Source organism: Streptomyces sp. NPDC002018 (assembly GCF_042890865.1).
Lineage (GTDB): Bacteria > Actinomycetota > Actinomycetes > Streptomycetales > Streptomycetaceae > Streptomyces.
This window is the reverse complement of the sequence record NZ_JBIASO010000030.1, coordinates 1-57,671: the sequence shown is the minus strand read 5'-3', so window position 1 is coordinate 57,671 and position 57,671 is coordinate 1. Positions and strand designations below refer to the sequence as shown.

35 protein-coding genes and 6 pseudogenes (1 of these 41 running past the window's edge) are annotated in these 57,671 nt (G+C 71.0%); 19 read left to right on the top strand and 22 right to left on the bottom strand.

Translation table 11 applies throughout. The annotated features are described in order from the left end of the window. Positions 1–111, bottom strand: partial view of a hypothetical protein gene (locus ACFYYH_RS32155; RefSeq protein WP_388558664.1) — the beginning only. It extends 438 nt beyond the left edge of the window; only the first 111 of its 549 coding nucleotides appear in the window; the start codon lies at positions 109–111; the stop codon falls past the left edge of the window. Beyond that, positions 108–1,178, bottom strand: coding sequence for a ParA family protein (locus ACFYYH_RS32150; RefSeq protein ID WP_388558661.1), 1,071 nt, complete (start codon positions 1,176–1,178; stop codon positions 108–110). Before ACFYYH_RS32150 ends, ACFYYH_RS32155 begins: the two co-directional genes overlap by 4 nt. Before the next feature lie 11 nt (positions 1,179–1,189). Between ACFYYH_RS32150 and ACFYYH_RS32145 the strand changes: the two genes are divergently transcribed. Continuing rightward, positions 1,190–1,759 carry a DUF5753 domain-containing protein gene (locus ACFYYH_RS32145; RefSeq protein WP_388558658.1) on the top strand — a complete coding sequence of 190 codons (570 nt, stop codon included), beginning with the start codon at positions 1,190–1,192 and terminating at the stop codon, positions 1,757–1,759. Next, positions 1,756–1,950, top strand: a pseudogene (locus tag ACFYYH_RS32140) (DUF397 domain-containing protein); the annotation flags it as partial. The gene ACFYYH_RS32145 and the pseudogene ACFYYH_RS32140, both read left to right, overlap by 4 nt. Positions 1,951–1,983: 33 nt before the next feature. Here the strand turns inward: ACFYYH_RS32140 and ACFYYH_RS32135 are convergent. The 3 genes from ACFYYH_RS32135 to ACFYYH_RS32125 form a co-directional block, all read right to left on the bottom strand. Beyond that, positions 1,984–6,150 (bottom strand): Eco57I restriction-modification methylase domain-containing protein, encoded by a 4,167-nt coding sequence (locus tag ACFYYH_RS32135; protein WP_388558655.1) that lies wholly within the window; start codon positions 6,148–6,150, stop codon positions 1,984–1,986. After that, entirely contained in the window at positions 6,147–9,101 is a 2,955-nt protein-coding gene (locus tag ACFYYH_RS32130) for a helicase-related protein (protein WP_388558652.1), read from the bottom strand. Before ACFYYH_RS32130 ends, ACFYYH_RS32135 begins: the two co-directional genes overlap by 4 nt. Before the next feature lie 123 nt (positions 9,102–9,224). Beyond that, complete coding sequence (locus ACFYYH_RS32125; RefSeq protein WP_388558649.1) at positions 9,225–14,504, bottom strand: DEAD/DEAH box helicase; 5,280 nt, start codon at positions 14,502–14,504, stop codon at positions 9,225–9,227. 223 nt (positions 14,505–14,727) lie between these two features. Between ACFYYH_RS32125 and ACFYYH_RS32120 the strand changes: the two genes are divergently transcribed. Both ACFYYH_RS32120 and ACFYYH_RS32115 read left to right on the top strand, forming a co-directional pair. After that, positions 14,728–15,741 carry a serine/threonine-protein kinase gene (locus ACFYYH_RS32120; RefSeq protein WP_388558646.1) on the top strand — a complete coding sequence of 338 codons (1,014 nt, stop codon included), beginning with the start codon at positions 14,728–14,730 and terminating at the stop codon, positions 15,739–15,741. Between the two features lie 179 nt (positions 15,742–15,920). After that, a complete protein-coding gene (locus tag ACFYYH_RS32115) occupies positions 15,921–17,972 on the top strand; it encodes an N-6 DNA methylase (RefSeq protein ID WP_329351531.1) in 2,052 nt (683 codons plus the stop codon). Positions 17,973–18,002: 30 nt separating this feature from the next. Here the strand turns inward: ACFYYH_RS32115 and ACFYYH_RS32110 are convergent, their stop codons facing one another. Further along, entirely contained in the window at positions 18,003–19,484 is a 1,482-nt protein-coding gene (locus ACFYYH_RS32110) for a protein kinase (RefSeq protein WP_388558643.1), read from the bottom strand. Positions 19,485–19,666: 182 nt separating this feature from the next. On the opposite strand from ACFYYH_RS32110, the gene ACFYYH_RS32105 reads away from it, so the two are divergent. The 4 genes from ACFYYH_RS32105 (at position 19,667) to ACFYYH_RS32090 (ending at position 29,559) form a co-directional block, all read left to right on the top strand. Further along, positions 19,667–21,412 (top strand): PD-(D/E)XK nuclease family protein, encoded by a 1,746-nt coding sequence (locus tag ACFYYH_RS32105; protein WP_388558640.1) that lies wholly within the window; start codon positions 19,667–19,669, stop codon positions 21,410–21,412. Further along, positions 21,405–22,673, top strand: coding sequence for a hypothetical protein (locus ACFYYH_RS32100; RefSeq protein ID WP_388558637.1), 1,269 nt, complete (start codon positions 21,405–21,407; stop codon positions 22,671–22,673). The genes ACFYYH_RS32105 and ACFYYH_RS32100 overlap by 8 nt, the downstream gene beginning before the upstream one ends. Then, positions 22,666–26,436, top strand: a complete 3,771-nt coding sequence (locus ACFYYH_RS32095) for a hypothetical protein (RefSeq protein ID WP_388558634.1) — start codon at positions 22,666–22,668, stop codon at positions 26,434–26,436. The genes ACFYYH_RS32100 and ACFYYH_RS32095 overlap by 8 nt, the downstream gene beginning before the upstream one ends. Before the next feature lie 81 nt (positions 26,437–26,517). Then, positions 26,518–29,559 (top strand): pPIWI_RE module domain-containing protein, encoded by a 3,042-nt coding sequence (locus ACFYYH_RS32090; RefSeq protein ID WP_388558631.1) that lies wholly within the window; start codon positions 26,518–26,520, stop codon positions 29,557–29,559. A gap of 346 nt (positions 29,560–29,905) precedes the next feature. Here ACFYYH_RS32090 and ACFYYH_RS32085 read toward each other — a convergent pair whose 3' ends face one another. Further along, positions 29,906–30,466 (bottom strand): hypothetical protein, encoded by a 561-nt coding sequence (locus ACFYYH_RS32085; RefSeq protein WP_388558628.1) that lies wholly within the window; start codon positions 30,464–30,466, stop codon positions 29,906–29,908. Positions 30,467–31,077: 611 nt separating this feature from the next. Between ACFYYH_RS32085 and ACFYYH_RS32080 the strand changes: the two genes are divergently transcribed. From ACFYYH_RS32080 to ACFYYH_RS32065, 4 genes and pseudogenes are all read left to right on the top strand, one after another. Beyond that, complete coding sequence (locus tag ACFYYH_RS32080) at positions 31,078–31,350, top strand: helix-turn-helix transcriptional regulator (protein WP_388558625.1); 273 nt, start codon at positions 31,078–31,080, stop codon at positions 31,348–31,350. A 52-nt stretch (positions 31,351–31,402) separates the two neighbouring features. Next, positions 31,403–32,736: pseudogene (locus tag ACFYYH_RS32075) on the top strand (UvrD-helicase domain-containing protein); the annotation flags it as partial. Between the two features lie 463 nt (positions 32,737–33,199). After that, on the top strand, positions 33,200–33,556 hold the full coding sequence (locus ACFYYH_RS32070) for a YciI family protein (RefSeq protein ID WP_388558622.1): 357 nt from the start codon (positions 33,200–33,202) through the stop codon (positions 33,554–33,556). Positions 33,557–33,614: 58 nt separating this feature from the next. Beyond that, positions 33,615–34,883, top strand: a complete 1,269-nt coding sequence (locus ACFYYH_RS32065; RefSeq protein WP_388558619.1) for an RNA polymerase sigma factor — start codon at positions 33,615–33,617, stop codon at positions 34,881–34,883. 90 nt (positions 34,884–34,973) lie between these two features. On the opposite strand, the gene ACFYYH_RS32060 is transcribed toward ACFYYH_RS32065, so the two are convergent. Genes ACFYYH_RS32060 through ACFYYH_RS32045 form a run of 4 tightly spaced genes read right to left on the bottom strand, consistent with a single transcriptional unit; the run spans position 34,974 to position 39,432 of the window. After that, on the bottom strand, positions 34,974–35,705 hold the full coding sequence (locus tag ACFYYH_RS32060) for a response regulator (protein WP_388558616.1): 732 nt from the start codon (positions 35,703–35,705) through the stop codon (positions 34,974–34,976). Next, positions 35,702–37,249, bottom strand: coding sequence for a sensor histidine kinase (locus tag ACFYYH_RS32055; RefSeq protein WP_388558613.1), 1,548 nt, complete (start codon positions 37,247–37,249; stop codon positions 35,702–35,704). The genes ACFYYH_RS32060 and ACFYYH_RS32055 overlap by 4 nt, the downstream gene beginning before the upstream one ends. Beyond that, positions 37,242–38,483: an acyltransferase gene (locus ACFYYH_RS32050; protein ID WP_388558610.1), complete on the bottom strand. Its 1,242-nt coding sequence runs from the start codon at positions 38,481–38,483 to the stop codon at positions 37,242–37,244. Before ACFYYH_RS32050 ends, ACFYYH_RS32055 begins: the two co-directional genes overlap by 8 nt. Continuing rightward, positions 38,476–39,432, bottom strand: a complete 957-nt coding sequence (locus ACFYYH_RS32045; protein ID WP_388558692.1) for an alpha/beta hydrolase — start codon at positions 39,430–39,432, stop codon at positions 38,476–38,478. The genes ACFYYH_RS32050 and ACFYYH_RS32045 overlap by 8 nt, the downstream gene beginning before the upstream one ends. 680 nt (positions 39,433–40,112) lie before the next feature. On the opposite strand from ACFYYH_RS32045, the gene ACFYYH_RS32040 reads away from it, so the two are divergent. After that, positions 40,113–41,072, top strand: a complete 960-nt coding sequence (locus ACFYYH_RS32040) for an SDR family NAD(P)-dependent oxidoreductase (protein ID WP_388558607.1) — start codon at positions 40,113–40,115, stop codon at positions 41,070–41,072. 315 nt (positions 41,073–41,387) lie between these two features. On the opposite strand, the gene ACFYYH_RS32035 is transcribed toward ACFYYH_RS32040, so the two are convergent. After that, the gene (locus ACFYYH_RS32035) at positions 41,388–42,026 is read right to left on the bottom strand and encodes a helix-turn-helix domain-containing protein (RefSeq protein ID WP_388558604.1); all 639 of its coding nucleotides are present in this window, start codon (positions 42,024–42,026) and stop codon (positions 41,388–41,390) included. Positions 42,027–42,108: 82 nt separating this feature from the next. On the opposite strand from ACFYYH_RS32035, the gene ACFYYH_RS32030 reads away from it, so the two are divergent. Continuing rightward, positions 42,109–44,028 (top strand): FAD-dependent oxidoreductase, encoded by a 1,920-nt coding sequence (locus ACFYYH_RS32030; RefSeq protein ID WP_388558601.1) that lies wholly within the window; start codon positions 42,109–42,111, stop codon positions 44,026–44,028. A gap of 200 nt (positions 44,029–44,228) precedes the next feature. Here ACFYYH_RS32030 and ACFYYH_RS32025 read toward each other — a convergent pair whose 3' ends face one another. Beyond that, positions 44,229–45,011: a VOC family protein gene (locus ACFYYH_RS32025; protein WP_388558598.1), complete on the bottom strand. Its 783-nt coding sequence runs from the start codon at positions 45,009–45,011 to the stop codon at positions 44,229–44,231. Positions 45,012–45,628: 617 nt separating this feature from the next. Here ACFYYH_RS32025 and recQ point away from each other — a divergent pair. Together recQ and ACFYYH_RS32015 are read left to right on the top strand one after the other, a co-directional pair. Continuing rightward, on the top strand, positions 45,629–47,434 hold the full coding sequence (recQ, locus tag ACFYYH_RS32020; RefSeq protein WP_388558595.1) for a DNA helicase RecQ: 1,806 nt from the start codon (positions 45,629–45,631) through the stop codon (positions 47,432–47,434). A 226-nt stretch (positions 47,435–47,660) separates the two neighbouring features. After that, positions 47,661–48,035 (top strand): hypothetical protein, encoded by a 375-nt coding sequence (locus ACFYYH_RS32015; RefSeq protein WP_388558592.1) that lies wholly within the window; start codon positions 47,661–47,663, stop codon positions 48,033–48,035. Between the two features lie 181 nt (positions 48,036–48,216). Here ACFYYH_RS32015 and ACFYYH_RS32010 read toward each other — a convergent pair. Continuing rightward, a pseudogene (locus ACFYYH_RS32010) lies at positions 48,217–48,360 on the bottom strand (transcriptional regulator); the annotation flags it as partial. Between the two features lie 182 nt (positions 48,361–48,542). Between ACFYYH_RS32010 and ACFYYH_RS32005 the strand changes: the two are divergent. Then, positions 48,543–49,523, top strand: coding sequence for an SDR family NAD(P)-dependent oxidoreductase (locus ACFYYH_RS32005; protein ID WP_388558590.1), 981 nt, complete (start codon positions 48,543–48,545; stop codon positions 49,521–49,523). Positions 49,524–49,605: 82 nt separating this feature from the next. Here ACFYYH_RS32005 and ACFYYH_RS32000 read toward each other — a convergent pair whose 3' ends face one another. Together ACFYYH_RS32000 and ACFYYH_RS31995 are read right to left on the bottom strand one after the other, a co-directional pair. After that, a complete protein-coding gene (locus tag ACFYYH_RS32000) occupies positions 49,606–50,178 on the bottom strand; it encodes a histidine phosphatase family protein (protein ID WP_388558587.1) in 573 nt (190 codons plus the stop codon). Between the two features lie 32 nt (positions 50,179–50,210). After that, a complete protein-coding gene (locus ACFYYH_RS31995) occupies positions 50,211–51,692 on the bottom strand; it encodes a PLP-dependent aminotransferase family protein (protein WP_388558584.1) in 1,482 nt (493 codons plus the stop codon). Between ACFYYH_RS31995 and ACFYYH_RS31990 the strand changes: the two genes are divergently transcribed. Next, positions 51,691–52,587, top strand: coding sequence for a DMT family transporter (locus ACFYYH_RS31990; protein WP_388558581.1), 897 nt, complete (start codon positions 51,691–51,693; stop codon positions 52,585–52,587). The genes ACFYYH_RS31995 and ACFYYH_RS31990 overlap by 2 nt on opposite strands. 156 nt (positions 52,588–52,743) lie before the next feature. On the opposite strand, the pseudogene ACFYYH_RS31985 reads toward ACFYYH_RS31990, so the two are convergent. The 6 genes and pseudogenes from ACFYYH_RS31985 to ACFYYH_RS31960 all read right to left on the bottom strand — a co-directional run. Continuing rightward, a pseudogene (locus ACFYYH_RS31985) lies at positions 52,744–52,975 on the bottom strand (hypothetical protein); the annotation flags it as partial. A gap of 568 nt (positions 52,976–53,543) precedes the next feature. Further along, positions 53,544–53,975 (bottom strand): DUF4240 domain-containing protein, encoded by a 432-nt coding sequence (locus tag ACFYYH_RS31980; RefSeq protein WP_388558691.1) that lies wholly within the window; start codon positions 53,973–53,975, stop codon positions 53,544–53,546. A 187-nt stretch (positions 53,976–54,162) separates the two neighbouring features. Continuing rightward, a pseudogene (locus tag ACFYYH_RS31975) lies at positions 54,163–54,268 on the bottom strand (IS5/IS1182 family transposase); the annotation flags it as partial. 229 nt (positions 54,269–54,497) lie between these two features. Beyond that, a pseudogene (locus ACFYYH_RS31970) lies at positions 54,498–54,789 on the bottom strand (cation transporter); the annotation flags it as partial. Positions 54,790–55,512: 723 nt separating this feature from the next. Further along, positions 55,513–55,725 carry a hypothetical protein gene (locus tag ACFYYH_RS31965; RefSeq protein WP_388558579.1) on the bottom strand — a complete coding sequence of 71 codons (213 nt, stop codon included), beginning with the start codon at positions 55,723–55,725 and terminating at the stop codon, positions 55,513–55,515. A gap of 95 nt (positions 55,726–55,820) precedes the next feature. Continuing rightward, positions 55,821–56,477, bottom strand: a complete 657-nt coding sequence (locus tag ACFYYH_RS31960) for a TetR/AcrR family transcriptional regulator (protein WP_388558577.1) — start codon at positions 56,475–56,477, stop codon at positions 55,821–55,823. A gap of 98 nt (positions 56,478–56,575) precedes the next feature. Here ACFYYH_RS31960 and ACFYYH_RS31955 point away from each other — a divergent pair, with 98 nt between their 5' ends. Next, positions 56,576–57,298: an SDR family NAD(P)-dependent oxidoreductase gene (locus tag ACFYYH_RS31955; RefSeq protein WP_388558574.1), complete on the top strand. Its 723-nt coding sequence runs from the start codon at positions 56,576–56,578 to the stop codon at positions 57,296–57,298. The last annotated feature ends 373 nt before the right edge of the window (positions 57,299–57,671 follow it).

The window sequence follows — 57,671 nt, the reverse complement described above, 5'->3', positions numbered from 1 at the left end:
CGCGAGCTCCGGGTCGGAGGCGCCGAGCTTGGTCAGGGCTTCTTCGGCCTCTCGCACCTGGGCATTCAGGAGACCGCTGTCGTCGGGCCGACTGTCGCTCTGCTCGATCACGCCTTCTCCTCGACCAGTTCGATGAACTCCTGCGTCATGCCGCGGAAAGCGTCGAAACCGCCCTGGTAGCCGTACTTCTGCCGCAGGGTACCGCGACCGACGAACTCCGCCGAACCGGCGATGTCGTTCTTCTCTGGGATGAAGGTCGGCAGCACGGCGGGGAGCTTCTTGTCGCCCTGAAGTCCCCTGACGGTGTTCCAGTGGACCGTCGAGTTGGCCTTGTATTTCGTGATGACGATGCCGATCTCCTTGATGGTCTCCCCCAGGTCGTCCGCGAAGGCCCGCACCCGCCGCTGGATCTGAGGAATGCCGTAGGTGGACAGGACGTCGGGAATGGTCGGGATGATGTATCCCTCGGAGATGCGCAGACCGTTCAAAGTGACGATGCCGAGGTTGGGAGGGCAGTCGACGAGGACGTAGTCATAGTCATCAATGATCTTCCGGATCGCCTTGCGCAGGAGATCGGTGGGGTTGTTGGCGTGGAAACGCCCCCTGGGCATGGACGCCAGGCGGTCCTGGACGTCGATGAGATCCAGCGAAGAAGGCAGGAGGTCCACCTTCGTCACCGCGTCCACGGAAGAGACATTGCGCTGGAGAGTCTTCTCCAGGTCGAACTCCAGAGGCTCGTCTTCGGGCCGGAGGGCATCCTTGAACAGGGTCGCCAGGGTGTATCCCTCGTCGTTGAGTTCCTCCCACTTCTCCTCCCCGATCAGGACCGTGGTCAGATTGGTCTGCGGGTCGAGATCGACCACCAGGACCCGCTTACGGAACTCCGCGGAGAGGAACTCCGCGAGTCCGGCCGTGGTGGTGGTCTTCCCGACGCCGCCCTTCAGATTGATGGTCGAGATGACATGGGCTTTGGGTGCCATGTGCTTCTTCCTCCGTTTGAGGTAGCGCTGAATCTGACTCGCCCGGAACACCGGGCCGCTCCGCAGGTCCGCGACGGGAGTGGGGAAGTGTTTGTCACGAGCGCGCCAATTCGCTACGACCGTCCGGCCGACCCCCGCCATCTCCGCCACTTCGAACAGTCCGACGAGTTGGTCTTCCGCCTCGGGCGTGCCTGCCATGACATCTCCCCGTGAACGGCCTTCACGCTTACCCGTTAAGCGTGAAGGCCGTTCACAACCACCGTCAATCCCCAACTCCGTTGGCCGGGAGCACAGTTGAGTTCACGCGCCCCCCTTGCGCGCGGGTTTGCGCTGGGCGCACTCCGCCCAGATTGGACGAGGAGACCGTCGAACAGCGCGTGGCCGCACGGTTGGACCGCCAGGAGATCTTTAAGCGTTGGCCGCCGCCGTTCACAACGTTCACCATCGAGGAATCAGTCTTGCGCCGCCCGCTCGGTGGGTGGGACGTTCATTACGAGCAACTTGAAGCACTGCTGAGGTTCGGCAGACTGCGCAGCGTCGAACTCCAGGTGCTGCCGATAGACCGCAGGGAACACCCCAGCCTGGGCGGGCCGTTCATCATGCTCACACCGAAGGGCAAGCCACAGGTGGCCTATCTGGAGGTGCAGCACATCAGCCGGCTGATCACCGACCCGGACGAGGTCCGTATCCTTGCCGCACGCTACGGCAGCATCAGGGCGCAGGCACTCACGCCAGAAGAGTCACTGACCCTGATCGAGAAGATGCTGGGAGACCGATGAACGCCGAACAGCCCACACGGCTGGACTGGTTCAAGAGCAGCTACAGCAGCGGCGAAGGGGGTGCGTGCATCGAGGTCGCCGCCGATGGGACCGCCGTCCGCGTACGGGACTCCAAGGAACGGGGCGCCGGTCCGCAGCTCGCGTTCACGCAGGATGCGTGGGCCGGGTTCGTCGCGGACCTCGGGCGGGACGGGCTCTGCCCCACCCGCCCGAGGCTGCGGCACTCAGGCCGCGTGACGCGGCCCCTTCCCCGGGGGCGGGTCCAGCACGGTTCGGTACTCGTCGCCGGTCACGCGGGCCTCTTCCATGCGGCCGTAGAGGTCAAGGATGAGGTTCTTGGTGCGGTAACTGCCATGGGCGGCTTCCTCGTCACTCTTGAGACGGGAGAACGCGTCCATGACGTACTCCGCGTCATCGCGAGCCAGTCCGTAGAGGTGGAAAAAGGCAGCGTCCAGCTCTGCACGCAGCAATCTACGCCGTTCCTCATCCCACCGGAACGGGCGTCCCGCCACACCGATCGCTCTGGCGAAGGCCTCCATGTCACTAGCGGTGTAGGCAAGTTCAGCCACTCTTGCGGCAATCCACTCCGCCACGGTCTCGCCGCCGCTCCATGGACACGGCTGGTCGCCTGTCTCGGGGCCGGGCACTGGAAGCTGGTGGGCCGTGAAGAACTTCAGGTGTGTACCGCTGAACTTCTGACGTGCCACGAAGTCGAGCACGTACGAGGACAGCGCCGCCTGGAGCAGCGCAGGATTGCCGAAGGAAGGCAACATCAACAACGTGCCGTCAGGAACGGCAGTGCGACGCAGAGCCGTGTTGATCATGGTCCGACGGTCCGAGGTCCGGCAGATGTCACGCCACCCCAACAGCCAGTCCTCGTACCACTCCTTATCCGTCAGTCGCGTCTTAACCCCCGGCCACATGATCGGGTTCAGCTTCTTATCCCGCTTACCAGAGTCCACGTCGAACTCCGGCGCCCAGTACCGGGGCAGCGGCGCGAAGTCGGGATCGTCGTGCTGCTCCGGCGTCACACGCGGGAGGGTGCCGACGTTGGCCTGGGCCTGGGTCTGACCCTCGTACGTGCCGAGGCGGTGGTCGAAGTGGTGGAGCATCTTCGCCTCGTACAGCGGGAGGTAGCGGCGCGTCTTCCCCTCTTCGTCGGTGCGCGTGAAAACGTTTCCGATCAACTGCCAGCCCTCGTCCGCCAGTTCCTGCTTACCGCGGAACAGGTGGGAGTCGGAGGCCATGTTGAACAGGCCCTGCCGGAAGGTCAGACCCCACGGGTTGCTGCCGCCCCTGCCGTATTCGTCCGGCTCCTTGAGCAGAACCGGAACTCGGCTGTAGACGCCGAAGGTGATCTCCGCGTCGCGCCGGGACTCGAAGACGGGGAGGTTCCCGGTGTTCGGGTTGACCAGCAGGATCTCCTCCAGCGGCATGGCGAAGCGACGCTCCGGCAGATCCTCCATGTACCAGGTCCCGAACGCGAAGGAAGCCTCATCAACCCGCGCCGCCGGGCCTGTGACCGTAAGCAGGCAGAAGCGCACGCGATGGTCCACGTCCCGGCTCAATACGAACGCCTCGTTCTTGAAGTCCAAGAACGACACCAGCCGCTTCGACCGCACCAGATCGGAGAAGAACGGCGCCGTCGTCGCGTCCGTGGCGATGCCCGTCTGCAGGACCAGCCCGAACCGCCCTCGCGGCGCGATCCCGTGCGACGCCGCCTCCGCGAACAGCGGGTACGTGTTCAGCTTGCCGCGCGCGGCCAGCGGGAACCGGGCCGACCAGCGCGCGAGATGGGAGAAGCCGTCGGACAGCCGCTTGTCAGCGATGTATTCGGCGTGCAGTTCCCGATCGGCCTCGTCCTCGCTCTCCGCGAGTTCGTCGATCAGGGCCTGACGTGCCGCCTGGTTCGCAGCCTTGGCGATCTTCGGGGCGACAGTGGCGAAGTACTCCTCGGTCTTGAACTCAAGGGTCTCCCACGGCGGATTCCCCAGCACACAACTGAACCCGCCCTTCCACCCGGTCCGCTCGTCCACCCCCGGCCCCTCCGCATCCGCAGGAACCCGGAACACCTCCGGGAACTCCAGGTGCCAGTGGAAGAACCGGTACTCCTCCCGCAGATCCTCGATGTGCTTCAACGTACCGTCGGGCAGGCTCGCGCCGCCGTCCTCGGAGTGCAGCGTGAGTAGGGACTTCGTGGTCAGCGCGGGCGGCGTCGCCGTCTTCGTCTTCTTCCAGACGAACGCCGCGCACCACGCGTCGGCCAGCTCCAGGGCCCGGATGTAATCCGGGGAGGTGGTCAGTTCGCGGTATGCCTTGGCCTGGTTCCGGACGTCCTCCAGTTTCTGCGAGTCCGTCCCGGTGATTGCCGAGACCGTCTCGCCGAACCCCGCGTTGGACTCGGCCAGCACCTCCTCCTCCGCGAACAGGGCGTCCTGGTTCGCCCCGTGGCGCAGCGCGATCTTCCACGCGGTCCGCTCCGCCGCGTTGCGCTTCTTCAGGTCGGTGACGTGCTTCGACTCGTCGCCCTCCAGCGGCTTGAACGCGTCGTCGGGCAGACCCTCGGCCAGCAGCTTCGGCGTGGTGCCCAGAAGGCCGTTGCCGTGCTTGATGTGGGCGTCGAGGAAGGTGAGCGGACGGCCCGGCCTCATCGCCTCGATCCACAACGACACCTTGGCCAGTTCCACAGCCATCTCGTTGAGGTCGACGCCGTACACGCACCGCGCGATGACGTCCCGCAGCGCGTGCCGTACGTCCTCGGCGCTCGGCTCGGGGTCGTCCTTGCGAATCTCGGCGAGGCGGCGGGCGATGCGGCGGGCCGCGGCGACCAGGAAGTGGCCGGAGCCGCAGGCGGGGTCACACACCGTCAGGGCGAGCAGCGCGTCCTCGCGCTCCTTCTTCGTCGTACCGGACTTGACGGCCTGGTCGATGACCGGGTCGAGGGTGGAGTCGAGGAGGCAGTCGATGAGGGGGGACGGGGTGTAGTAGGAGCCGGAGGTCTTGCGGTCGTTGCCGTCCAGCTTGGCCAGGACATACTCGTTGCCCTCGCCGAGGCGCGGCTCCAGTTCGAGCAGGGACTCGTAGACCGAGCCGAGCTCGTCGGCGCCGAGGTGGCGATAGTCGACCTTGCGGGGGCGGCCGAGTTTGGCGTCATACACCTCGGACAGGGCGCGTACGGCCTCGTACAGGGACTGGTTGGACAGGCTGAGGCCGTCCAGGATCGCGTCCGTGACAGTGGGCTCGAACAGGCCGCCCAGCGCCGGGAGGCCGAGCTCAGGGCGGCCGCCCGGCGTGCCGAGGCCCTCGATGACCAGCCGCAGCGCCTGCCACTGGTCGCCGTGGAGGGTGCCGGTGCGGCGGGCGACGCGGCGCAGTCGGGCCGTGGAGAAGTACTTCTCGTACGTCTCGCGGGCCTGCTCGGTGGCGTCGGGGTGCAGGAGCAGGTCGCGGTCCTCGGTGACGAAGAGGAACAGCAGGCGGTAGGCGAGGCGCAGCAGGGCCGGGTGGAGGTCATCGCGGACGTTCTTGTCGCGGGTGCGCAGGGCCTCGCGCAGGTCGGCGTTGTCGGGATGGGCGATCAGGCCCGTGCCGATCACGGTCAGGGCCTTCTCGACGCCCTTGCGGAGTTCCTTCAGGGCGCGGGTGCCGCTGTCGATAGCTTCGGTGCGCCACTTCTCCAGCGGGCAGGTCGCGGCCGGCTCGCCCTCGGCGCGGGGCTCGAAGCGGGTGCGGTGCAGCAGGCGCCAGAGGAGGACGAAGTCGTCGGAGCGGTCGCCGTCGAAGACCGCCTGGAGGTCGAACTCGATGAAGGCGGCGCCGGTGAGGGAGGCGGACTCGCGCAGCAGGCGCAGCTGGCGGCCGTTGGAGAGGACGCCCCAGAGGGTGGAGTCCGCCGAGCGGTTGAGGTACTCCTGCACCATCGACTGAGGGGCCTGCTTGGCCAGTTCGGTGGTGCGCGTGTCGAGGGGGACGTTCCAGCCGGTGAGGTGGACGGGGACGTGCGCCCAGTGGTGGCTGACCTCGAAGTCCTTCTCGCCGTCGTGGGAGGGCAGGCCGGGCGCGGGGACGGGGGTGAGGGCGCCGAAGCCGAGCTGTTCGAAGAGGGGCAGCAGCCAGCGTTCGGTGGTGACGCCGACCGCGTGCACGCCGGGGTCGGCGTCTGCGCCGTCGCGTGCCAGGGCGTCCTGGTAGGCGGCCCACACGCCGCGCAGATAGCCCCAGGAGCGCTCGGCGGCGCCCCGTACCGAGTCACCCTTGGCGTAGAGGCGGTAGTCGGCGGGCTTGGAGCCGGTCTGCTCCTTGCCCTCCTTGATGCGGACCAGGAGGTCGTACGGCAGGAGGCCGCCGACGGTGGCGACGGAGTCGGTGACGAGGGTCCTGGCGGTACTCATGCGCCCACTCCCTGGGGGAACGTCGGGGCCGGGCGGTAGTGGTACACGCCCAGGATGTCCGGGTCGCCCTGGGGGACGACCTTCAGGCCCGCGAGACGGGCGCGGGAGGCGGTGCGGACCCTGCGGTGCGAGGCCTCCAGGGTGCGGCCCAACTCGGCTGACTGGTCCCGTAGTTCGGGCATGATCGCGGGCAGGGCGGCCAGAATCTCGGCGATGTGCTCGGTGGCGAACTTGGGGTCTGTGTTCTGCGTCGCGCGGGCTTCGAGGAGGGCCACAGCCTCGTCCTCCGGCAGCCACTCGGGGGTGTCGGGCCTGCCACGGTAGGCGACCACGCGGGCGTCCTCGGCGAGCTGCTCGCGCACCGAGCCGTCGCGGGCCGGCAGGTTCAGCTGGAAGCGGTGGCGCACCAGCAGGAGCGTCGTGTTCCGCTCCACGGCCTTCGTACGGACGACGCCGCAACGGCGGGCCGGGCGCTGCCACTCGGGGAGCTTGCCGACGTCGTCGAGGGCCGCGTCCAGGACGAAGCGGGCGACGGCGGCGACCACCGGGTCGGTGCGGGTGAGGGCGGCCTCGCCGCGCGGGGCGCTGGGGGCGTCGTGGAAGACGACCGGGCGGGGGTGGCGGGGGCCGAGCGCGTGCGAGACGGTGTCGCGCAGGCCCTGTGGGAGGGCGTCGGTGTGCGCGGTGAAGCCGCCCTGCTTCGTGGGCGCGGGCATGCCGCGCAGGGCACCCAGGGCGCGGCGGGTGAAGTCCCGTACCTCCTCGCCGGTGCCGAGCGCGGCGAGGATCTCGTCGACCTCGGCGGCCACCTCTTCCTTCTTGATGGTGAGCTGGGCGTACCGGGAGCGGTGGCGCTTCTCCCGCTCGGCGGAGGACTGCCAGGCGATCTCGAGCTGCTCGGCCACCTCCTCCTGCGCGAACAGCCCCTCCTGCTCGTACGCCGACCGCTCGCCGCGCAGAATCAGGCCCTCGAAGACGGCCTGCATGGCGCTCTCGGACTCCTGAGGCACGGGCACGGAGATGCCGGTGACCCGGCGGATGCGCTCGTGCTTGCGGAGCAGGACGTTGAGGACGATGCCGTCGACGGGGTTGTCGGCGCCGTACAGGGTGAGCGCCTTGACGACGTCGGTGCGCTGGCCGAAGCGGTCGACGCGGCCCTCGCGCTGCTCGTGGCGGGTTGGGTTCCACGCGAGGTCGTAGTGGACGACGGCGTCGAAGGACTCCTGGAGGTTGACGCCCTCGGAGAGGCAGTCGGTGGCGACCAGGACGCGGCGCTCGGGCGCGGGGTTGCCCTCCTCGTCGGTGCCGGTCAGCTCGGCGATGCGGGTGACGCGCTGGTCGGGCGAGAGTTCGCCGGTCACGGAGGCGACCGCGACCGGGTGTTCGGTGCCCTTCTTGTTGAGGATTTTCTTGAGGTGGTTGGCCACGTAGTCGGCTGTCGCGATATAGCGGCAGAAGACGATGGGCCGGTAACCCTTGTCGAGGAGGTCGGAGACGGTGGTGATCAGCTTCTTCAGCTTGGCGTCGCGGGTCGGGCCGTAGAGCTTCTTCGCCGATTCGGCCATGGCGACCAGGCGGGCCTTCTCCTTGTCGTCGGCCTCGGTGCCGGTGGCCTCGGTGCCGTTGGCCGTGGGGAGGCGGGTGCCCGGTACGGCGTCCGCGGACTCGGGGGTCTCGCTGTCGGCCGGGTCGGAGACGGTGCGCTCCCCGGTGCGGTCCGCCTCGGCGGGGGTGTCCGCCTCCTCGACGCCGGCGCGGGTGTTCAGGGACTGCACGGCGGCGGCCGGGGAGGAGGACAGGGTGCGCAGCAGGGCGAGGGTGGACCACCAGCGCTGGCGCTGCTGGAGGGCGCCGTCCGCCGCGCGTACGGTCTCGCGGGCGTACGACAGAACCTCGTCGAGGAGCTTCTTGTAGTCGCGGTGCAGGGTGTAGGCGGTCTCGGCGGTGTCCCGGGAGGACGGGAAGTGCGCGCCGTCCTGGAAGTCCTCGCGGATGTCGGCGCGGCGGCGCTGCACGAAGAACTCGGCGAGCAGCCTACGGCCCGCGTCGGTGTCGAAGGGGACGGAGGCCAGACGGTCGTCGAGCAGACCGATCAGGCGGCGGAAGGGCTCCTCCTTGCCGCTGTGTGGGGTGGCCGTGACCAGCAGGAGGTGCCGGTCGGTCCGGTCGGCGAGGGCGCGCAGCAGCGCGTACCGCTGCTGGGAGGAGCGGGCGGACGCGCCGACCGTGGAGTCGGAGACGCAGGAGTGCGCCTCGTCGACGATCACCAGGTCGGGACAGTGGCGCAGGAAGTCCTCCCGGTGGCGGGGGGACTTGATGAAGTCGGTGGAGACGACGTACGCGCCGTCGGGGCGGAACACCGACTGGCCGTACGGGGTCTCGCGCTCCAGGCGGCCGATCGTGGACGGCAGCACGAGGCGGGCGTCGACGCCGAACTTGCCGTACAGCTCGGCCCGCCACTGCTCGGCCAGGGCGGGCGAGCACAGCACGACCAGGCCGCGGGCGTCGCCCTGCGCCAGCAGCTCGGCGGCGATCAGCCCGGCCTCCACGGTCTTGCCGATACCGACGTCGTCGGCGATCAGCAGCCGGACGGTGTCCTGGCGCAGCGCCATCAGCAGCGGGACCAGCTGGTAGGGGCGGGGGTCGACGGCGATCGAGGCGAGCGACCGAAAGGGGCCCGCGCCGGAGCGGAAGCCGATGCGCAGGGCGGTGCGCAGCAGCCCGGCGGCCTGCTGGTCGCCGAGGTCGGAGGGGGTGGGCGGGGCGAAGGTGGCGGGGACGACGGTCTCCAGGCCGGGCAGGACGCCCGCGATGTCGTCGTCGGCGCCGCCGAGTGGGCGCAGGACCAGCAGGTCGGGTGTGGAGTCGGGCAGCACGACCCACTCACGGCCCCGGGCGTGGACGAGGGAGCCGACGGCGTACTGCCGGGTCGGCTGGGCGGCGGTGGTCATGCGGGCCTTCCGGGGTCGAGGCGGTAGGGGTCGTTCGGGTGCGTCAGCCGGGGCGGTGCCCGGACGGCTCGTCGGCGGGCTGTGAGACGGGGCGGGCCGATGGGCTCCGCCCCGCCCCCGAGGTCAGCGGCGCGCCTCGCCGAACACCGAAGGGTAGTCGGCCACGGCCTTCGACCAGTCGTCGTCGTAGCGGATGCGGACGACCTCCCAGCCGATCTCCTTCAGCCGCTCGGCGGCCTCCTCGTCGCGCAGCGTCGTCTCGGCGTGGTCGTGGTGCGGGCCGTCGACGAAGACCGCGACGGGCCCGAAGGAGGTGTCGTAGACGAAGTCCGGCTTGGACAGGGCCGCGCTCAGCCTGACCTGCTGGTGGTCGGGCAGGCGGTGGCCGTGGGTCCTGAGGTAGGCGACGAACCGCTCCTCCAGGGAGGAGTCGGCGCCCTCGATGAGCGCGTCGGCGTGCTCGTCGCGGGTGCAGCCCGCGTGGCTGGAGCCGACCTCGCCGCCCGCGAAGTCCATCAGCAACTGCTTCACCAGGGTGCGGTCGATCATCCGGTGGTGGCGCTGGTTACCGAAGGAGAGCAGGCAGTCGTAGCAGCCCTTCTCGCACGGGTCGCCCTTGCGCTTCTCGGCTCCCCGGTCGCGCCCGACCTGGTCGAAGTGCGCGATCTCCAGGGCCCGGCGGGCGGCGCGGGCGAGCGCATCGGGCTCGGCCTGGAGGCGGCGCAGGACGCCCGCGCCGCCCTCGGCGCTCTCGATGAACAGCAGCCGCTCGCGGGGACCGTCGTGCGGCGGCAGCTCCTCGGTGTCCAACTCGGAGTCCTCCAGCTGGAACTCGGCCTCGATGCCCCGCTCCAGCGCGTATTGGAGGGTGATCGCGGTGTCCCTGTCGACGGGGGCCGCGAGCTTGAGCACGAGGATGTTGCGGGTGTCCTGGACGTACGGGATCACGGGGATCTTGCGCACGACCTTCTCCGCGTCGGCGAGGCCCTCGTCCTCCACCGGGGTCTCCCGGCCGGGCGCACTCGTGCTCGGCCTGCCGGTCGAGCCGGCCAGCCACTGGCCGGTGACCGGGTCGAGCCAGAAGCCGATATCGCCCTTGGCGACCGAGCGGCGGTAGCCCAGGTTGGTGAGCCGGACGGTGGCGCTGTCGCCGTAGACCAGTTCGGCGAGGAGGCGGCCGGCCGCGGCCTTCGCCTCGGCGCGCAGCGAACCGTCCCGGCCGTTCTCGTGCTGCTTGAAACGGTAGGAGATCTCCACCGCGTAGCCCGTGCACTGGCGCTCCTCCTCGTCGGAGGAGATCCGGTCGCGGCGGTGGGTGAAGACGGTGTGCAGGTGCAGCAGCCCGGTGCGGGGATCGCCGTACGAGCTGCCGCAGCCCAGGCAGGTGTCCTCGCGCCGCTCCTCGGGGGACAGATAGCCGCAGCCCTGGCACACCTTGGCGCTCTCGGTGGTCAGTTCGCCGCTGGTGTCCGGGGGCAGCTGCACCCGGTCCACCTTGAACCGGCTGCCCTCGTGGTAGATCAGCGCGCCCGGCCCGAACTCGCGGATCGCGATGAAGCGGGACCGCTGGAGGTAGTCGCCGTCGTAGCCGCGGCTGGTGCGGCCGGTGCCGGGGATGTACGCGGCGAGCGGCAGCCGGGGGAAGGAGTAGCCGGGCAGGAAGCCCTCGGAGGCGAAGTAGCGGTACGGGTAGAAGTCGGACAGCACCGTGCGCTCGCCTCCCTGCCTGTTCTCCAGGAGGGCGATCTGGTTCTCCGCCTGGGCGCGGCGGCGGACGGCCTGGGCCTGGGAGCGGCCGGTCGCCGTGCGGTTGCGAATGTTGTCGTGCTGGATCTCCCGCTCCTCCAGGGCCTTGCGGTAGAGGTTCCGCCAGCGTCCGCACTTCTCGTCGAAACGCCCGGGGGCCTTGGCGACGGTGTCCTCCAGCCACTGCTCGTGCCACCAGGACGTCTCGCGCAGGGCGTCGACGCAGCCCGCAAGGACGGTGCGGGCCCGCACGAGGGCGCGCTGCTGGGCGGCCGGGCCGCCGATCTGCTCCCGCACCTCGGGCAGCAGCTCCAGCGAGGGGGTCTTCCCGTCGGTGTCGAGGATCTTGGTCATGGTGCGGCCGAGTTCCAGGCGGGTCTCGGCGAGCCAGATGGCGTGCACGTGGGAGGCGAGCAGGTCCTCGTTGGCCAAGTCGAGGCGGGGCGCGGCGACGGTGCCCGCGACCATCTGGTCGGAGCGGGTGAAGTAGTACTGGTCGTGGCTGTTGCCGGTCGCGCAGTACGTGGTGACCAGCGCGGGCTGGCCCGAGCGGCCCGCGCGGCCCGAGCGCTGGGCGTAGTTCGCGGGGGTCGGCGGGACGTTGCGGAGGTTGACGGCGTTGAGGCTGGCGATGTCGACGCCGAGCTCCATCGTGGGCGAGCAGTACAGCAGGGGCAGCGGCAGCCCCTTGCTGAACAGCTTCTCCCGCTCCTCGCGGACGTCGGGGTGAACCTGGGCGGTGTGCTCGGCGGCGTGCAGTCCGGCGAAGGTGGACGCGACCTCCTTGTAGAGCCCCTTGAAGAAGGCGTTGACGCGGGGGCCCCGGCCGGTGCGGTAGGTGCGGCGCAGCCGGTCCACCGCGCCGTGCTCGTCGTCACGGGCGTGCCAGCGGATCACCGGGTGGTGGATCTGGTAGCCGGGGTCCTCGCCCCGGCCCTGGGTGATCCGGCTCAGTACACCGCCGTCGGCGAGGATTTCCAGCAGGTCGCGGATCACGTCCTGGGCGTCGTCGAGGGCGAGGTCGTGGCCCCAACCCGGGAAGGTCTCCGGCTTGCGGACGTGGCGGCCGAAGGCGGTGCGACCGGTGAGGTTCAGCTCGCTGCGGGTGCGCCCGGAGCGGCCCGGCCGGCCGGAGCGGGCCACCGCGACGCCGGGCGCGGGGGGCGCGGACTCGGTCTCGGCGATGGCCCAGGCGTCGTTGAGCTTGGCAGACTCCTTGCCCAGTTCGTTGAACTTGGCCTCGGTGAAGTACGGGGTGTCCACGGCGCGCTGGCGGCGCAACTCGTCCATGAGGACGCGGGCCAGTTCGAGCCGCGTCGCCGGGGTCGCGGTGCGCAGCGGCCCGGCGGCGCGCTGCCAGCGCTCCTCGTCCTGGGCGATCTGGTCGAGCCCCGCGTACTCCAGGCCCAGCAGACCGGTCTGCTCCAGGTTGGGCATGGTGATCCGCCAGCCACGCTCCAGGTCGAGGAAGAGCCGGTACTCCGCCACCTGGGCCAAGGCGCTCAGCGTCTCCTCGGCGAGTGCCTCCACCTCGGTGGGGTTGTTGGCGTACTCGTGACGGGCCAGCCCCATAGCGGCCACGACCTCTTCGCCCAGCCGCTTCCAGCGCAGGCCCGCCTCTCCCGCCTTCAGCATGGCGCGGTAGAGGGCGCCGCGCAGCTGGGTGACCATGACGAAGTCGTTGAAGTGCCCCGCCTGCAGGCTGGCGTCCTGCCTGTTGTCGACGAAGGTGAGCAACTTGCGTGCGTCGTCGCCGAGTTCGTCCGCGGGCAGACTCTTGAGGTGGCGGACGATGGAAGCACTGACGACGGAGGTGGCAGTGGAGCGGCCCTCCTGGTCGAGCGTCATCAGCTTGGCGAAGTCGCGCTCCCTGACCTGCTCGTAGCTGACCCCGCACTCCAGGCAGAACAGGAACGGGGCGGGCACGTAGGTGGCGTACAGGCTGTCCCCGTCCTTGTTGACCGCCGTGCCGTCGGGCCTCACCCACACGGGCTGCGGGGCACGTTTCTTGCGGCTCGCGGTGAGGACGGGCGTGCCCTTCTTCGGGTCGAGGGTGAGCCAGCTGTCGGGGAAGCGGCGCTGGTCAATCGCGTCCGTGACACGCTCGGGCCACGGGTTGGTGGCCGAGAGGTAGAGGTAGCCCTGCTCGTCGTCCGCGTCCTCACGGGTGCGGAAGGCGAGCGTGCCGTCGTCGCTCTGCTCGCGGGCCACGGTGAGGTACTCCTGGCCGCACTCGCGACAGAAGGACAGCGGCAGCAGGAGCTTCTCCGGCTCTCCGGGCACCCGCTGCTGGTAGGTACGGGTGATGTGGCGGCTGTCTGCCGGCTCCAAGGAGACGTACGCCGAGCCGCCCTTGGAGAGGAACTGGTGGAGGCGGAACGCGAACAGTGCGCGGTCGTCGGCGTCGCGGACCTGCGTACCGGCCCGGAGCGTGGACCGGATCGCCTTGGTGCAGGCGGTGTACTGCGCGTCCTCGGGTGCGTCGCGCGGGATGTCGAAGGCGTCCTCGCGCAGGACTCGCGCGGCGAGCTCCACGGTGGTGGGCTTGGCGCGCACCAGCAGACGGGTGTCGTCCTCGTCGGTGGTCTCGGTGAGGCCGAAGGCGGTCTCGACCCAGCGGGCCAGCGGGTCGGCCTTGAGTGCGTCGTACTCCAGCGGAGGGTTGTTCTCCCTTACCCGGGCGGCGAGTTCGGCCCGCGTGGGTGTCGTGTCGCCGGTCGCGCGGACCAGGGTCTCGCCCACCACCCGGTCCGGGGAGATCTCCGTGTCGAACAGCGTGGAGGCGACCTCGGCGACCTCAATGCGGCGGGCGGCGGGGGTGCCCTTGGTGGACATGGTGGCGGAGGTGCCGACGCACTGCAGGGCGGGCGACTCGCACGCCTCGCGCACACGCCGAACCAGCAGGGCGACGTCGGCACCCTGACGGCCGCGGTAGGTGTGCAGTTCGTCCAGGACGAGGAAGCGCAGGCCCTTGGCCCGGCCGATGAGCCGCTGGCGCTCCTCGGGGCGGGTGAGCATCAGCTCCAGCATCACGTAGTTGGTGAGCAGGATGTCCGGCGGGGTGTCGAGGACCGCGTCCTTCTCGGACTGCTTCTCCTGGCCGGTGTAACGGGCGTATGTGACGGGCTCGTTGCCCTCGCCGTATCCGGCGGTGAGGAACTTTCTCAGCTCGCCCCGCTGACTGTTGGCTAGCGCGTTCATCGGGTAGACGATGATCGCCTTGATGCTCGGGGGGTCTCCGGGCCGCTTCTCGCTGAGGATCCGGCTGACGATGGGCACGATGTAGCCGAGGCTCTTTCCGGAGCCGGTGCCGGTCGTCAGGACGTACGAGTCCTTCGAGTCGGCGGCCTCGATGGCGTCGCGCTGGTGCCGGTGGAAGCGGATGAGACGGATCGTCGCACCCCGCTTGTCCTTGCCGGTGCGGAAGATCCGCTTGCACTCGGGGTGGAGGAGGCCGAGTTCGTCGGCGAGGTGGTCGACGCTGCCGCCGGGCGCGAAACTCGGGTTGAGTGAGAGCCAGGGGTCGGGCCACTGGTCGCCGTCGGCAAGGGACTTGGTCACCTTCTCGCCGATCCGCGGGTCCTCAATCACCACCGATCCGGACGTGTACTCCTTGTAGTCCCGGATGAGCCGACGGTGCACCTCGAAGACGTCCACGTGATCCTCACTAGCTCCCGACACAATCCACGCCTCACCGTAGTGGGTGAGGCGCACGGGACGAACCGCCCCGCCTTCAACCCATTAGAGCAAGAGCATGTGAACTCAGTCAACGAATAAAGCGTCGCGCGGACGGCATCCGAAGCACCGCCGTGTCACACTCTCCCTGACACCAGCCCGGGCAGGGCGCGGCAGGGCACGGAGGGGACGGGCCGCAGCGCAAATGGACACCGGAACACTGATCGCCGGTCGCTACCGGATCAAGCGCCTCATCGGCCGGGGCGGCATGGGAGTCGTCTGGCTCGCCCACGACGAGAACCTGGGCCGCGACGTGGCACTGAAGACCATGAACGTCGATTTAGGACTCACCGAGGAGCAGCGCGCCCGCGACGCCGAAAGGTTCCGCCGGGAGGCGCAGGCCGTCGCGCGACTCGACCATGCGGGCCTCGCCACCGTCTACGACCTCGGCGAGGAGAACGGCACCCGCTTTCTCGTCATGCAGTACGTGATCGGGCCCCCGCTCGACGACCGGATCATCGAGGAGGGCCCGCTCTCCATCGAGGAGACCGCGTCGATCGGCGTCCAGATCGCCTCCGTTCTGGGCTCGGTGCACGCCCGCGAGGTCGTGCACCGCGACCTCAAGGGCAGCAACGTCGTGATCCGCACGGACGGCGTGGTCAAGGTCCTGGACTTCGGCGTCGCCGCCTTCCTCGATCCAGACACCACAGGCCTCACCACGACCGGTGAGCGCCCCGGCAGCCTGGAGTGCATGGCACCGGAACAGGTGCGGGGCAAGCCGGTCGACCCCCGCACCGATCTGTACGCGCTGGGCTGTCTGCTGTACGCGATGCTGACGGGCGAGCCGGTCTTCACGCACGAGTCCGAACTGATGCTGCCCGGCATGATCCTTGAGCAGCCCCCCGTACCGCCCGGAAGGCTCCGCGCGGGCATCCCCTCCGAACTGGAGGACCTGGTACTCCAGTTGCTGGCCAAGGACCCCGACGAGCGCCCCGCCCACGCCGGCGAGGTGTGGCGACGCCTCGCCGCGTGGCTGCCCGAGCGCCGCGCCCCCGAACAGGCACTCGCCCCGTGGGCCGAGGTCGACCCGCTGCGGCCCTTCACCCACCCGATGGGACCCGAAGCGCGGCCGGTGCGGGCATGGGCGGCATCGGGACGGAACGGCCGACCGGGGCGGACGGGGGCGACGCCCGGGCAGCACGACCGGCCGTCACACTGACCCGCGCGCCTCGCCGACCGGAACGCGACACACGCCCCCAAACCCGCCACTACACATCTGTGAACAAAGTCAATGGTCATGTACGCTGACCGATGCAGTTCGGAGGAAGGGTGGCTTGATCACACACCCATGACCGAGGGAAAAGTCCTCCCTCCACCAGAAATGCCCTGGGAGTGTAGATGTCCACGTCGCGCGCCGTACCGGTGACCTTGGCCGAAATTGCCCGCCTTGCGGGTGTGGGACGAGCCGCAGTGAGCAACTGGCGGCGGCGGCATCCGTCCTTCCCCGAGCGGATCGCCGGCACCGACACCAACCCGCAGTTCTCCTTGACCGACATCGAGGACTGGCTGCGCGACAACAAGAAGTTGAAGAAGTCCGCCGAGAGGGAATGGCTCTGGCCCGGTTTCGAGGCGCTCGGCGGGCGGGACGAGACCGGGGCCGCGATCGCCGAGGTAGGACAGCTCCTCTCGGGGCGGGTGAGCGCCGAAGGCGAAGAGATCCGTGCCGACACACGGGAGTTGATCGAACGGGCCGTGGATCTCGGCCAGCGTGAGGGAGGCACGGAAACGTTCGCGTTTCTGCTGCGCCGCTGGCTCGACGTGCATGTGCGCCAAATCGCCACGACTCCCGAACCGCTGGCATCCCTCATGGCGCAACTCGCCCTCAGGGCGGCCAACGGCCTGGCAGACGACAGCCCGGGCGGCTCCGGCGGCACCACGGTCATGGACCCTGCTTGCGGCCCCGGGCATCTCCTCCTGGCCGCGGCCGACGCCGCGAGGGCATCCGGCGCCGGGGCACTCACGCTGCTCGGCAGTGACCGGGACGCCGTCCTCGCCTCGCTGGCGGACTCCCGCATGGCCCTCGCCGAGAACGACGGCCACAGGGAGAAGGAGTGGGCGCAGGTCTCCGTACGGGCTGCGGACTCCCTACGCGACGACCCGTTCTCCGGCACCCCCGCCGACATCATCCTGTGCAACCCGCCCTTCAACGAACGGGACTGGGGATACGAGGAGTTGGCCACCGACGCCCGCTGGAGCCACGGCCTTCCCCCGCGCACCGAGCCCGAACTCGCCTGGGTCCAGCACTGCCTGGCCCAGCTGCGGCCCGGCGGCGCCGCAGTACTGCTGCTGCCGCCCGCCGTCGCGGCCAGGAAGGCCGGACGCCGCATCCGCGGCTCGCTGCTGCGCACCGGGCAACTGCGGGCCGTCGTCGCGTTGCCGCCGGGCTGCGCCGCACCGCACAGCGTCTCCCTGCACCTGTGGGTGCTGCGGATGCCCGCCCACGGGGAAGGCACACCGGTGGGCGATCGGCTGCTGGTCGCCGACGCGGCCTCGCGCTTCCCCCGGGACCCGGAGGAGAAGTGGACCCCCGACTGGGCGGCGATCAGCGCTTTCGTGCGCGAGGCCGTCGAAGAGGCGGACTCCCCACAAGCATCTGCCTACGTACGACAGGTGCCCGTCATCGAACTCCTCAACGACGAGGTCGACCTAACCCCTGGACGCCACATTGCCCCGTCCCCGGCGGACACGGCACCCCGACTGGCCGAATCCTGGCGGGAGTTCACCGGGCTCACCGCGAACGTGAACAAGTCGGCCAGGCTGCTCGCGGCGCTCGACCTCGCCACGGCCGCGGCGGACACACCGACGGCAACCACAGTCGCCGAGCTCGCCCGGGCCGGGGCGCTCACCCTGCGCGGCGGTCAGCAGCCGCCGGAGGAATCAATCCACGCCGGCCCGCCGTCCGACGACGGCATCCCCCTCCTCACCGTCCCCGATCTTCTGGTGGACGCCGAACCCCGCAGCTGGCTCGCTCCCGGCACCGCGGCGGTCGGCGAGGCCGTGATCGCCGAACCCGGGGACATCGTGGTGGTGGGCGTCGCCCGTGCCTTCTCCGCCTGGGTCCACGAAGGGCCGCCGACCGCCCTCGGCCCACAACTGCATGCCGTGCGGGTACAGCCCGAACAGCTCGACGCCTGGTTCCTCGCCGGTTCACTGCGGGCTCCCGCCAATGCCCGGCAGGCCGGCACCCACACCACGAACTCCTCCCGCATCGACGTCCGCCGGCTTCAGATCCGCCAGGTTCCCCTCGGAGAACAGCGGCGCTACGGAGAGGCGTTCCGCGAACTCACCGCCTTCGAAAGGCTGTTGCGCCGCGCAGCCGACCTCGGCACCAGCCTTGTCCGCGACCTGGGCGACGAACTGGCTGCCGGACGCCTGGCCCACCAGGCGTAGCACACCGGCTCACCCACACCAGTCGGCGCGTCACGCCTCCCTGCGCCTGGGCTCGGCCAGGCGGGCCGTGAGCTGGGCGTCGACCGCGTGGCGTACAGCCTCGACACGAGCCGCGAGTTCCGGTGGCAGTCCGGCGGCGGTGCGGCCCGCCGTGTCAACCGCCGCGATGGCCGCCTCCAGTTCCCCGAACGTGAGCCGGCACTCAGCCAGGCGCAGCCGGATCAGCGCGCGATCGGCCCGCTCGCCTGGGCCGTCCCCGTGAATGAGATCGTTGTCGACAGCCTGGTAGAGGCGGGCCGCAGCGCCGAAGTTGCCGGAGAGACGGAATCCGTCCGCAGCCCCCTGCCAAACGTGACGCACCAGAGGGCGCCGCTCACCCCACTCCTTGCGGACCCGTTCTGTCAGACCGTGCAGCCGGTCGATCGCGTCGCCCGGCTCACCGGACGCGATCTCCGACTCGGCCTGCGCGCAGAGCTGTTCCACCACGCGGGCGTCCAGCCACTCATCGGCCGGTGCGGACGCGACAGGCAGCGTGAGAGCAACCGGGCGCGGACGAACAGCCCGATCCGGCGGCCGACGCATGGGGGCGGTGGGGTCGGGGTGGGTGCGGGGCCGGGGCTCGGGATCGCCGACCCCCGGGGCGAACGGGTCGAGGACCTCCAGGACCTCGTCAACGGCCGGGCGCTGCTCGGGCTTCTTGGCGAGCATCCGCAGTACGAGATCGTCGATCGGCTCCGGGATGCCCGCGGCGTACGCGCTCGGTGGCAGCGGCACCTCGTTGAGGTGCTTGTCGGTCAGGCCGGACTCCGGGCCGAGCGGGAACGGGGGCCGTCCGGTGAGGAGTTCGTAGAAGATGCAGCCGAAGCAGTAGACATCCGTGCGCGTGGTGGGCTCGCGCTCCAGGAGCTGCTCCGGCGCCAGATAGCCGCGGGTGCCAAGCGTCGAACCGTGCGCCGTGTAACGGGTGGCGTCGGCGTGCAGCGGCTTGGCGATGCCGAAGTCGATGAGGACGACCCACCCCTCTTCATCGATCATGATGTTTGCGGGCTTGAGGTCCCGGTGTACGACCGGGAGCGTGTGTGCGCAGGCCAACGCCCCTGCCACCTGGATGGCGACGGCAACCGCCGTGGCCAGAGGCAGGGGGTTGTGCTCGTCGAGGAACGTCCGCAGACTCACTCCGGTCACCAGGCGCATGGCGATGTAGGGGACGCCCCGGTGCGATCCGCTCCCATACAGTTCGGTGATTCCCGGATGATCGAGCGTGCCCAGGAGGTTGGCCTCGCGCCGGAACCGGGCGTTCCTGACGGCGAGTTCGGCCTCACGCTCGTACGGGTCGAGGCAGTACAGGGCCTCGGAGTCGTGGCGCAGGAACTTCACCGCCACCTCCCGCCCCCCGGACACCTCTCGGGCCCGCCAGACCTGGGCCATCCCGCCCTTGCCCAGAGAGTCCTTCAACTCGTAGCGCCCGTCGACCAGATCACCCACGCCGGGCTTGTACGTATCCGCGTCCACCACTGTGCCCCTTCGCACCACTGCGCATCAGACCCACCAGCGTAGCGTGAAAGATTCTAGACATGAGCCGTCCATGGACTCAGTTCACAGATTTATGCCATGCTCTAGTGGTGCCCGGATGTCCTCGGACTCCCGTTGCTCTGGGCACCCTCCTGCCCATACCGCCTGCCACGGGGGTCACCATGCAGAACCCACCCGGCGTCGCTGGCCACGACTGGTTGATCAGGGCGAGCCCCCGGATGGCCCGGCCCGACGACGCGGCCTGTCCCACCCACCGACGCACCGCGATGCGGCCCCTGCTCGTCGCCGACCCGGCCGTGCCGTTCCGGCGGCCACCCCGCGAGGAGTTCGCATTCGGCCCGCTGTTCACCGCCCTCGACCTGCTGGAACACGACGGATGGTCGGTGGAGCGGGTACGCGAGGAACTCCGGGGCACCCGCGGTCCCTTCCGGGGATGGGGCGGCCCGGTCCACCCCGCCCACCTGGCCTGGACCGCCCACGCCCTGGAGCGCTACGTGGCCGCCCGTACCCGCGAACAGGCAGCCGCCGTCGAGACCGGGCTGCCTGAGACCAAGCCGGTGAAGCAGCCATGGACGTGGCGCACTCCCCGCACGGACGCTCCCGACGCCCGTGGCGCCCGGCAGTACGAGCACACCCTCTGGGGCCGCATGTACGCCTCCTCCGACGGAAAGGTGCGCGACCTGTGGCTGCCTTCCATGGGCCGGGCCAAGACCGGCCGCCCCGACGCGGAGCTCGGGGCCGTGGCGCAGGTGATGGCCTTCGGCGCGCCCACGCCTCGCCGCAAGCAACGCGCCCAGCCTCCGCCCACCGCGACCGAGAGCACCAGCCTGCCCCGATTGGTCCGCGTCTTCGATGTCGGGTGCGCCGACGGGTCCGTGGAGGAGCTGCTCTGCGAAGACCCCGCCGAGGCGAGGCAGCGGTTCAGGGACGACGCTGTGCCTGCCTTCGTCACGGCTGCCACCGAACTCGGCGTGCAGCCCGGGGAGAGCTGTGTCGACTGCAAGGCCATCGCCGGCTGCACGGATCTGAAACGCACCCCGCGGCTGTGGGGCGGGCGCTCTCCGGCTCTCGCACGCCAACGCCGCTCCGTCTCCGTCTGGGACCTGCGGCTGCACGCCGAGTGCCCCGCCCAATACCACCTTGTGCGGCGACTGCACCTCAACGACCTCTCGGCCGAGGACCGGGGGGCACGGCGCGGCCGAGCCGTCGACGCCTGGCTCGACGCAGAGCACGCCGAACGCCCGGTGCGCGGCTGCCGGGACCGCGAGATCCCCGAGCCGACGGCGGTGCGGGCCAGGGCCGGACTCGACGACACCTCCGCACGCGAGGCTGCCGGGATGCTCGCGGAACACCGGCTCCTGTGCCCCCTCAACGGACTTGACGCCGACGAGCAGGTGCTCGTGCAGCATCGGGTCACGGCCTACGTGCCCGAACTCGACATCGTCGTCCTCGCCGTACCCGACCTGGTGTACACCCACCGCGGCCGGTGGATCTGGCGCGAAACCAAGACGTCGGCCCGCCCGCTGTGGGAACGCGATTCGCTGCTCCACACCTATCCCCAACTTGCCCTGGGTGTACTGCTGTTCCACGCGGGCGCGCTCGGCGACGACCCGCGCCGCTCCTGGGTCGAACTGGAGCACCTACGTGAAGGCCACGGTGAGAGTCGGCTCGAACCCATCGACCCCGGCCGCGCCGAGAACGTCGACGAAGCCCGGGCCGTCATCGCCGAACTCGCCCAGCCGCTCCTGGACGACACCACCTACGAACCGAGGACCGGACGCCACTGCCACGGCTGTCAGGCCCGGACCTGGTGTCGGCCCGGCACCGCCTACGTCACCGACCATCCGCGCCCGCCGAGCCCCGACACGCAGACCTCGCCGCGAGGAGACGCCACGCCCCATGCCTGACCAACAGCTCGTACCGGACTGGCTGTCCAACCCCGATGTCGTCCTCCTGCGGGACGTGGCCACCGCCGTAGTGCACCTGGCGGCCGTCGACCGCCTCGACTCCTTCACTCTGCCCTACCCGGCCGGCGCGCAGCGGGCCCTGGATGCCCTGGTACTCCAGTGCCTGCGCAACGGCGCCAAGCCCCCGTCCGGGGTGCCCGAGATGATGCGCTGGGCCCACGCCCGCCCCTTGGGCAGCTGGCCCCTAGACCGACTGCCCACCGACCTGTTCGACACCGCGGACCGGCTGATCGACGAGGATTCCGGAGAACCCGCGCAGCTCTGCCACGAGCTCGCCGTGCAGGGGTATGGCGACAGCACCGGACGGCAGTACGACCGCCTGGTGATCCACGAGGCCCTGCGCGCCTGTCGGGCCGTGTCGTCACCCGAGTCGTACACGGCCTTCCGTCGCCTCCTGGTGAATCAGCCCGTCCTCACCGAGGCGGACTGGGCTGAGGTGAGCACCGACCTCTTCCTCGACCCCGTGCGCTTCCTCGTCGAGGAGATCTATGCCCCCGTCCCGCTCGGGTTCCGCCGGGACGGCGCGTACCTGTGCTGTCATCGCTGCCTGACCCTGCTCCATCCGGTGTCCGACACCGAGTGGTGGTGCGAGCGCGACCAGTGCCGGCACCAAGGTCCCCCACCGCACGGCCGGGAACTCGTCGCGTCCGAGGTGGGCGAGCTGCGTCAACTGCGGAAACCCCTGCGGCAGTTCGTCACCGGGCCCGGACGCGCCGAGGTCTTTCTGGAGGGCGAGCTACGCGCCCTGGGCCTCACCGTCGAGATGTGGCCGGGCTTCGACGCGTACGACCTTCGCATCTCTTTCCCCGACGGTCACGTGTGGGCCGTCGACGTCAAGGACTGGGCACACCCCGCCTTCCTCGGACGCGCCGCCACCGCCGTCCGCCCCGAGCCCCCGTACGACGAAGCCTGTTGGGTGGTGCCCGCATTCCGGGTGCGCGCCCGCCGTGACTACCTGGCCATGTACGCCAAGGAGCGGGGCGCGGGGGCGGGCGGTCTGCGGCTGCTGACGGACGACCAGCTGAAACGGACCGCGCGGCTACGGCTGTCCGGCGAACGCGGGCCGGACGCGTCCATCGCGCCTCTGCACACCGTGCCCCGGGCCAGGGAGCACGGCGGGGCACGCACAGCGTCGTCCCGGTCCGGAAACCAGACCGCGGCGACCGACCGCACCGGGAAGAAGGGAGCAGACCATGCGTGACCGCAGCAGCTGGTACCAGCCGGTCGTCGCCGCACTGAGGCCTTGGCCCGAAGAACACGCCGGGACCCGGCCCGCTCTGCTCTGCCAGGTCGAGCTCGCCCTGCGGCTGATGGAGACCGTGGCGCCCGGTCACGCTGCCGACGGGGCGTGGACGCTCCTCGGCGGCTACGGCCTCGCCTTCGCGCGGGCCTCGAAGCTCCCCACTGGCACCACCGAACAGGTCGCGCTGGCCGCGGCCCGGCACCTGCTCTGGCCGATGCGCCGCGGCCGGATGTGGCAGCAGAGCCTGGACGCCTACCTGGAACTGCCCGAACGGCTGCGCGCGTACCGCGTCCCGGCGGCCGGGGAGCCCGCCCATCGAGTCCCCCTCAAGGTGGCGGCCGACCGCTTCACCACCTACGACGACGCGCTCGCGAACCTCCCCGGCTTCGCCACGAAGGTGCTTCCCCCGGCGGAGGCGGGCGAACACCGCTTCATGGACCGCCGCCACCGGCGCACTTCCGTCACGGTCCCCGCCGATCTCGTGCGGGACCCCTTCCCCGGCCACCCCCTCACCGCCGAACGCCCGGCCACCGCAGGCCCCCTCGACGTGCCACTCGACGAACTCGCCGACGTCGCACGGTGGATGGACGCGGAGGAGCAGCGGCGCGGGCTCAAGGCGGGGGACTGGGAGCAGCGTCTCGCCCAACTCGACCTCGACACCCGTACCCCGGACGGGACAGACTTCGAAGCGGCGTCCGCGCTGCCGCTCGACCGGCTCACCCACCTCGTCGGCATGGTCGGCGCCGGTAAGTCGACCTTGATGACCCTGCTCGCCGTCTGGGCGTACCACAACGGCCTGCGCATCACTCTCGTCGTCGGCGACGTGGCCGAACAGCTGACGCTGACCGAGCTGTTCCGCACGCTCGGCCTGAGCGCCGCCCTGGTGCAGGGGGGCACGACGCGGCTCCAGCACACCCAGCGGCTGCACCGCAGACTCGCCGCACGGGGAGAACACTCCCTACTGGCTCACACCGGACCCGTCTTCGCCCACCTCAGCACTGCCTGCCCGCTGGACGCCCTGCGCGCACTCGACACGTCCGAGCCCCTGCGCTACACCGACGCACCGTGCGGTGCCCTTCACCCCGCTCGGCGCCAGGAGACCGCCGAGGAGCCCGCGGCCGAGCGCGCGGTACGCGAGCTCGAACGAGCCCGAGGCGCCGTCGACAGGCAGGGCGCCACGGACGACAACGATACCGACGAGGAGGACCTGGGCACCCCGCACGCCTGCCCGCTGTGGAGTGTCTGCCCCCGACACTCTGCCGCGCGTGACCTCGTGGACGCGCTGATCTGGGTGGCCAACCCGGCCAGTCTCGTCCAGACGGCGGTTCCGCGTCAGCTCAACGCCGAGCGCCTGCGCTATCTGGAGCTGGCCTGCCTGCGCAGCGACATCGTCGTCGTCGACGAGGCCGACCGCGTACAGATGCAGCTCGACCAGATGTTCGCCCCGTCGGCCACGCTCGTCACCACCGGTGTCTCCGACTCCTGGCTCGACCAGCTGCAGACCCACGAGATCGCCGAACTCGCCCGGCAGGGACGGCTCCAGCTCTCCGACCAGGACGTGGAACGGTGGTCCGCCGCCCTGGACGTCGTTGGTTCTGCCGCGGACCGGCTGTACGCCATGCTCATCGACGACGGAGCGCTGCGGGACTGGGCGCAGATCGACTACTTCAGTGCGTGGACCCTCCAGGAGAAGCTGCTGCACGCCTGGTACCCGCTGACGCGAGGCCAGGCCGCCGGGCGACCGGACAGCACGAGCGAAGGGGACGTCGAAGACGAGAGCGCACTCTACGAGGACGAAGACGGGCTTGGGGCCGATGGCGACTCCCCTGTCCCCGACGCTCCCTGGGCGCAGCGACGCACGGATATTACCGGGTTCTTCGACACGTTCCGCGACGATCCGCTCGGCGGACGCGGCCCCTATGGAACCCCCGCCGACGAGCTCACCGCCCTCGCCCACGACGTGCTGCACACCCTCGACGAGAAACAGACACGGCGCCGTGTCCGCACCCTCCTCGACTCCCTCCTTGTCGGAGCGCCGGGCCCGGAACAGCGCCCCATGCCCGCCGCCGAGCGAGGCAAGGAGTCTGCCCCCGAGGACGTACCACTCACCGAGGAGTGGCGTGAACTCAACGCACGGCGGCTGGAGTTCACACTCGTCCTCGCCGCCCTGCACCAACGCCTGGACCGGGTGACGTTCCTGTGGCCTCAAGTGGAGGCAGCGCTACGGCTGGACTCCGCGGCCCACGAGCTGACCCGCCGCCCGCCCCTCGACTACGCGCCACTGCTGCCCGAAGCGCCCATGGGCAACGTCCTGGGCTTCCAGTACCTGGTGGACGAACGGGCCGCCGCCCGCAACAAGGACGGGCACCGCACCGGCACCCTGCGCTTCTTCCGTTGCGCGGGCGTGGGCCGGGAACTGCTTCTGGGTCTTCACCAGCTCGGCGCCGACCCAGGCCTCGGCAAGGCAGGCCCACACGTGCTGCTGATGTCGGGCACCAGTTGGGCCGGCACCTCTACCCGGGCCCACGTCCTCGCCCCCGTCCGCGCCGTACTGAAACCGCAGCGCAAGGCTCTCGATGCTATCCGGAAGACCGCGTTCCGCACCGAGTTCCTCTACGACGCCGCAGGACAGCCGATCCGGCTCTCCGGCCAGGACCCCGACCAGCGAGAGGACGTCCTGCGCCTGATGATCGACCGGCTCGCCCGGTCCCGGAGCGACGGCAACTCCTCCCCTCTCCAGAGCGAACTCGCTCAGATCCCCGACCAGCGCCGCAAGCGTGCCCTGCTTCTGGTGGGCAGCTACAAGGAAGCCAAGGTGGCCGCCACCGCCCTGAACGAGATCCCGCGCTGGCGTGGCCGGGTACGAGTCCTGGCCGCCGACGACGCCGAACTGGAGGCCGCTGTCGATGGGACGGCGCCGACGGGGAGCCAGGCGCCGGGCACGGGATCAGGTGCGGGAGCGGTCCGGCGTGGGGACCTCGCGTCCTTCGCCGACGACCCGGACGCCGAACTGCTCGTGGCGCCCCTCCTCGCCGTGGAGCGAGGACACAACATCCTCACCGCCCCCCAACGGCCCGGCGAGGAGAAGGTGGCGGCGTTCGGAACGGTGTTCTTCCTGGTCCGCCCGCATCCCCGCCCTGACGACCTGTCCCTGGCGGTCTTCGCCATCAACGACTGGGCGACGCGGTTCGTACGCGGTCAGCTGAAGCTGCCGGACGAAGGGACGTTCAGCGACATGGTCACCCAGGCCGGGGACTTGAACGCGGCAGGCAGTGCTTTCAGGACCACCGCACGCGGCGTGTGGCGGCACGTACTGTCACGGCCCTACATCTACTCCTCGCTCTCCGATGACGAGAAGAAGTCCTTCGTCTGGGACCAGCTCGTCACCATCTGGCAAGTCATCGGGCGCCTCGTCCGCGGTGGCGTACCCGCCCGCGTCGTGTTCGTCGACGCGGCCTTCGCACCGCAACTCGCTGCGGCACAGGCCCCCTTCACCGGCCAGGGCCGGCGTCCACGCCGCGCAGGCGACCCCGGGCTGCTGGTCAGGCTACGGGACATTCTGGCGCCGTACTTCGCCCACACCGACAAGGTCACCGGCACCGTCGAGTACGGCGCGCGCACCGATCCCGCCGACGCCGCACTCGTCAAGCTGCTCTACCGCCCGCTGTACGAAGCACTGTGCGCCATGGGGACGTCACCCGGCCCGCGACCGATCGACTGAAATACGTCAACCACCGCCCTGAACAGCACTGTTGGCGAGCAACCGCACCGCCTACGTATGGACATCGCATGGAGAACCGATATGTACAAGAACATCCGCCGATCCGCCTACCACCTGGCCGAGGAGGGCACCCCCTGGACCGAGGACTTCCACGCACTTCCCTTCCCCGAACACTGGCATGCCGGACTCCTCGAACTGCACAACCACGGGCGGGACGAGGAGAAGCGGCAGCCGACGCTGCCCACCCGCCGACTCGACGGCGTGCTCCAGACCCTCGCCCCCGACGTGATCGTCCGCCCCCGGCCGCGGATCCCCGTGGAACCGGGGCCGCAGGCCGCCGAGGACTTCTGGATGTATGTACCGGCCTCGGCGCCCGACCCCCTCCCGGGCCGTTCCATGCAGCAACTCCTCGATGCCTGGCTGCGTACCCTCGGCCCCAAGGACTCCGCACAGGATCCCCGGTTCCGCTCACTGTTGCTCGCGAGCAGCACCGAGCTGAAGCAGAACCTGCCCGAGTGGCAGCCGGTCACAGGCGTCGAACTCCTCACCACCCCGACCACCGGGGGCGGCACAGCCGCCCCGGAACCGCGCCAGTTCCAACTCGCCACCGACGCCCTGGCACGCCGCATCCTGACCCTCGATCCCTTCCCGTTCGAGGGCGGGGAGCTGCGGTTCCGAGCGCTGCCCCGCGGGCCTCGGGACCAGGGCGCGGAACTCATGTCGCAACCTCTGTGCCGGACCATCAAACGCAAGGAGTGGTGGTTCTCCGTCCTCCTGAACATCTCCCTGCACACCACGCCCTTCGACCCCAGGCCGCGGCTCCACCTGCACTGGGGTGTACGCCGCTGGGCGACCCTTCCTCGGGCCACCACCAAACGCCTCAACCTGCCCTACCGGGAGGCCACTACGGTCTACCTGCGGCCCACCATCCCCTGGCTGCCGGGCGCACCGGCCACCGAACGCTACGCACTGGCACGCCTGCGCCGCGACCGGGCCGCCGACACCTTCGTCTGGTCGGAGAACGACACCGCCGGCATCCTGCGCGGACTCAGCCTCGCCGGCAACTTCCCCGACCCCGAACAGCTCCTCACCGAACCGGTTTCCTGGATCGGCGAGGGCCTCGGCGTCCGCGCCGCCGTGGTCCACAGCACCAGAATGGGCAAGCACGAGATCGGCACCGGCTTCATGCCCAACCAGCGGGCCCAGCTCACCGAATGGGCCGAGCAGGCCCTCCCTGAAACACTGGCCCGGGTACCCGACCTCACGCGCGGACGCGGCAAGGGCATCGGCGCTCCGGAGAACCGGCGGCCCAAGCCCAGGACCGACGAGGCCAAGAAGAGCGAGCTGCTGCGTGAGACCCGGGCACGGCGCGTGGCACTCGCGGCACAAGCCCGGATCGCCTCCCACGGCCCGGAACAGGCCGACCCGCCCATGGTGGAGGCTCGGCTGCTGTGGCAGTCGCCCGAGGTACGCAGCGAGGCAGTGGAACAGTTCGCCAAGGCCCTGGGCCTCGACGGCGACGGCGGCGCCAGTGCCGCCCACGTCACGGACCGGGACTTCGACGAGGCCACGCCCGGAGCACCGGTCGTCCTGGAGTGGCGGACGGCGGAGGTCACACTCCGGCTGCGCTGCCTGCCCCTCGCCGACGGACTGGGCGACCGGCTCGTGCCCGACCCGGCCGTCAAGGGCAAAGGCGCGGCGCTCGCGGCTGCCGTCGCCGGACGGCGCCGCGCCCTGCGCGCATGGCTCCGCACGGACGGCGCGGACCCCTTCCGCCCCGAACTCGCCCTCGTGGAAGTCGCACACCGCAGCACATTCCGCCCGGCGTCGACGGACCCCAAGTTCGCCATCCGCCTCGGGTGCGCCGACGCGGGCCTGTTGACTCAGTTCGTCGTCACCCCGTCCACCGACCGGCAGATCGACAATGCGGAAAGCCTCGACCACCGCACGTGCAGCTCGTGGCTCGACGGACTGCGCCAGCTCGGCGTCCGCGTCCTGCCCCAGCACACCCTCGGTGACGATCTTCCGGACTCGCTGCAATACGCGGCGGTGTGGATGGTGAAACGTCGTAAGGACGGCCCGACCCGGTTGCCCAAACACCTGCCTGTGGCCGTCCTCGTCACCCCGCTCCCGGCCGGGGAAGGCCTTGCAGCCGTACGCGGCTGGGATGACACCGCGGGGGAATGGGTGCCCTACCCGCAGTTCCTCCTCGGTCTGGTGAAACAGGCGGAGATCGACCCCGAAGCGTTCACGGAACCCGGGACTCCAGACGATGACGCATGTCCCGATGCCCCTAGGGTCACCGGCAAGCAGTGGCGCAGCAACCTCGCCCAACAGCGCAGGGAGACCGCAGCATTCCTCCAACGCGTGCTGCACTCCCTCCGAGGGCAACCCACCGCACTGATCACCCACGCTCAGAACAGCCGACTGCACTGGCCCTGGCTCCAGGACGGCCAGACCGAACGCGATCTGATCAAGACCGGCCACGCCCCAGCAGGACGACTGGACGACGAACTGCGCCTCGTACGCGTGCGCGGATGCGGCGGTCGCGAGAGCGCCCAGTGGTGGGGGCTGGCCGACCCGGGCAAGCCCCACGGACAGCCGGCCGGCTTCTGGGCACAGGATCCCCAGCAGCAGTACAGGGCTTCATCGCGCGAGCGGATCTTCTACAGCACCACTGAACGCCCCGGAACCCATGCGATCTCCCCCGCACTCGACCGCCTCGCTACCCGGGTCAACGCAGCAGGCAACCTCACCTCGCAGGCGGGCACCAGCGCCTGGAACCCGACCCTGGTGGAGATCGCGGTACTGGGCTGCCACGAAGATGACGATCCAGCTGCCCCCGTACCGGAAAAGCCCGACGACCCCGAGGCGCTGGCCCTCGCCGTGCACCAGCTCCGCCAGGCCCCGGACTACGCCGCTGCCCTCTCTCTCCCCCTCCCACTCCACCTCGCGGGGCTGGCCCAGGCATATGTCCTCCCGACACTCGCCGACGGCGACCGGATTCCGAACGAGGGGTCGGACACACCTGCTGGAAACCAGAGCATGGAGGACCCAGATCTCGCCGACGCGGCCGGACTGTCCACGACGCCGGACGACGAGGCCGAGACTGCCCACGACTGACGACGGGATCGACACCTACGCGGTGCCCTGACGACGGAGGACACCGGTATCCACAGGACCTGTGTTCTGAGAGACCGACGACAGCCCCTGCATGCACCTATCTCTACTCGTGTGCGCGGTCAGCGGAGGAAGGCGGAACACTGGGGTGACCGTGACCAGTTCGGGTCTGGCCGCGACGTCGGTCACGTCGCCATCGGCCCCCTCGCCGCCGGCGCGGTCAGGCGTTTCCCTCGCTCATCCCGTTCCAGGGTTCGAACCTGCAACCGCTTACCCGACAGCACGTCTGACGAGCCAAGTCACCCCCGCCGGCCGTTCCCGCATCTCACGGTCGGCAAGGGGTTGCCGGTCATCGCCTCGGCGCTAGCGTCCAGTGCACGTCGCCTGAATCCGGGCAGATCCACCACCCTTCCAAAACGCCGTTCGCCGTCAGATGGCTGAGCACACCGTGGAACCCTTGATCGCGCAGGCCACAGTCACGGATGATCCGGTCGCACTCACTCAGTCCCTCCCCCGAGGACGGATCGCTGCGCGCCGCGAGATAGACGCCCGACAGTCGCAGCTGCGGCTCTGCCCCACCGATCCGGGCAGGGCACCCGGTGCGCAACGCCCAGTCGGCCGCGCGTCGCCGGTCGGGGAGGGCCGGTGACTGGGCGAGCAGCGTGGCGTCGCGAAGCTCCGCAGCCACCCCGGCCGCTCCGGGACCGTTCACCATGCTTGCCCACCGCGCCTGTTCCAACTCGCGGCAGGCCTGCACCGGATCGATACGAAGGCTGCGCAGCAGGCCCGCACGGAGTTCGACGTGCAGGTACGCGTTCATGCGCAGGGCGCACTGCAGGGCGAGGAGCCTCGCCCCGGCGGACACGTCCGCGGGCAGGGCCGCGGCCAGGTAGCTGAGGATCTCGCTCACGCGGACACGCTCCCCCGGCTGGGCCGGGGACCGCGCGGCCGGGCGGAAGGCGGGTGGAACGGTGCGGCCAGCACGGTGTCGGGCACGACGGCGGCCTGGGCGGTTGCCGCGGCGCAGGCGCCGCAGGCGTCGGCGAGGCGCCAGACACGGCCGCCACGTTCGCAAGCCAGGAGCAGGCGGATGGGCCCCGCGCACCCGCGGTGACGGCGGTGCCAACGGCAGCCGCGTTCATGACACTGACAGATCCGCAGGTGAGGAGCGCTCAGGTCGCCGCGGGCATGCCGGGCGAGGTGAGCAAGGGCCGCCGAGCGCGCGGACTGCGCGGTGACCCGCTGGCCGTCCTGGGGACAGTGCTGGCAAACGAGAACGAGCCCGCCGGTCTGGCATCGCAGTTCCACCGTCCAGGTCCGCGCCGCCTGTGGACACACGGTGCGCAGCCTCATGGGCGTGTGTCCCTCCCTTCCCGGTCCGGCGCCAGCCCCACCGCGCGGTACGGCGGGACGGCCGACACCGTAGTGCAGACCCCTGCCCTCCCACCGGTGGAGCCATCGGGAGAAATAGGGCAGAGGTCTGCACTGACAGGGCAGAGGTCTGCACCGTCGGATGGTTGGGTGACGATCTTGCCGCCCGATCCGGACCTCGACGCCCTCCGACTGGTGCTCGGGCGTCTGCGGGCTGAGCGCGGGTGGAGCTACGACGAGCTCGCCTCCCGCAGCGGCCTGGGCAGGCGCACTGTGATCGAGATCGAGCAGGGCCGCACCGTCGGCACCCTCAAGACATGGCACGCCCTCGCACACGCCCTGGACACACCGCTCGACGAGCTCTTCGCCACCCTCTGCCACGAGCACGGCCTCCCCGGCACCGACGACAGCTCCGACAGCTGATACGGGCCCGTCCAGCGCCGGCGGCGATTCACTCGATCCGGCAACGCCCTAACGCCGAGGACGCTACCTGGCCTTCAACAAGGACATCGCGCAGGACGCCGCAGCCCGCTTCCCGTCCACGGTGCAGTGCCGGACCGCCCACGCCACCGCCTTCGCCGCACTCGGACACCGCTATGCCGACCGACTCAACAGCCCCCGCCAGCCGGCCTGGAAGACCGGACAGTCCCTCGGCATCCTCCGCCCCGTACGGATCGCCGACCACGAGATCAGCCAGAGAACCCTGTCCCACAACGTGCTGCGCACCGTCACCCGCTTCTGCCACTCCGCCGACAGCGCACTGGCCCAACACCACGTGCCGCGCCTACGCGGCCTCGACGCCCCGCCGCCCATCGGCAGTTCGCCGAACTCGTGCTCCCCTTCGCCGCCAAGGCATGGGCGGACCTGCAGCGTCCCGACCACGGCATCGTCCGCTTCGAACACGACCACTACCTCAAAATGTGGGCGCTGACCAGGCCGAAGATCGAGGCCGACTTCCTTCTCCTCGACGAGGCCCAGGACACTAACCCGGTGCTGGAGCAGGTGTTCACCGCACAGCGCGACCACGCCCAGCTCGTCATGGTCGGCGACTCCGCCCAAGCCATCTACAGCTGGCGGGGCGCAACCGACGTGATGACTGGCTTCGACGCCGAACAGCTGACCCTCACCCGCTCGTTCCGCTTCGGGCCACAGATCGCCAACGAGGCCAACCGGTGGCTCGCGCTCGCCGACGCCCCTATCCGGCTGACGGGCACCACCAGCGTTCCCGCAGAGGTCAGCAGCGTCGACCACCCCGACGCCGTGCTGTGCCGCACCAACATCGGCGCCATGACAGAGGTCATGCGTCTGCTCGGCGAAGGACACCGCGTAGCCCTCACCCGGGGAGGCCAGCAACTGGCCCAACTCGCCTCTGCCGCACGTGACTTGAAGGAAGGGCGCCGCACTCATCACCCCGAGCTGGTGCTGTTCGCGTCCTGGGGCGACTTGCAGGACTACGCCACCTACGATCCGGCCGGCTGCGACCTGCAGCCCTTCGTCGACATCGTCGACACCCACGGTCCCGACGCCATCCTCGCTGCCGTGTCCGACCTCACCGAGGAAGCACACGCCGACGTCACCGTCTCCACCGCCCACAAAGCCAAAGGCCGCGAATGGCCGACCGTCAGGATCGGCAACGACTTCTCCAAACCGAAGGACCCCAACTCCGGCACGAGCGCGGCCGACCAGGCCCCGGAAGTAAGCGGCACGGACGCCCGTCTCGCCTACGTCGCCGTCACCCGTGCCCGCCACCAACTCGACCTCGGCGGCCTGGCACGGAACGCCACCCCTCAGGAGAACGGGAGTGGTTGACGCCGCAGACATCGAGGGGCAGCCAGTTCCCCAGCCCGTCCACGACCAGGGCGGCCGAGTGGTGGACTAGCCAGTCGACTCGGTCATCTCGCAAGCCTTGTGCAGCACACTCAACCTCTCGCTGGTGTCGTCACAGGTAGAGCTACTTCCAGTTGCAGAGAGTCAACGGCGGCAACCATGATTTGCCAACTATCCTTCTCATGATTTGCCAACAAGGATTCTCCACCCGCTCCCGACCTGCGCGTCTCAGACCATGATTCGCCAACTAAAGTTCTCGGTCACACCTGTGCCGAAACCGGGGCCGGGTCGGGTCCGGGTCCGGGTCGCGGTGGGGGCGGGTCGCGGTCGGGTCCGGTGAAAGACGTGGGAGATTTTTTCGGGGGGCTGTCGATCCGGGCGTTCCCCGTTCGACGCAGGGGTGAGAGGCGGGGAGAGTCCCCGCCCTCCCGACCGAGGAGTCACCATGCCGCGTTTTCTGACGATGGTCCGTATCGACGAGCAGAACGGCCCCACCGAGGACTCGGGCCCCCAGTTCGACGAGCGGATGGGCGCGCTGTTCGAGGAGATCACCAAGGCCGGGGTCATGGTGGAGACGGCCGGGCTCGCCCCGACCTCCGAGGGCACCCGGATCACCTGGTCCGGTGGCAAGCTCAGCTACACCGACGGGCCCTTCACCGAGAGCAAGGAGGTCATCGGCGGCTACTCCATCACCCGCTGCGCGAACAAGGCCGAGGCCGTGGAGTGGGCCAAGCGGTTCGTCGAGCTCCACCCGGAGCAGTGGGACGTCACCGTCGAGGTCCGTGAGATCGTCGAGGACTGACCGGAGACCGCGGACCCGGGGTCGCGCTTGCTCCGCCACCGTACGGCTGTTCTGATGGGTGGCTGTGACGGCACGAAGCGCGACGGAAACGGTCGAAGCGGTATTCAGGATCGAGTCCGCGCGGATCATCGCCGGTGTCACCCGCATCGTGCGGGACGTGGGCATCGCGGAGGAACTGGCGCAGGACGCTCTGGTCGCCGCGCTGGAGCGGTGGCCCGAGTCGGGCGTCCCGGACAGACCGGGCGCCTGGCTCATGGCCACCGCCAAGCACCGCGCCATCGATCTCGTACGCCGCAAGGAGACCTACGCGCGCAAGCTGGCGGAGGTCGGGCGGACGCTGGAGGACGTGCCCCCGCCCGATCCCGCGGACTCCTGCGACCCCGACAACACCGACAACACCGACGCCATCGACGACGACCTGCTGCGGCTGATCTTCACCGCGTGCCATCCCGTGCTGTCCACGGAGGCCCGGATCGCGCTCACCCTGCGGCTGCTGGGCGGGCTGACGACGGAGGAGATCGCCCGCGCGTATCTGGCCCCGGAGCCGACGGTCGCCCAGCGCATCGTCCGCGCGAAGCGGGCGCTCGCCAAGGCCGGGGTCCCCTTCGAGGTCCCGTACGGCTCCGACCGGGCCGCCCGTCTCTCGTCGGTCCTCGATGTCATCTACCTCATCTTCAACGAGGGCTACTCCGCGACGGCCGGTGACGACCTGGTGCGCCCGGCCCTGTGCGAGGACGCGCTGCGCCTCGGCCGGGTCCTGGCGGCTCTGATGCCCGGGGAACCGGAGGTCCAGGGGCTGGTGGCGCTGCTGGAGTTCCAGGCCTCCCGTATCGCGGCCCGCACGGGCCCCGACGGCGAGCCGGTGCTGCTCGCCGACCAGAACCGCGCCCGGTGGAACCGTATGCTCATCCGCCGCGGCACCGAGGCCCTGCTCCGGGCGGGCGACGGCCCGTACTCCGTCCAGGCGGCGATCGCCGCGTGCCATGCGCGGACGATCCGTTACGAGGACACGGACTGGACGACGATCGCCGCGCTGTACGGGCGGCTGATGGTCCTGACGCCCTCCCCGGTGGTGGAGCTGAACCGGGCGGTCGCCGTCTCGATGGCGGAGGGCCCGGCGGCCGGTCTGAAGCTGGTGGACGCGCTGGCCGGGGAACCCGCCCTGAAGGGCTACCACCTGCTGCCGAGCGTGCGCGGGGATCTGCTGGAGCGCCTGGGGCGTCAGGAGGAGGCGCGCGCGGAGTTCGCACGCGCGGCGACGCTGACCCGCAACGCGCGCGAACGGGAACTGCTCCTGGAACGGGCGGCGCGCCACCCGGCGCCCTGACCCCAGGGTTTTTCCCCGGCGCCCGGACGCGCGGGCGGACGGGGCACGGGCTGGCGAACCGGCGGACGGGCGGACGGGCGGACGGGCGGTTCAGTAGCCGGTCGGACGCACCAGCCCCGTCTCGTACGCGAAGACCGCGACCTGGGTGCGGTCGCGCAGGCCCAGCTTGACCAGGATCCGGCCCACATGGGTCTTCACGGTCTGTTCCGCCACCACCAGGGACGCGGCGATCTCCGCGTTCGACAGCCCCTGGGCGATCAGGGACAGCACCTCGGTCTCCCGTTCCGTCAGATCACCGACCCGGTCCTTGAGGGGGGCGCGGGGCGCGGCCGTCATCCGTGAGAACTCGGCGATCAGCCGTTTGGTGATGTTCGGGGCGAGCAGGGCGTCGCCCTCCGCCACCACCCGTACGGCTCGGGCCAGTTCGGCGGCCGACGCGTCCTTCAGCAGAAAGCCCGACGCGCCCGCGCGCAGCGCCTCGTACACATACTCGTCGAGGTCGAAGGTGGTCAGGATCAGCACCTTGACGGTGGCACCGGGCGGGCCGGTGATACGGCGCGTCGCCTCGATGCCGCCGATGCCCGGCATCCGTATGTCCATCAGCACCACGTCGGGGGCGAGACCGGCGACCTTGGCGATCGCGTCGAGGCCGTCCACGGCCTGGCCGACGACCTGGATCCCGGGCTCGGCGTCGAGCAGGACGGTGAGTCCCTGACGGACCATCATCTGGTCGTCGGCGATCAGCACACGGATGGCGCCCGCCGCCCCGGCCCCCGGCTCGGCCGTCGTCCCTGCCCCCGGCTCGGCCGTCGTCCCGGTCATGCGGTGTCCTCGACGGGTTCGGCGGGAGCGACCGGGCCGTCAGGTCCGTCGCGTCGGTCGGGGCCGGCAGGGCTGGTGGGGCTGGTGGGGCTGGTGGGAACGACCGGGCCGGGTGGGGCGGCGGGCCCGGCCGCGCGGGCCGGGGCCCCCGTGGGCAGCGTGGCGATCACTTCCCAGCCTCCCTCCGGGGTGGCCCCGGTCGCCAGTTCCCCGCCCAGCATCGCGGTGCGCTCGCGCATGCCGAGCAGGCCATGCCCGTCTCCCGGCGGGGGCGGTGACGGCGGCGAGGGAGGTGAGGGCCGCGCGGACGGGGACGGCCGCGCGGACGGGGAAAGGGACGCCGGGGCCGCCCGGCCGGGAGCCGTGTTCGTGACCCGGACCGTGATCCCCGACGCGTGATATCCGGTCTCCACCCGTACCTCCGCCCCCGGCGCGTGCCGCATCACATTGCTGAGCGCCTCCTGCACGATACGGAACGCCGACAGTCCGACGCCCGGCGGCAGCGGACGCGGTTCCCCGACCGTGCGCGTCGTGATCTCGACCCCGGCGCCGCGCACATTGGCGACCAGCTCGTCCAGCCGGTCGAGGGTGGGCTGCGGGGCGTGCCGCGCGCCGTCGGCGAGCGCGTCCTCGGAGCGCAGTACGCCGAGCACCCGGCGCAGTTCGGTGAGCGCCTCGACCGCGTTCTCACGGATGCCCGCGAGATTCTCCCTCAGCTCGTCGGACGGGTTCTCGGCCAGATGCGGGGCGGCCTGCGCCTGGATGGAGATCACCGACATATGGTGGGCGACCACATCGTGCAGCTCGCGCGCGATCCGGTTGCGCTCCTCCAGCAGGGTGCGCCGGGCCCGTTCCTCCGCGGTGATCTCCTCCTGTACGACCAGTTCCCTACGGGCCACCTGACGGCCGCGCAGCGCGGCCCCGACCACCACGGCGATCACCAGGATCGCGATCACGACGCGGACGCCCCCCTGGTAACCGGGGGCGAGCGCGCCGCAGAGCAGGGCCGTCAGGGCGCTGATCACCAGCACCTCGACGGCGATCCGGGGGCGGACCCGCAGGGCGACCAGGAACACCGCCAGGGCCTGGATGGCGAACCCGCCGTCGGTCCAGGGGGACATCGACATACCGGCGGCGGGGTGTGCGAGCCACGCGACCGCGACCGTGGCGAGCATCGAGGCCCACCAGGCGGGCACGGGGAGGAACGGGGCGGCGACGAGCGCCACCGACTGGATCAGTGCGAGCAGGACCCCGTTGGGCATCCCGATCCCGTAGTTGGAGGAGTACTGCTCCATATGGAGGATGAACAGGAGCGGCGCGAAGACCACCAGCGGCGCCACCACGGCGGGCCGCCACTCCAGCCAGCGGGACCGCCCCACGCGCGGCGGCGGAACGGCGGCCGTGGTCCACAGATCCTCGCGCAGCACCCTCGCCGCGGTCCTTACGGCCTCCGCCGGCCGCTTCGGACCGGGCCGCCACCGCCTCCCCGCGGAGTTCGCCGCGGGATCGCCCCCAGGATTCGCCACGGGATTCACCCTAGGCATTCCGTACCTCCTTCTCCCGGTCGGGACGCCCCTCGCCCACGACCCGGCCGCCCCTTCGCGGCCGTCCTTGCCCGTGCGCACGGAGTTCGTACGTACGGAACGCCGCCCAGCACACGAGCAGCGCCACCGCGAACACCGGCAGCCACAGCAGCCGGGCGAGCACCCAGCCGGCCCCGTCCGGCACGGTGTGCAGACCGGGCAGCGGGGTGCCCGCCGCCAGACCGAGGGCGGTGACCGCGATCATCGCGGTCTGGTGCCAGAGGAAGACCGTCATCGCGGACAGGTTCAGCAGAGCCACCGCCGCCCACGCCACCGGCCGTTCCAGCCGGCGGCGCAGCGGGCCGAGCAGCAGAAGGGCCGCCCCGCACTGGGTCAGGCCGAAGGTGACGGCCGCCAGGGTCGGCGGGTCGAGGTTGGAGACCTCGGCGCCGGGCACCCCGACCATGGACGCCGGGTAGCCCGCGAACAGGATCAGCACGGCCGTGGCGGTGCCGCCGCCGGCCAGCAGCGCCCATCCCGTCGTCCGTCCGGGCATACCGTGCCGCGCCCAGAGCGCGCCGAGGCAGTACGGTACGAGCCAGCCCGCGGCCACATTGAGTCCGCCCAGCGAGGCGAGCCCGCCCGGTGGGGCGAGCCCGCCCGGTGAGGCGAGCCCGCCCGGTGAGCCCGCGTCGGCCGGGGCCGCGAGACCGAACCGGAACAGGTCGACGTACAGCACGACGGCGAGCGGCCACAGCGGGTGCAACCGCGCGACCAGCGGGGTCGCGGCGGTCAGGGCGGCGAAGACCAGCAGGAACCAGAGGGGCGAGAGGATCAGCCGGTAGAGGGTGTGCACGGTCTCGAACCCGGCCCCCGAGGCCAGCATCGCGCCCGCCGCCACCGCCCACACCGTCACCACGGCGGCCACCGGCCGGAACAGCCGTGCCATCCGGTTGCCGAGCCAGGCGCCGTACGTCGTGCCCCGGGCGCGGGCCGACCCGTAACTCTTCGCGCCCATCTGGCCGCCGACCAGGAAGAAGACGGCGAGGGTCTGGAACACCCAGGACACCGGGGCCAGTTGGGGCAGGTACTGGAGCGGGCTGCTGGCACGTACCGTACCGCTGTCGGCCACCAGGGCGGTCACCAGCCAGTGTCCGAGCACCACCCCGAGGATGGCGAAGGCACGCAGGGCGTCGACGGCACGGTCGCGGTCGGGCGGGGTGGCGGCGTCGATCCGCCGGACGAGGTCACGCATGACGGGCCGCCCCGGCAGGGGCCCGGACGGACGGGGCCGGTCCGGAGACGATCCGGGCGAGGTTCCGCAGCGATACGGAACCGGGCTTCAGATAGTCGCTGTGGCCGCCCGCGCCCGCGTCGAAGACCTGGGCGCCGAACTCCTTCGACACCGGGTCGGGCCCGAACCCGAGCGTGGTGAAGGGCAGTCGCAGCCTTCCGTGCGGGACCTCGGCTATCCAGTCGCCGGCGCCCCGGCCCGCCCAGACCGTGGCCGTGGTGCGCATCGCCGCGGCGTCGTCGACACCGGCGCCGGGGCTGCCGTACAGCACGATCGCGGCGGCCCGTACGTCCGGGGCGGCCAGCGCGCAGACCACCGAACCGTAGGAGTGACAGAGCAGCGTGGTCCGGGCCGTGGGCCTGATGGCGCCCAACTCGCCCAGGAAGGAACGGAGTCGGGGGGCCGCGTCCTGGGCGCGTCCCGGTGTCAGGGCCTCGGGGCTCACCGTGCCGGGAGTCCGGTAGCCCAGCCAGGCGATGACGGCGGCCCCGGCGCCGAGTTCGCGCCGGAGCGCCTCCGCTCCGGCGCGGAAGCGCCCGTACCGGTCGAGGCCGGTGTCCGACCCCGGCACCAGCACGGCGATCCGCCCGGCGTGCGCCAGATCGCCGAACACCTCGGCGGTGCGCCCGCCGTCGCGGCCGTCGAAGGAGAGGAACCGGCGCGCCGGGTCCGCCATGGCGCGCAGCGCGGCGGCCCGTCTTCGGTCGCCGTGAGCGGCGGCCGTCCGTCCGGCCGCGACAACACCGGCGCGGTTGGCGGCGTACCGGGCGTCGAGCGCGGCGCCGAGGGCGGCGGGGGACGCCGCCGTCAGCGGGGCGAGGCGGGCCGGGGCGGGCGCCGGGACCGCGGTGGGGCGGGCCGCGCCGGACACCGGGACCGCCACCGACGCGACGACGAGCGCGGCGAGCAGAGCGCGGCGCCACCGGCCCCCGGACGGGCGGTCGCCGGACGGATGGTCGCCGCGCGGACGGCTTCTGTGCGGACGGCTGCCGTGCGGGCGGTCGCCGCGCGGACGGCTACCGAGCGGGCGGTCGCCGTGCGGACGGCCACCGAGCGGGCGGTCGCCGCGCGAGCGGCCGAGCGGGTGGAGCTCGCCCGGACGGCTGCCGAACGGGCGGTTCCTGCGCGGGCGGAGCGCCATAGGGGGTGGTCCTTCCGTACCGGATGTCCTTCGTGCTTCCAGTACGGAAGGTAGGGATCACGCCCCCTGGTCGGCGTCCCGCCGGGGAGCTCACCTCGCGCGTAGCTCCCAGGTACTACGGGTAGGGGGTGCCGCCGCTGCGGGGAGGGGGTGCCGCCGCACACCGCCGCACACGGCGAAGGGGGGGTCTGCCGGAACCCCGTTCGGCTGGACCCCCGGTCGGCCGGGACCCCGGTGGAGTCAGGCCCCTTTGACGGGTCGCGGGGCCGTCCCGGCGGTGTTGGCTGGAGGGGTCCCACCGACCGGGCCGTCCGGGCCCGGCGGGCACCCTGCCAGGGGCCCGGGGGCCTCCCCCGGAACACCACGCGCACCCCGGGGGCACTTCCCCCGAACACCACGCGGATCCGGGTGGGCACTTCCCCGGAACACCACGCAGAGAGGCACATCCGATGACGGAGCACACTTACCTCACCACCCCGTTCGATGCCCGGTCCACCGCCGCGGACGTGGTCGCCGGTACCGATCTCACCGGCCGTCGCGCCATCGTGACCGGCGCGGCCTCCGGTATCGGGGTCGAGACCGCACGGGCGCTCGCGGGCGCGGGCGCGGAGGTGACACTGGCGGTACGGAACACCGAGGCCGGTGAGAAGGTCGCGGAGGACATCCGGGCGGACACCGGCGGCAAGCGGGTCCAGGTCGCACCGCTGGATCTCACCGACCAGCGGTCCGTGGCCGCCTTCACCGCCGCGTGGGACGGTCCGCTCCACATCCTCGTGAACAACGCGGGGGTGATGATGGCGCCGGAGACACGGACGCCGGAGGGCTGGGAGTTGCAGTTCGCCACCAACCATCTCGGCCACTTCGCGCTCGCCACCGGGCTGCACCCCGCCCTGGCGGCGGCCGGCGGGGCCCGGGTCGTGTCGCTCAGCTCGGTGGGGCACATCGGGAGCCCGGTGGACTTCGACGACATCGACTTCGTCACGCGTCCGTACGACCCCGAGATCGCCTACGCGCAGTCCAAGACGGCCAACGCCCTCTTCGCCGTCGAGGCCCACCGGCGCTGGGCCGGCGACGGTGTCACCGTCAACGCGGTGCACCCCGGGGCGATCCTGTCGAATCTGACGCGCCACATGGACCAGGAGCAGCTCGCCGCCGCGATCGCCAAGGGCGCCTACGTCTTCAAGACACCGGAACAGGGCGCGGCCACGTCCGTACTGGTCGCGGCCTCACCGCTGCTCGACGGTGTGGGCGGCCGGTACTTCGAGGACTGCAACGAGGCCCGGCCGCATGTGCCGGGCGGACCGCGTGAAGGCGTCGCGGCCCACGCGCTGGACCCCGACGCGGCGGCGCGTCTGTGGCAGGTGTCCCTCGACATGATCGCCACGGCGGGGCGCGGCCCGAGCGCGTAGCGGCGCACGGCAGCGCGCGGCGGTCACCCGCCCGACGACACCGGCCCGGGACGGCGGACACCCGCCGCGGGACGAGGGACGGCGGTCAGGGGCGGACACCGCCCCGGGACGGGCGGCGGCCAGGGACGGGCGGCGGCCAGGGACGGGCGGCGGCCAGGGACGACGGATACCTGTCCGGGACGGACACCGCCCCGGGACGGACAGCAGCCCGGTACGGACCCCGGCCAACGGACGCGGACGCCGACCCACGGACGCGAACCCCGGCCCACGGACGGGGACGCCGCCCGCGCCGTACGGCGGGAGCGCCCGGTGATCTCAGCCGCCGCCGCGCCGCGCCGCCGCGGGCTCCTTCGGCCCCCGGGCCGCGGGCTCCTTGGGGCGGGCCCGTACGTGCATCCGTTCGCCCTGCTGTCCGAACAGGCTGAGGACCTCGACCGGCTCCGGGCCCGCGCAGGCGAAGGCGTGCGGGGTGCGGGTGTCGAACTCGGCGGCCTCGCCGGCGGTGAGCACGAGATCGTGCTCGGCCAGCCGCAGCCGCAGCCGTCCGGCCAGGACGTAGAGCCACTCGTAGCCCTCGTGCACCCGCTGCTCCAGATCCCCGCAGTCGGCCTTGCCCGGCGGCATGACCAGCTTGTACGCGTGCAGTCCGCCGAGATGGCGGGTCAGCGGTACGAAGGTCCTGCCGTCGCGGGTGAAGGGGCGGGGATGGACCCGGGGATCGCCCGTGGTCGGCGCGTCCACCAGTTCGTCCAGGGGTACGCCGTACGCCTTCGCCAGCGGCAGGAGCAGTTCCAGGGTGGGCTTGCGCTGCCCGGACTCCAGCCGCGACAGCGTGCTGAGGGAGATCCCGGTCGACTCGCTGAGCTGGGCCAGTGTGGTGCCCCGGTCCCGCCGCAGGGCCCGCAGACGCGGGCCCACGGCGGTCAGGACGGCGGAGAGGTCGTCGTCTGCCATGCCTCCATTTGCCGTCCCGGCAAGAAGGTTTGTCAAATGCCGCCCGCGGAACGAGTATCTCCGGCGGACGGAGGTACTTCACATGAATGACCGAACAACGCATATCGCCACGGATGTAGGCCAGGGCGGCGTCACCACGGATGTCGGCCGGGGCGGCGTCACCACGGATGTCGGCCGGGGCGGCGTCACCACGGATGTCGGCCGGGGCGGCGTCACCACGGATGTCGGCCGGGGCGGCGAGCGGCGCCATGACGTCGTGGTCGTCGGAGGGGGCGCGGCCGGGCTGAGCGGGGCACTGACCCTGGCGCGTGCGCGCCGCTCGGTCCTGGTGATCGACGCGGGCCGGCCGCGCAACGCCCCCGCGTCCCAGGTCCACACCTATCTGGCGCACGAGGGGACGCCGCCCTCGCGGCTGCTGGCCACCGGCCGCGAGGAGGTGACCGGATACGGCGGCGAGATCACCGAGGGCGAGGTGGTGACGGCCGGGCGACTGGAGGACGGTGGCTTTCGTGTCGTCCTGGCGGACGGTTCGGCGGTCACGGCACGCAGGCTGCTGGTGACCACCGGTCTGGTCGACGAACTGCCTCCGGTGCCCGGCCTGGCCGAACGGTGGGGGCGCGAGGTGCTGCACTGCCCGTACTGCCACGGCTGGGAGGTGCGCGACCAGCCGGTCGGCGTGCTGTCCACCGGGCCGATGGCGGTGCATCAGGCATTGCTGTGGCGGCAGTGGAGCGGCGACGTGACGCTGTTCCGGCACACCGGGCCCGAGCCGGACGACGAGGAGTACGAGCGGCTGGCGGCGCGCGGTGTCACCGTCGTGGACGGTGAGGTGTCCGGTCTGGAGATCACCGACGGCCGGTTCACCGGTGTGACGGTGGCGGGAGCGGAGGGGCGGGTGTTCCCCTGCCGCGCCCTGGTGGTCGCCCCGCGTTTCACGGCCCGCGCCGGACTCCTCACCGGCCTGGGCCTCGAAGCCGCCGAGCGGGAGATGGACGGACACGTGATCGGCAGCCATGTCGTCTCCGACCCGTCCGGGGCGACAGAGGTACCGGGCGTGTGGGTGGCCGGCAATGTCACCGATCTGGCGGAGACGGTCATCGGCTCGGCCGCCGCGGCCGTACGCGCCGCCGCCGCGATCAACGCCGATCTGATCGCCGAGGAGACCCGCGAGGCCGTCGCCGCCCGCCGTGACCCCCGCAAGCACGGCGCGCCCCTGGGAACGAGCCACGCGCCTCCGAGAGCGAGCCGCGCGCCCCTGAGAACGAGCCGAGAGAGCGACGAGGAAAGAGGCATGACGACGATGACCGGCCACTCCACCCCGGACGAGCGGCACTCGTCCCACGGGACGCACAGGTCTCCCGAGGATTTCACCTCCTCCGAGGAGTACTGGGACGACCTCTACGGTCAGAGCGAACAGCGCTGGAGCGGGCGGCCCAACACCGTCCTGGTCCGCGAGGTCGCGGGGCTGGCCCCCGGCCACGCCCTGGACCTCGGGTGCGGTGAGGGAGCCGACGCGGTCTGGCTCGCACGGCAGGGGTGGCGGGTCACCGGCACCGACATCTCCGGCGTCGCCCTCGGCCGCGCGGCCGACCACGCGGAGGCGGAAGGGGTCGCCGACCGGATCGACTGGCAGCGGCACGAGCTGGGGGTGTCCTTCCCCGAGGGCCGTTTCGATCTGGTCTCGGCCCACTTCCTGCACTCCTACGGCGATCTGCCCCGCGAGAAGATCCTGCGGACCGCCGCGTCGGCCGTCGCGCCGGGCGGGGTGCTTCTGATCGTCGGGCACGCCGGGTTCGCCTCCTGGGAGGAGAACCCGCACACCGGCGTGCACTTCCCGACGCCCGAGGAGGTCCTCGCCTCCCTCGATCTGGCGGACGGCGAGTGGGAGGTGCGGATCTGTGAGGAGTACGAGCGGCAGCAGGACGGCCCGGCCGGACAGCCGGGCCACCGCAGGGACAACATCCTCAAGGTCCGGCGCCTGACGGATCGCGCGGCCAACTGACCAGCACCGTACGGCGAGGCGGCCGGCTGACCAGCACCGTACGGCGAGAGGGCTCCGGTGTCCCCTGTACGGGGGCACCGGGGCGGGTGCGGGCTGTTCAGGGCGGCGGGGCGGCAGGGCTGTGCGGGGAGGGTACGCGGCAACGGGGCCGTGCGGGGCAGCGGACCGCGCGGGCACGGGGCGGCGGTATGACGGCCGCCCTACGGCCTCGCGCCCACCTGGAAGCTGTTGCCGAAGGGATCGGTGATCTCCGCCATCCGTGCGTAGAACGTGTCCGAGGGAGCGCCCGCGGTGCCTCCCGCCTCGACGGCCCGCGCCACCGTGGCATCGGTGTCGGCGACCTCGAAGAGCGTGCCCCAGACGGAGGGCTGCCCCTGCGGTACGCCCATGATCCCGCCGATCTCATGTCCGTCGGGCCGGCGCAGGAACGTGAAGTCGGCGTCCGGGAGATCGTCGTTGCCGTCCAGGGTGTAGTCGAAGACCGCCGGATAGAACGCGCGCGCCGGTCCGGGGTCCGGGGTGGTGAGATCGTTCCTTACGAGGCTGCCGGGTTCGTTCACGATCTCGCAGCCGAGCCGCTCCCGTCCCTGCCAGAGCCCGAACTCCGCGCCGACCGGGTCCACCACCAGGGCGCCACGGCCCTGGTTCCCGATGTCATGCGGACTCTCGACGAGCGTTCCTCCGGCGGCCAGGACGCGCTTCGCGGTGTTGTCGCAGTCGTCGGTGGCGATGTACACGCGCCAGTGGCCCGGCACGGCCGCCTCCTTCGCCGCCGCCGGTTCGCGTGCCGCCACCGGACGGAGCCCCGCCACCGGGCGTCCGCGCAGCAGACACAGCGTGTACCGTCCCGCCGTCGCCGCTCCCGCCTCGAACTCCCAGCCGAACAACGCCCCGTAGAACGCCGTCGCGCGCGCCATGTCGGAAACGTCGAGTTCGATCCAGGTCGGGGTGCCTGTGGGCTGGTTGCCGGTCACATAACTCATGGGGGTTCTCCTGCCTCGCCGGCCGGGTCGGCCGTGTTCGTTCGACCCGTTCGACGCTAGGACCCATACAGGTCAGACCATGTCCTAGATGGCGGCCGCTGGATCCGACCGGTCCGATCCGCCTGTCCGGTCCTGATCCGCTGATCCGACTGATCCACCTGATCCGGCCGATCCACCTGATCCCTCTGATCCGCGTGATCGGTCCGAACGGTCCGAACGGTGTCGTACCAGGCTCGTAGAATCGGCGGATGAGCGCTCCTGATTCCGACCCCCGTCCCGAGGCGAGTCCGAAGGAGGGTCCTGACACGGGTTCCGTGCCGACCCCAGGCCCAGACCCCGCCACGAGCCCAGGACCGGACCCCGAGGCGACGGACCTCTGGGCGGCGGACCTCTGGGCAGCGGATCACGGGGCGACGGATCACGAGGCGCCAGACCCGTCAGCGACGGATCCCGAGGCAGAGGATCCCGAGGCGGCAGGTCACGAGGCGACGGGTCACGAGGCGACGGGTCCCAGGACGACGGATCACGGGACGGCGGACCCCGGGGCCGCGGATCACGAGACGGCGGATCGCGAGACGGCGCCAGGTGCCGGCGGGCAGGGCAGTGAGGCGCTGCGCGTGCTCCACCGCGTCTTCGGATACGACTCCTTCCGCGGGAGCCAGCAGGAGATCATCGACCATGTGGTGGCCGGTGGGGACGCCCTCGTCCTGATGCCGACCGGCGGCGGCAAGTCGCTCTGCTACCAGATCCCGGCGCTGGTGCGGAAGGGCGTCGGGGTCGTCGTATCGCCGCTCATCGCGCTCATGCAGGACCAGGTCGACGCGCTGAGGGCGCTCGGTGTCCGGGCCGGGTTCCTCAACTCGACGCAGGACCTCGACGAACGGCGCCTGGTGGAGGCGGAGTTCCTCGCCGGCGAGCTGGATCTGCTCTATCTGGCGCCGGAGCGGCTGCGCGTGGAGTCGACCGTACGGCTGCTGGAGCGCGGCACGATCTCCCTGTTCGCCATCGACGAGGCACACTGCGTCGCCCAGTGGGGCCACGACTTCCGCCCGGACTATCTGGCCCTGTCCGCGCTGCACGAACGGTGGCCCGACGTGCCCCGTATCGCGCTGACCGCGACCGCCACCGAGGCCACCCACGCGGAGATCGCCTCCCGGCTGAAGCTCCAGGACGCACGGCACTTCGTGGCGAGCTTCGACCGGCCCAACATCCAGTACCGCATCGCGCCGAAGAACGACCCGAAGCGGCAGCTCCTGCATCTGCTGCGCGCCGAGCACGCCGGGGACGCGGGGATCGTCTACTGCCTCTCCCGGGCGTCGGTGGAGAAGACCGCCGAGTTCCTGGTGAAGAACGGAATCGACGCGCTGCCGTACCACGCGGGGCTCGACGCCCGTACGAGGGCGGGGAACCAGGCGCGCTTCCTGCGGGAGGACGGGATGGTCATGGTGGCGACCATCGCGTTCGGCATGGGCATCGACAAGCCGGACGTACGGTTCGTCGCCCATCTCGACCTGCCCAAGTCCGTGGAGGGGTACTACCAGGAGACCGGACGCGCCGGACGTGACGGGCTGCCGTCCACGGCCTGGCTGGCGTACGGGCTCCAGGACGTCGTACAGCAGCGGAAGATGATCGACACCTCCGAGGGCGACGAGGCGCACCGGCGGCGGCTGGGCGCCCATGTCGACGCGATGCTCGCGCTCTGCGAGACGGTGGAGTGCCGCCGGGTCCAACTGCTGGCGTACTTCGGCGAGAAGAGCGGCGCGTGCGGCAACTGTGACACGTGTCTGACGCCCGCCGAGTCGTGGGACGGCACGGTGCCCGCGCAGAAGCTGCTGTCGACGGTGGTCAGGCTGAAGCGCGAACGCAACCAGAAGTTCGGCGCGGGACAGATCACCGACATCCTGCTGGGCAGGAAGACCGCCAAGGTCATCCAGTTCGATCATGACGCGCTGAGTGTGTTCGGTATCGGTGCGGAGCTGTCCGAGGCGCAATGGCGCAGCGTGGCACGGCAGTTGCTGGCGCAGGGGCTGATCGCGGTCGAGGGCGACTACGGCACGCTGGTGCTCACGAACGAGAGCGGTGAGGTGCTGGGCGGGCGACGCCCCGTCGTGCTGCGGCGCGAGCCGGAGAAGACGGCGGCGGCCCGGCCCGCGCGCGCGGAGAAGACGGCGAGGAACCGCGCCGCGGCCGTGGATCTGCCGGAGGAGGCCATGCCGGTCTTCGAGTCGCTGCGCGCCTGGCGGGCGGCGACGGCGAAGGAGCAGGGCGTGCCCGCGTATGTCGTCTTCCATGACGCGACACTGCGCGAGATCGCGGTCCTGGCCCCGTCGACCCTGGCGGAACTGGGCACGGTGAACGGAGTGGGCGAGAACAAACTGGCGAAGTACGGCGACCAGATCCTGGAAACACTCGGCACGGAATAACCCCCCGGCCAACCGCCCCCGGCCCCCCGGCCCTCGGCCCCCCGGCGGCCCGGCGGCCCGGTCCCACCCGCCCCGGGCGCCCCCTCCCGACGTCCCGACGCCCCTGACGTGCCCCTGACGTCATGGGGCGTCCGGAGGCGGTCGGGGCACGGGCGAGAATGGGCGGCATGCCGCTCCGGGACCGCTCACGCTCTACCGTTCACTGGTCGGGGAGATCGAGGCGCGGGTGACCGAGTACGGTGCCCCGAAACTCGTCGTCGACGGCCACGACAGCGTGGCGCGGACGGCGGCGGCGGTCGAGAAGGTCTTCGCCGAGTCCCTGGCCACGGGCCCGGTCGCGAGGACGGCGGCCGAGCGCGGACGGCTCCTTCGGTACGCCAACCGCGCCACGGTCCGCCAGTACGAGGCGTTCTTCGCGCGTCCGTGGTCGCACGGGGACGCACGGACGACCGTTCTCGCCTTCGCCTGCGAATGCGGACGGCCGGGGTGCGAGGACGACACCGAACGCGCCGTCGCCGACTTTCCGCCGCCGCCCGACGATGGCGCGTCCCCGCCGGTCCTCGCCCCGGGACACCGCCCCCCATGGACCGCCGGGGCGTAGACCACCCGCCGGGGCATAGACCACCCGCCCGGTCCGCCTCGGCTCGTTCGCCGGGCGCGTCCGCCCCGCCCCTGTCGGCCCCGTCACCGTCGCGCCACGGCTCCGCCCCGTCCCTGTCGGCCCCGTCACCGTCCCGCCACGGCTCCGCCCCGTCCCTGTCGGGCCGCGATCGTGGAGGCGCACTGATCCCGGCGAGCAGCGCCAGTTCCTCGCGGCGCGGACCGGGCACGCGCCTGTGTCCGCCCGGGGACAGCCCGACGTCCTCGGGCCGCGCCGGTTCGCGCCGGGCCCGCAGATATGCACCGAGGTGATGGACAGCCGCCATGCCCCCACGCCAGGCGAGTGTGGCGCGCCCTCATCCTGTCCCCGGCACTCCCAGGATCACGGGGGCCGTGGCTACTCCGTACCGCCTTCCGCACAGTGGCGGGTGAGAACAGCGACAGCACCGATGCGCGCCGTATGAGCGAGACCCCTACGGCGCACGCGCACAGATGAGGAAGTCCCCCCATGGCACGACCCGCGACACCGCCCACGCCGTCCATACCCACAGCCACAGCCACAGCCACGCCCACCGCACGGATCACCACGCCCTTCGGCTTCGCGTCCACCGCGGACGAGGTGGCCGCCGGTATCGATCTGTCCGGCCGCCGTGCCGTCGTCACCGGCGGCGCGTCGGGCATCGGCGTCGAGACGGCCAGGACCCTGGCGGCCGCGGGCGCCAAGGTCACCCTCGCGGTACGGAACACGGAAGCCGGCGCGAAGACCGCCGCCCAGCTCACCGCGGCGACCGGGCGCCCGGTGCTGGTCGCCCCGCTGGACCTGGCCGACCGCGCGTCGGTCGACGCCTTCACCGCCGCGTGGCGCGGACCGCTGCACATCCTGGTCAACAACGCCGGGATCATGGCATCGCCCGAGGAGCACACCCCGGAGGGGTGGGAGCTCCAGTTCGCCACCAACCACCTGGGCCACTTCGCGCTGGCCACCGGGCTGCACCCCGCACTCGCCGCGGCGGGCGGCGCACGCGTGGTGGCGGTCGGCTCCTCGGCGAACCTGCTGTCGCCGGTGGTCTTCGACGATCTCCACTTCGCGTTCCGGCGGTACGACCCCTGGCTCGCCTACGGGCAGTCCAAGACGGCCAATGTGCTCTTCGCGGTGGCGGCCAGCCGCCACTGGGCGGCGGACGGCATCACCGCCAACGCCCTCAACCCCGGCGCCATCGCCACCAACCTCCAGCGGCATGTGGGCAACCGGCTGACCACCCCGCCGGAGTCGCGCAAGACCACCCAGCAGGGCGCCGCCACCTCGGTGCTGCTGGCCACGTTTCCCGCGCTGGAGGGTGTCGGCGGCCGCTACTTCGAGGACTGCGCCGAGGCGGAGACCGTCACCCGCCGCCCGGACGACTACCACGGGGTGGCCGCGTACGCCCTCGACCCGGCGAACGCGGAGCGCCTCTGGGAGACATCGCTGCGGCTCACGGGCCGCGGCTGAACGGAACGCCGGGCCGCCCGCCGTCCAGGGTCTCTCTCGTGGCGAAGACGAAAGCCCCAGGGCCTGTCCCGTAGGACAGCGTCTAGGCCGTGCCGATCTGGAGGTGCCAGCGCCCCGGCGTCCCGGTCAGCGTGACGGTCGACAGCGGGCGGACGTCCACATACCAGTACGTGCGGGGCGGGGCCTTCAGCGCGTAGACCAGGGCAGCCCGTACCACCGCCGGTTCCGCGACCGCGACGATGGCGGCGATGTCCTCGGCGGGCCGGGTGTCCAGCCAGCCCCCTATCCGTGAGATGAAGGCCAGCAGCGGTTCACCGCCGTGCGGGGCGGCCCGCGGATCGGCGACCCAGGCGTCGACGGCCGCCGGTTCGCGGGTCATCACCTCGGAGAGGGTGAAGCCGCGCCAGCGGCCCATGTCGCAGTCGCGCAGGGCGGGCTGGGCGAGCGGCGCGAAGCCCAGCGCGTCCCCGGTGGCGCGGCTGCGCGGCGTCGGTGAGCAGTAGCGAAGATCGGCGGCGGCCAGCGGGATCAGGGCAGGGGCGACGAGCTGCATCTCGTACCATCCGACCTGGTCGAGAGGCCGGTCGTCGTCGAAGCGCTCGTCGAACACGTCCGAGCTGCGCGCGGCGGCGACCAACGTGACGCGAACACTCATGGCCGCGATCGTGGAGCCGAATGCCCCGCAGGTCAAGAGGCGCCCGGTGGCCGCCCTTCGGGAGACCGGAAACCCGCTCCGCCGAGCGCCTCGTCGCAGGCCGTACGGAGCCGTCGTACCCCCTCGGTGATCTCGGCGGCGCCCGCCACCGCGGCGAAGCTCAACCGCAGTTGTGCGGCGGGGGGTTCGGCACTGAAGTACGGACGGCCCGGTGCCACCGCGACCCCCGCGCGCAGGGCGGCGGAGACCACGGCCTGCTCGTCCGTGCCGTCGGGAAGCCGGACCCAGAGCTGGTATCCGCCGGACGGAATGTGTGGAAGGGCCAGCTCGGGCAGCTCGGCCAGCAGCGCCGCGGTGAGGGTGTCCCTGCGGATCCTCAACGCCGTGGAGACGGAGCGCAGATGCCGGTGCCAGGCGGCGGACCCCACCAGTTCCAGCGCGGCTTCCTGGAGCGGACGCGGTACGAAGAAGGTGTCGACCACATGGATGGCGCGCACCCGCTCCAGGACCGGGCCCCGGGCCACGAGCGCGCCGACCCGCAGGCTCGGGGAGGTCGCCTTGGTGAGTGAGCAGACATGGACGACCACACCGTCGGGGTCGTCGGCGGCGAGCGGCCTCGGCAGCGGGCCCGCGTCCTCGTGGACGAGCCGCCGTACGAAGTCGTCCTCGACGATGAACGCCCCGGCCTCCCGGGCGATCCGCAGCACCTCGGGGCGGCGGTCCGGGGAGAGCACGGCGCCCGTGGGGTTCTGGAAGAGCGGCTGGCACACGAAGAGCCGGGAGCCGGTGGCCCGGAAGGCGGCGGCGAGCAGCTCGGGCCGTACGCCGTCGCGGTCCACCGGTACGGGTACCGGCCGCAGCCCGGCGGCGCGGGCGATCGCCAGCATCCCCGGGTAGGTGGGCGATTCGACGAGCACCGGGGCCCCGGGCGGGGCAAGCGCCCGCAGCGCCGTGGTCAGCGCGCTCTGGCCACCCGCCGTGACCAGGACCTCCGCCGCCGTGACGGGCTCCCCGATCCCCCGGGCGAACCACTCGCGCAGTTCGGGCAGGCCGTCGACGGGCGGGCGGCCCCACGCCCCGGGGCGCCGGCCCGCCCGCGCCAGGGCGGCGGCCATCGCCTGCTCCGGCTGGAGGGAGGGGTGCAGATAGCCGCCGTTGAACTCGATGACACCGGGCGGCGGCGCGGCGAGCGTGACCAGCACACCGGAGGCGTCGACCGCGCGCGGTACGGGTTCGGCGGAGGCGTCGGCGCTGAGGGCGACCTCCTGCCAGGACGTGTCACCGCGGGGCGGTGACACGGCGCGCGCCGGCGCCCGGAAGGCCCCGGCACCCGGACGGGTGACGACCAGCCCCTCGGCGGCGAGCCGGGCGAGGGCGCGGGAGACGGTCACCGGGGAGACTCGGTAACGGTCGACCAGCACTCTGCTGGACGGCAGCTTTCCACCAGGTGAGTAGCGGTTCAGCTCCTTCCGCAGGGAATCCGCCAACTCCGCGACACTGCTACGCTCTTGCATGACAGCACAGGATAGCGCTACTCCTCACACTCCGATAGCGGTCGGCGGTGGCACGCTCCTCGCCACGCTGGGCGTCGTCGCCTTCTCCCTGACCTTCCCGTCCACCGTGTGGGGGCTGGAGAGTTTCGGTCCGTGGTCCCTGGTCGCCGTCCGTGGCGCGCTCGCCGCGCTCCTCGCGGGCGGCTTTCTGCTGGCGCGGCGCGTGCCGGTTCCCGAGCGCCGCCACTGGAGCGGGCTCGTGGTGGTCGGCGGCGGGGTCGTGGTGGGCTTTCCCCTGCTGACGACACTGGCACTGGAGACCTCCACCACCTCGCACGCGGCCGTCGTCGTCGGGTTGCTGCCGCTGACCACGGCCGCTTTCGCGGCGGTCCGCACGGGCCGGCGCCCCTCCCGTACCTTCTGGCTGGCCGCGCTCGCCGGCGCGGCCGTGGTGATCGCCTTCGCGGTCCAGCAGAGCGGTGGGGCCCTCTCGACCGGCGATCTGTATCTCTTCGGCGCGCTGCTGGTGTGCGCGGCGGGCTATACGGAGGGCGGCAGGCTGGCCCGGGTGATGCCCGGCTGGCAGGTGATCGGCTGGGCGCTGATCGGATGCCTGCCGCTGGCGGTGGCGGGCGCGGCGGTGGCTCTCGCGTTCGAGCCGGTGCGCTGGACGGCCCACGGGGTGATCGGGCTCGCCTGGGTGGCGGCCGGTTCGACCTTCTTCGGCCTGTACGTCTGGTACCGGGGCATGGCGTCGATCGGTATCGCGAAGGCCAGTCAGCTTCAGCTCGCCCAGCCCGTGCTGACCCTGGTCTGGTCGGTGCTGCTGCTCGGCGAGCACCTCACACCCGCGGCGCCGGTGGCGGCGGTGGCGGTGCTGGTCTGTATCGCGGTCACCCAGCGGGCCGGCACCTGACCCTCTCCCGGCCCCCGCCTTCTCCCTCCCGGCCCACCTCCTCCGGCTCCCGCCTTCTCCCTCCAGGCCCACCTCTCCCGGCTCTCCTCTGCTGTCGCTCCCCGCTGCCTCCTGCCGAGCGAGTCTCCTGCTGAGCGCGCGCCCCGCGAACCCCCGTCACCTCCCGGCGGGCTTCGCGTAGTGGTCCGCCACCGCGCGGGTCATCACCCCGATCGGATCGGCGCGGACCTCCTTCGCCGAGAAGTAGCAGTGGCCGCGGGCTGGGCGGGTCACCCGCCTTGTAGAGGGCCTCGCCGAAGTAGAGATCGACGCCCGTTCCCCGTACGCACCGTCCCACCAGCGCGGCGTAGTCGACCGCCGCGAAGCCGATGTTCCAGTAGAGCTGCGGGAAGCTCTACTCCTTGGCGTTCGTAGGCGTCACGTGGAGTTCCGCTGAATTGGCGGAGCTTGAAGAGCTCCGGAGAATCAATGCGTCCCTCCCCGAGGAAGCTCCGAGAGCTCTACTATCGGTCCGTCTGTCTATTCTCACGGACGACATCACCTCCCCCGTTCGGCAGGAACTCGATCTATGGCGTGAAGCCAATCACGACACCCCAGGTAATCATTGAGTGGCGCCAAAGGCTCCACAAGAATCTCAAGTCCCTCAATGACCCCATCGACCTGTCCAGCCAGGTCGGGAAGATCATGGTCTCTCTCATTGCCGGTATGGCGGAGATCGAAGCAGCCAACATCGGCGTCCGGGTCTCTTCCCTGTGGCGACGATCGCCGGTTTGGCTAACCGGTGATCGTCGGCTATGTTCCGATCGCCCCGTACCGCCTGACGTCCTCGTCCGCTGCCGACGGTGTCGGCCGGTACGCGTTCAAGCACCCGACGCCCGTCTGGTCCTCGACCAGCAGACCCGCCTCACAGAAATGCTTAGACGTCGTTTCTTTTGGTGTGATTGAGGGTGTCGGGGCTATGCATCGGTCCATCCCGCGGTGTTTGAGTAGGACTCGTAGGAGTAGCGGGTATTGCGGTCCCACTCTTCACCCGTGATGCGTCTGTACGCCTCGTCCGGCACGTAGAGCAGGCTCTCTGCCCAGATGAGGTCTCGGACGTAGGGTGTAAACAGTCGCGGATCGCGGAGTAGTGCTTCGTGGACTTCACGGCCGGCGGCCACGACCGCTGCGCGGGTGTACAGGAAGCTGTCGCTCGACAGGTCGTGCCCGTACTCCTTGCGGTCCAGTCGGTAGAGCGCCCACGACAGCTGTTCGGCGAATCCGATGACCGTCGCTGGCGGGCCAGCTGAGAGGCGGCTTGTCAGTGCCGCTGCCAGTTGTTCGGCATCCGGGTCGGGCGTTGACGAGGTGCAGTCGTCGATGAGCTGCCAGAAGGCGTTCTCGTTCATGCCGCAGAGCATGACGGACGGCTGTGACAGTGACCGGGCGGCGCCCGCCTGTCGCTCGCCCGGTCCGCCACTACCTGACCAGACGACGGTGACAGATGAGAGCTGCGGCGATACCGACGAAGGTGGGGAAGTGCTCGGCCTTGCGTGTGTGACGTCAATGCAGGGCGGCGGCATCCAGCCAGCCACGACACGGTGCGTTCGACCACCCAGCGATGCCGCCCAAGCCGCTGGGATGAGTCGATGCCCTTGCGGGCAACGCGGTGGCGGATGCCTCGTCCACGGAGCCATTTCCGCGGTCCTGTCAGTAGCCCCCCAATTGCCGCTCGCAAACTGACGGAGTCGCTCGCGCACCGCGACCAGTCCAACTCGCCGCGTGCGCCAAGCTCGTCCAGGAGGACCCGGTGGAGCCTGGCCCACACGCGGTCCCGGCTCCACTGCGCGAAATGTCGGTAGACGTGGACCAGGCAGGGCCGAAGACCGGCGGCAACTGTCGCCAGGTGCAACCCGAAGTGGCCACGAAGAGCAGTTGCAGCCTTTGGCGCATCCGCATGTGTCACCGTCGGACGCCTCGGGTGAGTGGCCGATGGTGGGAGCGCAGCAGCCCTTGCCCTGCCAGGCGTCGCGGCCCTCCTTGACGGCAACGGCGGCGGATGACGAGGGCGGCGATCGGGTCGGCCCACGACCGGCCGAGTAGGAGGTTGGCCAGTTGGCCGACCAGGAGTACAGCCGACAGGTATGTGCAGAGCCGGGTCTGCTTGGAGTCGGCCACCGCCGAGGCGGAGCCGAGTACCTGACCTGTCTTTTTTGACGTCGCCTCCGCCCCAGAGTTGATCATTGTCCCTGATCTTCCTCGCGTGCTGAGGCGAGCCTGTCCTGGAGCCGTGCGCGCCGGAACTGGTACACGGCGCCCGCCTGGCGCAGCACGCCCCGTCCATGGGCCTCGGTGAGGAGGCCATCAGGGGCCAGGGGAGTCGGCCTGGCGGGCACAGCCAGAGGCGGGCGGTGAGCAGTCGGCCCCAGGCGGAGAGGAGGAAGGCGATCAGACCGGCCGGGAGGAAGGCGAGCACAGCGGGGTCCCCCGTGTAGGGAAGCGTGAAGATGGCGAGGATGACGCAGATCGTGCCGAAGATCGTGATCAGGAAACCCCGGACGACTCCCGTGTCGGGGTCCGCGAGCAGACTTGCCGGCGGGCTGGGCGTACGGGCGATGTCGACCGGTGCGCCTGGACCAAGCTGGACTCTGCGGTCCCGGCGCAGCGCGCAACCACGCCAACAGGGCCTCCTACTGCTTGAGTTGGTTGGCGCTACCGAGCTATCAAGAGTCCCTGTTCTCATGGCCGATGCCAGCCACGATCATTCAGAGACTCCCGTTCGACCGGCACATCTCAAGACCGGTACGACAACAGCCACTGAGCGCGGGAGCCGTCTACGAGTCATCCAGGGCACCTGTGCCAGGGAGTCTCTGGCACAGGTGCGCAATTCTCCAGATCTGGCGAGCGTTACAAATACCGGACTGGTGCTCAGATGCCGCTGGGGATTCAGTGGGCCGAGGTCCGGGCCAGCAGCACGGTCAGCGCGGGCAGCGCGGCCTTGAGGGCTTTCTCCCGCCACCGGTCGGCCTGGGCGTCGAAACCGTTCGGCGTCGTCGCCGGAGCACACAGGGCCCCGATCACCGTCTTGAGTGCTTCCTTGGGGAGGTCCTCGCTCATCGCGAGATCCCGCCACAGCCGGTACGTACGGGCAATGACCATTCCCGGATCCCCGATCGGTGACCGGACGCCGGCATCGGGTGGGGGCCCGGTTCCGTGGTGCCGGTTGTCGGGCCGGCCAACGTGGCCGGGCTTCTCTATTGGGAACGCGGCCCCGCGCCGTTGCCCAGCATGACCGGCACCGCTGCCGTGACGGCGGCTGATGCGACGGGCAACCGGGTGGCCGCGCCGGCGCGGAGGCCGTCCAGGGTGAAGGCGAGCTGACGGCGCCAGGCGTCCGGGGCGGTGGCACCGACGGTCCGCGTCAGGTGGGCGTTCAGCCAGAAGATCACGAAGACGTCGTCGGGTGTGAGGTCGGCACGGAGCGAGCCGTCCGCCTGGGCGTCCGTGATGAGCCGCGTACCGAACGCGATGGATTTCTCACAGGCCGCGCTGAGCTCGGTGGCATTCTGGTAGGCCCGGGCGATGACGTCGTTGAGCGCCGCGTCGGCCGCTTGGAGCGCGCACATGCCTTCTACGTACGAAACGAACCGCTCCCATGGCCCGACCTGCTTCGCCGCCTGTCGCATGACGCGGTCGAGGCTCCTCATCGCGAGGTCGGGGAGCACCGCGTCGATCAGTTCCTGGCGGCTGCGGAAGCGGTTGTACAGCGTCCCGACGCTGACGTCGGCCCGCTGGGCGACGTCTTCCAGGGGAGCTTCCAGGCCGCGTTCCTGGAAAACCTCAAGAGCGGCGCGCTTGAGCTTCTCCAGGTTCCGGCGGGCGTCCGCGCGCAGGGGCGGGCGGTCAGGCATGGCACCTCCACGAAACTTGACGGTACCCCTCATGTTGGAGTTACCGTTGACCTTAACTTGAGGCATTGCCTCAGAATATCTCGGAGGAGGACGGTCTCATGGCCAGGACAATCGCGCTGTTCGGCGCCGGCGGCGGAATGGGGCAGGCGGTGGCCCGGCGTTTCGGCCGGGAGGGGTACCGGGTCGCGCTGGTCGCCCGCCGCCGCGAACCCCTGGACGAGCTGGTCGCCACGCTCGCGGCGGAGGGGATCGAAGCGGCCGGCTTCACCGTCGACCTGCGACGCACCGGAGAGGTTCCCGCCCTCGTCGCGGAGATCCGGAAGCGGTTCGGACGGATCGACGTCCTCAACTACGCGCCGTTCACTCCCGCCGCCCTCACCACGGCCGCCGATCTTGACGCCGCCGAGCTGCGGGAGTGGGCGAACCTGTACCTGCTGACCCCCGTCGAGCTGGTGAACCAGGTACTGCCGGAAATGCTGGAGCGCGGGAACGGCGGGATTCTCTTCGTCTACGGCTCGTCGGTGATCATCCCCGCGGCGGGTGTGTCCGGTCCTGTTCCGCTCATGGCGGCCGCGCGCAACTACATCCTCACCCTTCACCAGGAAGTGGCGGGCCGAGGCGTCTACGCCGGCGGCCTCGCGGTCCGGGCCCTGATCGCGCGGAGCCAGACCGACCAGGCGGTACAAGGGGGCGAGTTGAAGCTGAATATGGAACTTCCCACGGTGGAACCCGACGAGCTCGCCGACCTCGAATGGCGGCTCATGCGCACACGGGACCGCGCCGACGTCCTGTACCCGGCCCCACCGCGCGATGGGGCTTGAGTCCAGCGCCGGGAGGGGCCGGGCTTGTGGAGGCGCGTACGACCAGCTCCGGTACGAGTGCCTCCTGGCGCCGTGGGGTTCGCTCCCCGTCTCCTCCATCACACGCTCTCTTCCCGACGGACGGAGAAGGCACACGCGGCAGCCGCCAGGACTGCCGCCTCCGCGGCCCCGTTTCGGGAGTTGCGGCACCCGCGCCCAAGCCGTGGTGGCCGGCGTTCTCGCAGAACGCGTGTCATCGGACCCCGCTCCCCGACCCAGCCAGATCCAAACGAAAGACACTAGGACTTGTCCGGTCGATCATGTGACTGCTTCGTGTGCGGGTCGTTGGTGTGTGCATGGGGCGGGGTGATCTGAGTGATGCGGAGTGGGAACG

Coding starts and splice junctions, on each gene's coding strand:
- ACFYYH_RS31995 (WP_388558584.1), bottom strand. CDS start 51,692: ATGCAAGAGCGTAGCAGTGTCGCGGAGTTGGCGGATTCCCTGCGGAAG.
- ACFYYH_RS32115 (WP_329351531.1), top strand. CDS start 15,921: ATGTCCACGTCGCGCGCCGTACCGGTGACCTTGGCCGAAATTGCCCGC.
- ACFYYH_RS31955 (WP_388558574.1), top strand. CDS start 56,576: ATGGCCAGGACAATCGCGCTGTTCGGCGCCGGCGGCGGAATGGGGCAG.
- ACFYYH_RS32050 (WP_388558610.1), bottom strand. CDS start 38,483: ATGCGTGACCTCGTCCGGCGGATCGACGCCGCCACCCCGCCCGACCGC.
- ACFYYH_RS32090 (WP_388558631.1), top strand. CDS start 26,518: ATGTACAAGAACATCCGCCGATCCGCCTACCACCTGGCCGAGGAGGGC.
- ACFYYH_RS31965 (WP_388558579.1), bottom strand. CDS start 55,725: ATGGTCATTGCCCGTACGTACCGGCTGTGGCGGGATCTCGCGATGAGC.
- ACFYYH_RS31980 (WP_388558691.1), bottom strand. CDS start 53,975: ATGAACGAGAACGCCTTCTGGCAGCTCATCGACGACTGCACCTCGTCA.
- ACFYYH_RS32060 (WP_388558616.1), bottom strand. CDS start 35,705: ATGACCGGGACGACGGCCGAGCCGGGGGCAGGGACGACGGCCGAGCCG.
- ACFYYH_RS32135 (WP_388558655.1), bottom strand. CDS start 6,150: ATGAGTACCGCCAGGACCCTCGTCACCGACTCCGTCGCCACCGTCGGC.
- ACFYYH_RS32035 (WP_388558604.1), bottom strand. CDS start 42,026: ATGGCAGACGACGACCTCTCCGCCGTCCTGACCGCCGTGGGCCCGCGT.
- ACFYYH_RS32130 (WP_388558652.1), bottom strand. CDS start 9,101: ATGACCACCGCCGCCCAGCCGACCCGGCAGTACGCCGTCGGCTCCCTC.
- ACFYYH_RS31960 (WP_388558577.1), bottom strand. CDS start 56,477: ATGCCTGACCGCCCGCCCCTGCGCGCGGACGCCCGCCGGAACCTGGAG.
- ACFYYH_RS31990 (WP_388558581.1), top strand. CDS start 51,691: ATGACAGCACAGGATAGCGCTACTCCTCACACTCCGATAGCGGTCGGC.
- ACFYYH_RS32040 (WP_388558607.1), top strand. CDS start 40,113: ATGACGGAGCACACTTACCTCACCACCCCGTTCGATGCCCGGTCCACC.
- ACFYYH_RS32055 (WP_388558613.1), bottom strand. CDS start 37,249: ATGCCTAGGGTGAATCCCGTGGCGAATCCTGGGGGCGATCCCGCGGCG.
- ACFYYH_RS32070 (WP_388558622.1), top strand. CDS start 33,200: ATGCCGCGTTTTCTGACGATGGTCCGTATCGACGAGCAGAACGGCCCC.
- ACFYYH_RS32095 (WP_388558634.1), top strand. CDS start 22,666: ATGCGTGACCGCAGCAGCTGGTACCAGCCGGTCGTCGCCGCACTGAGG.
- ACFYYH_RS32005 (WP_388558590.1), top strand. CDS start 48,543: ATGGCACGACCCGCGACACCGCCCACGCCGTCCATACCCACAGCCACA.
- ACFYYH_RS32000 (WP_388558587.1), bottom strand. CDS start 50,178: ATGAGTGTTCGCGTCACGTTGGTCGCCGCCGCGCGCAGCTCGGACGTG.
- ACFYYH_RS32150 (WP_388558661.1), bottom strand. CDS start 1,178: ATGGCAGGCACGCCCGAGGCGGAAGACCAACTCGTCGGACTGTTCGAA.
- ACFYYH_RS32120 (WP_388558646.1), top strand. CDS start 14,728: ATGGACACCGGAACACTGATCGCCGGTCGCTACCGGATCAAGCGCCTC.
- ACFYYH_RS32105 (WP_388558640.1), top strand. CDS start 19,667: ATGCAGAACCCACCCGGCGTCGCTGGCCACGACTGGTTGATCAGGGCG.
- ACFYYH_RS32030 (WP_388558601.1), top strand. CDS start 42,109: ATGAATGACCGAACAACGCATATCGCCACGGATGTAGGCCAGGGCGGC.
- ACFYYH_RS32100 (WP_388558637.1), top strand. CDS start 21,405: ATGCCTGACCAACAGCTCGTACCGGACTGGCTGTCCAACCCCGATGTC.
- ACFYYH_RS32025 (WP_388558598.1), bottom strand. CDS start 45,011: ATGAGTTATGTGACCGGCAACCAGCCCACAGGCACCCCGACCTGGATC.